52 protein-coding genes (1 of these 52 running past the window's edge) are annotated in these 55,964 nt (G+C 63.5%); 27 read left to right on the forward strand and 25 right to left on the reverse strand.

What is annotated here, in order from left to right; genetic code table 11:
- Positions 1-64: 64 nt before the first annotated feature.
- Genes HMPREF2822_RS06545 through HMPREF2822_RS06555 form a run of 3 tightly spaced genes read right to left on the reverse strand, consistent with a single transcriptional unit; the run spans position 65 to position 5,213 of the window.
- A complete protein-coding gene (locus HMPREF2822_RS06545; RefSeq protein ID WP_070522607.1) occupies positions 65-2,686 on the reverse strand; it encodes a tetratricopeptide repeat protein in 2,622 nt (873 codons plus the stop codon).
- Positions 2,686-3,777 (reverse strand): glutamate ABC transporter substrate-binding protein, encoded by a 1,092-nt coding sequence (locus HMPREF2822_RS06550; RefSeq protein ID WP_070522611.1) that lies wholly within the window; start codon positions 3,775-3,777, stop codon positions 2,686-2,688. Before HMPREF2822_RS06550 ends, HMPREF2822_RS06545 begins: the two co-directional genes overlap by 1 nt.
- The gene (locus tag HMPREF2822_RS06555; protein ID WP_070522614.1) at positions 3,777-5,213 is read right to left on the reverse strand and encodes a hypothetical protein; all 1,437 of its coding nucleotides are present in this window, start codon (positions 5,211-5,213) and stop codon (positions 3,777-3,779) included. The genes HMPREF2822_RS06550 and HMPREF2822_RS06555 overlap by 1 nt, the downstream gene beginning before the upstream one ends.
- Before the next feature lie 84 nt (positions 5,214-5,297).
- On the opposite strand from HMPREF2822_RS06555, the gene HMPREF2822_RS06560 reads away from it, so the two are divergent.
- Genes HMPREF2822_RS06560 through HMPREF2822_RS06575 form a run of 4 tightly spaced genes read left to right on the forward strand, consistent with a single transcriptional unit; the run spans position 5,298 to position 8,700 of the window.
- Positions 5,298-5,786 (forward strand): NUDIX domain-containing protein, encoded by a 489-nt coding sequence (locus HMPREF2822_RS06560; protein ID WP_070522616.1) that lies wholly within the window; start codon positions 5,298-5,300, stop codon positions 5,784-5,786.
- 39 nt (positions 5,787-5,825) lie between these two features.
- Positions 5,826-6,764 (forward strand): ABC transporter ATP-binding protein, encoded by a 939-nt coding sequence (locus HMPREF2822_RS06565; RefSeq protein ID WP_070522620.1) that lies wholly within the window; start codon positions 5,826-5,828, stop codon positions 6,762-6,764.
- On the forward strand, positions 6,764-7,528 hold the full coding sequence (locus HMPREF2822_RS06570) for an ABC transporter permease (protein ID WP_070522625.1): 765 nt from the start codon (positions 6,764-6,766) through the stop codon (positions 7,526-7,528). Before HMPREF2822_RS06565 ends, HMPREF2822_RS06570 begins: the two co-directional genes overlap by 1 nt.
- Entirely contained in the window at positions 7,525-8,700 is a 1,176-nt protein-coding gene (locus tag HMPREF2822_RS06575) for a multidrug effflux MFS transporter (protein WP_070522628.1), read from the forward strand. Before HMPREF2822_RS06570 ends, HMPREF2822_RS06575 begins: the two co-directional genes overlap by 4 nt.
- 171 nt (positions 8,701-8,871) lie before the next feature.
- On the opposite strand, the gene HMPREF2822_RS06580 is transcribed toward HMPREF2822_RS06575, so the two are convergent.
- The 4 genes from HMPREF2822_RS06580 to HMPREF2822_RS06595 are packed head-to-tail and all read right to left on the reverse strand — an operon-like array spanning position 8,872 to position 12,769.
- Entirely contained in the window at positions 8,872-10,335 is a 1,464-nt protein-coding gene (locus HMPREF2822_RS06580; RefSeq protein WP_070522631.1) for a phospholipase D-like domain-containing protein, read from the reverse strand.
- 6 nt (positions 10,336-10,341) lie between these two features.
- A complete protein-coding gene (locus tag HMPREF2822_RS06585; RefSeq protein WP_070522635.1) occupies positions 10,342-11,151 on the reverse strand; it encodes an exodeoxyribonuclease III in 810 nt (269 codons plus the stop codon).
- 5 nt (positions 11,152-11,156) lie between these two features.
- Positions 11,157-12,155, reverse strand: coding sequence for an N-acetylglutamate synthase, CG3035 family (locus tag HMPREF2822_RS06590; RefSeq protein WP_070522638.1), 999 nt, complete (start codon positions 12,153-12,155; stop codon positions 11,157-11,159).
- Positions 12,155-12,769, reverse strand: a complete 615-nt coding sequence (locus HMPREF2822_RS06595; protein WP_070522995.1) for a peptide deformylase — start codon at positions 12,767-12,769, stop codon at positions 12,155-12,157. Before HMPREF2822_RS06595 ends, HMPREF2822_RS06590 begins: the two co-directional genes overlap by 1 nt.
- Before the next feature lie 16 nt (positions 12,770-12,785).
- On the opposite strand from HMPREF2822_RS06595, the gene HMPREF2822_RS06600 reads away from it, so the two are divergent.
- The 3 genes from HMPREF2822_RS06600 to HMPREF2822_RS06610 are packed head-to-tail and all read left to right on the forward strand — an operon-like array spanning position 12,786 to position 15,001.
- The gene (locus HMPREF2822_RS06600; RefSeq protein ID WP_070522640.1) at positions 12,786-13,040 is read left to right on the forward strand and encodes a DUF3263 domain-containing protein; all 255 of its coding nucleotides are present in this window, start codon (positions 12,786-12,788) and stop codon (positions 13,038-13,040) included.
- 26 nt (positions 13,041-13,066) lie between these two features.
- Entirely contained in the window at positions 13,067-13,816 is a 750-nt protein-coding gene (locus HMPREF2822_RS06605) for a LytR C-terminal domain-containing protein (RefSeq protein ID WP_070522998.1), read from the forward strand.
- Between the two features lie 48 nt (positions 13,817-13,864).
- Positions 13,865-15,001, forward strand: coding sequence for a glutamate--cysteine ligase (locus HMPREF2822_RS06610; RefSeq protein WP_070522642.1), 1,137 nt, complete (start codon positions 13,865-13,867; stop codon positions 14,999-15,001).
- Between the two features lie 166 nt (positions 15,002-15,167).
- Here HMPREF2822_RS06610 and HMPREF2822_RS06615 read toward each other — a convergent pair whose 3' ends face one another.
- The 8 genes from HMPREF2822_RS06615 to HMPREF2822_RS06650 form a co-directional block, all read right to left on the reverse strand.
- Positions 15,168-16,391 carry a glycosyltransferase 87 family protein gene (locus HMPREF2822_RS06615; RefSeq protein ID WP_070522645.1) on the reverse strand — a complete coding sequence of 408 codons (1,224 nt, stop codon included), beginning with the start codon at positions 16,389-16,391 and terminating at the stop codon, positions 15,168-15,170.
- Between the two features lie 88 nt (positions 16,392-16,479).
- Complete coding sequence (locus tag HMPREF2822_RS06620; protein ID WP_070522648.1) at positions 16,480-16,860, reverse strand: monovalent cation/H(+) antiporter subunit G; 381 nt, start codon at positions 16,858-16,860, stop codon at positions 16,480-16,482.
- Positions 16,857-17,129 (reverse strand): monovalent cation/H+ antiporter complex subunit F, encoded by a 273-nt coding sequence (locus tag HMPREF2822_RS06625; RefSeq protein WP_010188770.1) that lies wholly within the window; start codon positions 17,127-17,129, stop codon positions 16,857-16,859. Before HMPREF2822_RS06625 ends, HMPREF2822_RS06620 begins: the two co-directional genes overlap by 4 nt.
- Positions 17,129-17,647, reverse strand: coding sequence for a Na+/H+ antiporter subunit E (locus HMPREF2822_RS06630; protein WP_070522651.1), 519 nt, complete (start codon positions 17,645-17,647; stop codon positions 17,129-17,131). The genes HMPREF2822_RS06625 and HMPREF2822_RS06630 overlap by 1 nt, the downstream gene beginning before the upstream one ends.
- Positions 17,644-19,440: a Na+/H+ antiporter subunit D gene (locus tag HMPREF2822_RS06635; RefSeq protein WP_070522654.1), complete on the reverse strand. Its 1,797-nt coding sequence runs from the start codon at positions 19,438-19,440 to the stop codon at positions 17,644-17,646. The genes HMPREF2822_RS06630 and HMPREF2822_RS06635 overlap by 4 nt, the downstream gene beginning before the upstream one ends.
- Positions 19,433-19,933 (reverse strand): Na(+)/H(+) antiporter subunit C, encoded by a 501-nt coding sequence (locus tag HMPREF2822_RS06640; protein WP_070522657.1) that lies wholly within the window; start codon positions 19,931-19,933, stop codon positions 19,433-19,435. Before HMPREF2822_RS06640 ends, HMPREF2822_RS06635 begins: the two co-directional genes overlap by 8 nt.
- Entirely contained in the window at positions 19,933-22,848 is a 2,916-nt protein-coding gene (locus tag HMPREF2822_RS06645) for a Na+/H+ antiporter subunit A (protein ID WP_070522660.1), read from the reverse strand. Before HMPREF2822_RS06645 ends, HMPREF2822_RS06640 begins: the two co-directional genes overlap by 1 nt.
- Positions 22,849-23,075: 227 nt before the next feature.
- Complete coding sequence (locus tag HMPREF2822_RS06650; RefSeq protein ID WP_070522663.1) at positions 23,076-24,443, reverse strand: dipeptidase; 1,368 nt, start codon at positions 24,441-24,443, stop codon at positions 23,076-23,078.
- A 97-nt stretch (positions 24,444-24,540) separates the two neighbouring features.
- Here HMPREF2822_RS06650 and HMPREF2822_RS06655 point away from each other — a divergent pair, with 97 nt between their 5' ends.
- The 4 genes from HMPREF2822_RS06655 to ppk2 all read left to right on the forward strand — a co-directional run bounded on the left by HMPREF2822_RS06655 (position 24,541) and on the right by ppk2 (position 30,465).
- On the forward strand, positions 24,541-26,514 hold the full coding sequence (locus HMPREF2822_RS06655; protein ID WP_070522666.1) for an OPT family oligopeptide transporter: 1,974 nt from the start codon (positions 24,541-24,543) through the stop codon (positions 26,512-26,514).
- A gap of 290 nt (positions 26,515-26,804) precedes the next feature.
- Positions 26,805-28,451: a chaperonin GroEL gene (gene groL, locus HMPREF2822_RS06660; protein WP_070522669.1), complete on the forward strand. Its 1,647-nt coding sequence runs from the start codon at positions 26,805-26,807 to the stop codon at positions 28,449-28,451.
- A gap of 491 nt (positions 28,452-28,942) precedes the next feature.
- Positions 28,943-29,122, forward strand: coding sequence for a PorH family porin (locus HMPREF2822_RS06665; RefSeq protein WP_070522674.1), 180 nt, complete (start codon positions 28,943-28,945; stop codon positions 29,120-29,122).
- Between the two features lie 443 nt (positions 29,123-29,565).
- A complete protein-coding gene (ppk2, locus tag HMPREF2822_RS06670) occupies positions 29,566-30,465 on the forward strand; it encodes a polyphosphate kinase 2 (protein ID WP_070522677.1) in 900 nt (299 codons plus the stop codon).
- A gap of 94 nt (positions 30,466-30,559) precedes the next feature.
- On the opposite strand, the gene HMPREF2822_RS13305 is transcribed toward ppk2, so the two are convergent.
- From HMPREF2822_RS13305 to HMPREF2822_RS06710, 8 genes are all read right to left on the reverse strand, one after another.
- On the reverse strand, positions 30,560-30,706 hold the full coding sequence (locus HMPREF2822_RS13305; protein WP_158014572.1) for a hypothetical protein: 147 nt from the start codon (positions 30,704-30,706) through the stop codon (positions 30,560-30,562).
- Between the two features lie 376 nt (positions 30,707-31,082).
- Positions 31,083-35,045, reverse strand: a complete 3,963-nt coding sequence (locus HMPREF2822_RS06675) for a Pls/PosA family non-ribosomal peptide synthetase (protein ID WP_070522681.1) — start codon at positions 35,043-35,045, stop codon at positions 31,083-31,085.
- Positions 35,046-35,522 (reverse strand): MarR family winged helix-turn-helix transcriptional regulator, encoded by a 477-nt coding sequence (locus tag HMPREF2822_RS06680; protein ID WP_070522684.1) that lies wholly within the window; start codon positions 35,520-35,522, stop codon positions 35,046-35,048.
- 61 nt (positions 35,523-35,583) lie between these two features.
- Positions 35,584-35,913 (reverse strand): type II toxin-antitoxin system HicB family antitoxin, encoded by a 330-nt coding sequence (locus HMPREF2822_RS06685; protein WP_070522687.1) that lies wholly within the window; start codon positions 35,911-35,913, stop codon positions 35,584-35,586.
- A gap of 297 nt (positions 35,914-36,210) precedes the next feature.
- On the reverse strand, positions 36,211-36,513 hold the full coding sequence (locus HMPREF2822_RS06695; RefSeq protein ID WP_070522692.1) for a rhodanese-like domain-containing protein: 303 nt from the start codon (positions 36,511-36,513) through the stop codon (positions 36,211-36,213).
- Between the two features lie 36 nt (positions 36,514-36,549).
- A complete protein-coding gene (locus HMPREF2822_RS06700) occupies positions 36,550-38,556 on the reverse strand; it encodes a hypothetical protein (RefSeq protein ID WP_070522694.1) in 2,007 nt (668 codons plus the stop codon).
- A gap of 132 nt (positions 38,557-38,688) precedes the next feature.
- Positions 38,689-39,345, reverse strand: coding sequence for a LuxR C-terminal-related transcriptional regulator (locus HMPREF2822_RS06705; RefSeq protein ID WP_070522697.1), 657 nt, complete (start codon positions 39,343-39,345; stop codon positions 38,689-38,691).
- Between the two features lie 3 nt (positions 39,346-39,348).
- Positions 39,349-40,038 (reverse strand): sensor histidine kinase, encoded by a 690-nt coding sequence (locus HMPREF2822_RS06710; protein ID WP_070522701.1) that lies wholly within the window; start codon positions 40,036-40,038, stop codon positions 39,349-39,351.
- A gap of 110 nt (positions 40,039-40,148) precedes the next feature.
- Here HMPREF2822_RS06710 and HMPREF2822_RS06715 point away from each other — a divergent pair, with 110 nt between their 5' ends.
- From HMPREF2822_RS06715 to HMPREF2822_RS06725, 3 genes are read left to right on the forward strand one after another with little or no spacing between them, the layout of a single operon-like run.
- A complete protein-coding gene (locus HMPREF2822_RS06715) occupies positions 40,149-40,835 on the forward strand; it encodes an ABC transporter ATP-binding protein (protein ID WP_070522705.1) in 687 nt (228 codons plus the stop codon).
- A complete protein-coding gene (locus tag HMPREF2822_RS06720) occupies positions 40,832-42,232 on the forward strand; it encodes an FtsX-like permease family protein (RefSeq protein ID WP_042532379.1) in 1,401 nt (466 codons plus the stop codon). The genes HMPREF2822_RS06715 and HMPREF2822_RS06720 overlap by 4 nt, the downstream gene beginning before the upstream one ends.
- A complete protein-coding gene (locus HMPREF2822_RS06725) occupies positions 42,229-43,161 on the forward strand; it encodes a S41 family peptidase (protein WP_070522707.1) in 933 nt (310 codons plus the stop codon). Before HMPREF2822_RS06720 ends, HMPREF2822_RS06725 begins: the two co-directional genes overlap by 4 nt.
- A 33-nt stretch (positions 43,162-43,194) precedes the next feature.
- Here HMPREF2822_RS06725 and HMPREF2822_RS06730 read toward each other — a convergent pair whose 3' ends face one another.
- Both HMPREF2822_RS06730 and HMPREF2822_RS06735 read right to left on the reverse strand, forming a co-directional pair.
- Positions 43,195-44,028 carry an endonuclease domain-containing protein gene (locus HMPREF2822_RS06730; protein WP_070522709.1) on the reverse strand — a complete coding sequence of 278 codons (834 nt, stop codon included), beginning with the start codon at positions 44,026-44,028 and terminating at the stop codon, positions 43,195-43,197.
- A 205-nt stretch (positions 44,029-44,233) separates the two neighbouring features.
- Positions 44,234-44,707 (reverse strand): inorganic diphosphatase, encoded by a 474-nt coding sequence (locus HMPREF2822_RS06735; protein ID WP_070522711.1) that lies wholly within the window; start codon positions 44,705-44,707, stop codon positions 44,234-44,236.
- Positions 44,708-44,776: 69 nt separating this feature from the next.
- Here HMPREF2822_RS06735 and dacB point away from each other — a divergent pair, with 69 nt between their 5' ends.
- The 13 genes in view from dacB to HMPREF2822_RS06800 are tightly spaced (at most 48 nt apart) and all read left to right on the forward strand, a layout consistent with a single transcriptional unit that may run on beyond the window.
- Entirely contained in the window at positions 44,777-46,063 is a 1,287-nt protein-coding gene (gene dacB, locus HMPREF2822_RS06740) for a D-alanyl-D-alanine carboxypeptidase/D-alanyl-D-alanine endopeptidase (protein ID WP_070522714.1), read from the forward strand.
- Positions 46,053-47,012: a tRNA lysidine(34) synthetase TilS gene (gene tilS, locus HMPREF2822_RS06745; RefSeq protein WP_070522717.1), complete on the forward strand. Its 960-nt coding sequence runs from the start codon at positions 46,053-46,055 to the stop codon at positions 47,010-47,012. The genes dacB and tilS overlap by 11 nt, the downstream gene beginning before the upstream one ends.
- Entirely contained in the window at positions 46,996-47,583 is a 588-nt protein-coding gene (gene hpt, locus HMPREF2822_RS06750) for a hypoxanthine phosphoribosyltransferase (protein ID WP_070522720.1), read from the forward strand. The genes tilS and hpt overlap by 17 nt, the downstream gene beginning before the upstream one ends.
- Before the next feature lie 48 nt (positions 47,584-47,631).
- Positions 47,632-50,148, forward strand: a complete 2,517-nt coding sequence (gene ftsH, locus HMPREF2822_RS06755) for an ATP-dependent zinc metalloprotease FtsH (RefSeq protein ID WP_070522723.1) — start codon at positions 47,632-47,634, stop codon at positions 50,146-50,148.
- A complete protein-coding gene (gene folE, locus HMPREF2822_RS06760; protein ID WP_070522726.1) occupies positions 50,138-50,728 on the forward strand; it encodes a GTP cyclohydrolase I FolE in 591 nt (196 codons plus the stop codon). The genes ftsH and folE overlap by 11 nt, the downstream gene beginning before the upstream one ends.
- Before the next feature lie 5 nt (positions 50,729-50,733).
- The gene (folP, locus tag HMPREF2822_RS06765) at positions 50,734-51,663 is read left to right on the forward strand and encodes a dihydropteroate synthase (protein ID WP_070522729.1); all 930 of its coding nucleotides are present in this window, start codon (positions 50,734-50,736) and stop codon (positions 51,661-51,663) included.
- Positions 51,664-51,667: 4 nt separating this feature from the next.
- The gene (gene folB, locus HMPREF2822_RS06770; RefSeq protein ID WP_070522732.1) at positions 51,668-52,039 is read left to right on the forward strand and encodes a dihydroneopterin aldolase; all 372 of its coding nucleotides are present in this window, start codon (positions 51,668-51,670) and stop codon (positions 52,037-52,039) included.
- Positions 52,039-52,509, forward strand: coding sequence for a 2-amino-4-hydroxy-6-hydroxymethyldihydropteridine diphosphokinase (folK, locus tag HMPREF2822_RS06775; protein WP_070522736.1), 471 nt, complete (start codon positions 52,039-52,041; stop codon positions 52,507-52,509). Before folB ends, folK begins: the two co-directional genes overlap by 1 nt.
- Before the next feature lie 3 nt (positions 52,510-52,512).
- Positions 52,513-52,986 carry a DUF3180 domain-containing protein gene (locus tag HMPREF2822_RS06780; RefSeq protein WP_070522739.1) on the forward strand — a complete coding sequence of 158 codons (474 nt, stop codon included), beginning with the start codon at positions 52,513-52,515 and terminating at the stop codon, positions 52,984-52,986.
- A 5-nt stretch (positions 52,987-52,991) separates the two neighbouring features.
- A complete protein-coding gene (locus HMPREF2822_RS06785; RefSeq protein ID WP_070523001.1) occupies positions 52,992-54,209 on the forward strand; it encodes a DUF6779 domain-containing protein in 1,218 nt (405 codons plus the stop codon).
- Positions 54,210-54,890, forward strand: coding sequence for a 6PGD fold domain-containing protein (locus HMPREF2822_RS06790; RefSeq protein ID WP_083304495.1), 681 nt, complete (start codon positions 54,210-54,212; stop codon positions 54,888-54,890).
- Positions 54,872-55,645 carry a pantoate--beta-alanine ligase gene (locus HMPREF2822_RS06795; protein WP_369815756.1) on the forward strand — a complete coding sequence of 258 codons (774 nt, stop codon included), beginning with the start codon at positions 54,872-54,874 and terminating at the stop codon, positions 55,643-55,645. The genes HMPREF2822_RS06790 and HMPREF2822_RS06795 overlap by 19 nt, the downstream gene beginning before the upstream one ends.
- Positions 55,646-55,684: 39 nt before the next feature.
- A protein-coding gene (locus tag HMPREF2822_RS06800) for a 2-dehydropantoate 2-reductase (RefSeq protein WP_070522741.1) crosses the window boundary here: on the forward strand, positions 55,685-55,964 show its 5' portion. It continues 668 nt past the right edge of the window; 280 of the gene's 948 nt are visible here — the first part of the coding sequence; the start codon lies at positions 55,685-55,687; the stop codon falls past the right edge of the window.

Below are 55,964 nucleotides of genomic sequence, written 5' to 3' on the forward strand. Positions count from 1 at the left end.
CTCCGTGTCCAAAAAGTCGCTAGACATCACAGTACTAGTTCTAGGTGCCGGCGAAAGCCGGCACCTAGAACATCGTGACCGGGCGGACCTTATTGGCCAAGTCCACCAGCGCGTAGCGGTGGCGGGCGAACGGTGCCTGGCGGGCTAGTGCCCGCAAGGTATCCGCCAGGCCATAGCGCAGGCCGCGCTGGGTAAAGGGAAACTCGAAGAGATCGTTGGGGGAGGCAGCGGCGTCGAGGTCTGCCTCGCGCAAGAAGGTCAGCCCGGCGGAGATGACCGCAATCTTGATCTGCAAGAAGCGCGGCTCGTTCTGCGGAATCTCCTCCAAGCGGCGGGCGGCACGGCGGATGCGGGACTCGGAGAGATCGTGCACGATGAGCTGCAGGACCGTGGTCAAGCGGGCCATGCGGTGGTGGCGCGATGCATTGGGCACCCTATCCAAGGTGGCCACGGCGAGCTCAACCTGGTGCTCAGCGCGCAGCTGGCGGGCCAGGCCGAAGGCGGAGGAGACCGTCGTCGGGTTCGTGGCCCACACGATGCCGTAGAGGCGCAGCGAGTTGAAGCGCAGGTGGGCCGGATCATCGGTGACGTGGTCCCAGATGCCGGGCTGATCCTCGAAAGCATCGTTGGGCAGATCCGCCAGCGACGTGGTGAGGTTGGCGCAGGCGCGGGCGACGGAGGCGTCGATAAGCGCGGCTTCCGAAAAACCCAGCTGCTGCAGGATGAGCTCGTTGACCGCGCCGATGGCCAGCTTCGGGGCGGCCTCACCGGGCAGCACGTCGAGGACGTGGGCGAAATGGGCCTGAGCCTCGCGGTACTTATCCAGCAGCAGCTCGGTCACGCCCGAGTACCAGTGGAAGCGCCAGTCCTTGCCCAAGCGCTCCTCGATGGAGGTCAGCCACTCGCGTGCCTGGCCGATGTATCCCAGATCAATCATGGCGCGCACCACGCCGAGGGGAATCTCCGCGGACTCCTCGTACTCCGGAGTCTGCATGGCCTGTCGCAGGGTCTCCAAGGCTTCCTGTGGCTCGGTGTAGGAGGAACCCTGCAGCAGCGGGGCGCCGATATCGGAGCGGACGATGAGCGGGATGGGCAGCGCGGAGACCACCTCGGGGGCGGTGATGCGCACGGTGCGGTCGATGCCGTCGATGAGCTGGTCGGTGCGGAAGACCAGGTGCTTCGTGCCGAAGGTCGTACGCTGCGGGGAGAAGACAGAGTGCTGGGCCGGGTGCTGGATGCCATCGCGCAGCGCGATGACCTCACGCAGCACTCCGAAGAGCTGGTTGCGCAGCTCGGACACGGACGCGAAACGCTGCTCCGGGTCAGGATCGGTAGCGCGCAACAACAGGCGGTAGAAGGAGAGGTAGCGGCGCAGCAGCGGCTCCTCGGTAGGGGAGGGTAGGCCGGGCTTATAGACGCCATCCTCCACCGGCAGCTTCAACGTCAAGCAGGCCAGTGTGCGGCCGATGGAGTAAATATCGCTGGCCACCGAGGGGCCCTGGGTGGCGATCTCCGGGGCCTGGAAACCCTGTGTGCCATAGATGTGGCCGAAGGCGCCGATGCCGGAGACCGCGCCCAGATCGATGAGCTTGACCTGGTCCTCGGTGACGATGATGTTGGAGGGCTTCAAATCGTTGTAGACCACGCCGCGGGCGTGCAGGTAGTCCAAGGCGGGCAGGATTTCCAGGATGTAAGCAATCGCGGTATCGACCGGGAAGCGATCATTGACCTGGTCGTTGCGGCGCTGCTTGAGCGAGGGGCCGCCCACGTATTCCATGACGATGAAGCCGCCGGGCACGCGGGGGTCATCGATGAAGTTGAAAATCTTCACGATATTCGGGTGCGTGATGTCCGCGAGGAACTCGCGCTCCGCCTCCGCGGTGGCGGTTTCCTCCGCGGAATTGGTGGATTGCATGCCCTTGAGCACCACGATGCGCCCGGAGACGAAATGGTCATTGGCCAGGTAGATCCACCCCAACCCGCCATGCGCGAGCACGCCGAGGATTTCATACTGCCCGGCCACCATGTCGCCCGGCTTAAGTTGCGGCGGTGCGGCGCGGGGCGCATCCTTCGGATCGATGAGCGCCTCGCTGGGATCTACCGGGACCACGAAGGGCAAGGTGGCCATGCCATCGGCCACCTCGCGGTCGGTGCGCTTGGTGGCGCGGCGCTGGCGGAAGGTATCGAGCGCGCGGCGTCGCGAGGCCCGCGAGGGGTCCTCTGCTTTGCGACGATCACGCAGCTGCCCCAGCTCCTCGATGAGTGCCGCGATGTTATCCGAATCGACGTATTCGCCGTCGTCGGGTTTGCCCGTCGCGGTGCCGTGCGCGCCGGGGCGGTCCGCTGGGGAGAGGACGGCGCCGGTGGCACCGAGGTCCTCCTCTTCCTCGAGGTCATCCGCGAAGGGATCGAAGGGGACTGCCGCGGTGCGGTCTGAGGCTTCCGCGTTGTTGGCGCCGGGCGCTGCTGCGTTCTGGCCGCTGGATTCCGCGGGCGAGACGGTGAGGTGGTGGTCCTCCGAAAAATCGTCCTCCTCATCGGCGAAGGGATCGAAGCGCACGGCCTGGGTGGCGTCGGCAGGAGTTTCGGGCTCCACGGCTCCGGGATCTGCGGCTTCGGGCTGCGCAGTCTCGTGCTCTTCGGGCGTGAGGTGGTCGAGCTCATCCTCGCTGAAGCGGTGCGACATTAGTGCCCCTCCTTCTTCTCACCGGGCTGATTGCTGGTTGGGGAACTCGATTGCGATTCCGTCGCTGGCGGGGTCTCGTCGAGGTACTTCGGCGCCGGGAGCACGGGCTGATCCATGTAATCCCCGAGCCACTCGTTAAAGAGCTGTTGCCAGGTCCCGTCCTTGCGGATGCGCTCCAGCGTGGAGTTGACCTGGCGGATGAGCGGGCGCGAGTCATAAGAGCCATCGGGTTTGCGCACGGCTACGCCATAGCTTTGGCTTTCGAGGGGATCGCCGACGATCTCCGTGTAGCGATCCTGCGCCAGCATCCCGGAGAGCAGGGCATCATCCACCACGATGCCGTCCGTTTGCCCCAGCTGCAGCGCCATGAGGCAATCGCCCCAAGCGCGGGTCTCCAAGATATCGGAAGTAGGCGCGTGCTTGCGTATCGCGTCCACCATGGTGGAACCCTTCGTCGCGCACAAGGTCAACCCGGCGGTATCCGCGATGGAGTGAATGCCGGAGTTCTTCAGCACCAGCAAGCGGGCATCCGTTTGCATATAGGGAATGGAGAAGGCGACTTCGCGCTGGCGTGTGGGGCTGATCGTCATGGTGCGGATGACGATGTCCACCGTGCGGTCGTTGAGGGCACGCGCGCGCTCGGAAGCTTCCACGAAGCGGAAGTCCACCTTGTTGGGATCCCCAAAGATATCGCGTGCAATTTCGCGGGCGATGTCGACCTCGAAGCCGCGGACCTCGCCGGTGGCGGTATCGCGGTAGCTGAGCAGGTTATTGGAGCGGTCCACGCCCACGATGAGCCGGCCGCGCTCCAGGATCTCGGGCACGCGCTCCTTCGGCGTCTTATCGTCCGGGCGGTAGGAGCCGTAGGCTTCGGCATCGCTTTGCTTGGACACCTCACCGCTGCCGGCGGGCTCGATGATGGCATCCTCCGGTAGCGGCGGGCCCGGCGTGGAATCGAGGTTCGCGGTAGACGGCAGGATGGGATCCGGCGCGCTGGGCGGCTCCGGCTCGCAAGCGCTGAGTGCCACGGCGCTGCTGAGCACGAGCAGGGCCGCGGTCCAGGCTGGGCGTTTCGTGGTAGGGCGGCGCATCACAGGTACTCCTGCAGACGGGGACGGATTCCCAACCACACGGCGATAATCGCGCCGAAGGTAGCCAGGAGCACGCCAGTGGACACCATTGTCATGGCGTTGAGCCCCTGGACCAGGTAGGTGCGCATGGCGTCGCGGGCCTGGTCAATGAGCGCGGCCAAGGAATTATCCACGGCGTTGAAAGCACTGGCGGCGGTGGGGTCACCGTCCGGATCGATGGCGGTGGCCTGGTACAGCGCGGCATCGTAGTCACCCATGGAGAGATCCTCCATGAAGTTCTCGTGCGTAGTCGTCCAATCTTCCACTGCCTGCTTCGCGCGGGGAATCAGGGTGGGATCGGAGGAGGGGAAGTCGTCGTCGACAAGCGCCTGCTCATAGTCCCGCAGAGCCTGGTTGACGGAGTACACCGTGGAATTAAAGTGCACGGACATGTCCTGCTGGGAGGAGCGCAGAACCAAGGCGAGAGTCTCCGAGGTGCGCATCTGCTGGGCCTCGATGCGGGAGGCGGTCAGCGAGTCCCAGGGGCGCGATACCGTCTCGAAACCCTGGTGGCCCGAGGCCCACGTGGCGAAGTTGGAGGCGGAGGCCCACACCAGCGCCAGGAACAACAGGCCCGTGGCCACCACGAAACCGCGGTTGAAGCGCCGGCGGGTCAGCCGCCACAGCCACCACTGCGCCAGGCCGAGGAAGATGAGAGCGGCGACCAGACCAGATAGTGGCACCCACTGCGGGCGGGTCAGGCGCTGCTGCTGTTGGCTCACCTTTTCCGACGTCAAGGTGAACAGCTCCGCGGCGGCGGGGAGGATCTGGGTCCGCATGAGCGCTGAGGCATTGGACATATAGGAATTCGCCACGGCGTGGCCCGCGCGGTGATTGACGCGGGCCTTTTCCACGAGCGCGGTATACACCGGCAGCTTGCGTTGGATAAAGGTGACGAGCTCGCGCACGCGTTCATCCTCCGCGGAGGTGCCCACGATGGCCTCCGTGGCGGCGACGGAGGCGGCATCGATGGCCTCGTTATAGCGGTTGCGGTTCACCTCCGGCTCCACACCCGCCTGCACGAAGCCGGTGGTGGCTACGGTATCCGCCAGGGACAGGTTGGTGTAGAGGTGGTGCGCCGCATTCGACATCGGCTCGGTGGAGGTCAGCAAGGCATCCAGGTCATCGTGCCTTGAAGCCGAGGATGAAGACATGGAAAAGCCGGCTGCCGCCAGCGCGACGGTGAGGATGACGGTGACCGTAAAAAGCTTGCCGGGCGTGGTGGCCGCGAAGCTATAGAGGCGCCGGATGACGCGCGCGGGGCCGGCGAAGGAGCTCATGGCCAGCTGCGTCGGGCGGCTAAACGCGGGTCTGGCGGGCTCGGTGACTTCATCGAGCCAGTGATCGCCCCATGATTCGGGGGAGTGCTCGCGCAGTTCGGTGGCCGGGCCGGTCATTCCCTTAGGATAGCGCCCTCGACCGCGTCGCGCGATGATTTGGGGCAGGGTGGCGCGGGCTGCTTCTGACGTATCGTGGAAGGCATGTGTACACGCGTAAACCCAGAACTCTCCGGTGATGGCTGGTCTAAGGGGCCGGGCGGGGTGCCGGTATGGGGCAAGTTTGGAGCTGCTGGCCTTTTCTTGGTGGCGGGGGATGAGGTGTTGCTCCAGCACCGCGCCACGTGGACGAATAATGGCGGGACCTGGGGAATCCCGGGCGGGGCGCGGGATAAGCCGGAGTCCCCGGAGCAGGCAGCGCTGAGGGAGACGGCGGAGGAAACCGGAATCTCGGCCTCAGACGTCGAGGTGCTGGATGCGCTGGTCACCTCCGGGCCCTTCGAGGAAGGCTGGACCTATACCACGGTGTTGGCGCGGACACTTTCTGGCCGGCGCTTGGCGGTGACCGCCAATGCGGAATCCGCCGAGCTGCGCTGGGTGCCGTTTAACCAGGTAGAAGAGCTAGATCTCTTGGCTCCCTTCCGGGAAGCGCTGCCGCGGCTGCTGGAGCGCTGGGAGGAAATCAGCAGCTGATACAGGCGCGCGGCGGGAACCTGTGGCACGCTGTAGGGCATGATTGAAGTAGCCGGACTGACCAAACAGTACAAGTCTGTCCGCGCCGTCGATGACCTCACCTTCCAGGTGAAGCCGGGACAAGTGACCGGCTTTCTGGGGCCTAACGGCGCTGGAAAATCAACGACGATGCGCATGATCCTGGGCTTGGACAAGCCCACCGCTGGCACCGCCCTGGTGCACGGCAAGCCCTACCGCGAGCTGAAAAACCCGCTGCGTGAGGTGGGCGCGCTTCTCGACGCTAAAGCGGTCCACGCCAACCGCACCGCCGCCAATCACCTGACGTGGATGGCGCAGGCTAATGGCATTCCTACTTCCCGCGTCGATGAGGTGCTGGGGCTTGTGGGCTTGGCTGATGTGGCAGGCAAGAAGGCCGGCGGCTTCTCCCTCGGTATGGGCCAGCGCCTCGGTTTAGCGGCCGCCCTGTTGGGGGATCCGGGCGTGCTGATCCTGGATGAGCCGGTCAACGGCCTAGACCCGGAAGGTATTCGCTGGGTGCGCTCGCTCGTGCGGGCGCTGGCGGCGGAGGGCCGCACGGTGCTTATCTCTTCGCACCTGCTGGCGGAGATGGCGCAAACCGCGGACCACCTCGTGGTGATTGGCCGCGGAAGGCTCTTGGCTAATCAACGCACCTATGACTTTGTCAAGGAAAACTCCAGTGCCTCGGTTATCGTGCGCTCGGAGCACCTGCGCGAGTTCGGCTCGGCGCTGAAGGAAGCCGGCATCACGTATAGCGAGTCGGTTGATGAGGAGCAGCGCCGCACCTTGGTTATTCCGAACCAAACCACGGATTACGTGGGTCAGCTGGCTTACTCCACGGGTGTGCCGCTGACGGAATTGACGCTCCACCGCGCCTCGCTGGAAGAGGCCTACGTGACTATGACGGAACGCGCGGTGCAGTACCAGGCGGCGGCACCGAAGGAAGAGGTACAGCGCTAATGTTTTTCAACACTGTGCATGCGGAGTGGACGAAGCTGCGCACGACGAAGTCCTTCTGGTGGACCACGGCCCTCATCATTCTCATCGTGACCGGATGGACGCTGCTGAACTCGCTGAACGCGGGCGAGGCGGTGCTGGGCATTAGCCCGCTGCAGGAGCGGGCCTTGGCCTCCATCCTCTTGCTCATGGGCATGCCGATCATAATGATCCAGGGCGCGATGGTGGTGACCACGGAATACCGCTATAAGACGCAATCCTTGACCTTCATGACCAACCCGAAGCGCTGGACAGTGGCCTGTGCCAAGCTGCTGCTCTACGGCGTGATCGCGGCCATCATTGCTTTCTTGAGCCTGGTGTACATCTTCGTGTTGGCGGATATGACGACCAACGAATCGGCGGCGGAGGCTTTCCAGCCCTTTGCCAGCGAGGACGGCAAGTACATGCTGTGGTCCTTCCCTCTCGCGGCCTTCGGCGTGGTTGCCTTCGTGCAGGGCCTGGGCATGCTGTTGCGGCAGACCGCCGGCACGGTGGCGATTTCCCTCATCTTGTACTTGGGGTTGGAAAACATCGTGCGTGTGCTGCCGACGGTGGGCGATAAGGCCATTCACTTCATGCCCTTTACTGCCTTCCAGAACTGGGCGGTGAACTATGTAGATGAGAACGCGCCGTGGTCATCGGTAGGATTTGAGGCCCTCGTCTTCTTCGGTTGGGCCGCGGTGCTGTGGATTTTCGGCGTCATTGTGCTGGAGCAGCGCGACGCGTGATTCCTTTTCCACTCCTGGCTACATTGGCGCTGTTGTCCGCAACAGCGCCTTTTGCCACTGATATGTACTTGCCGGTGATGCCGGAGATCCTCGCCGATCTGGGCACCACCCGGGCGATGGTCCAGCTGACCATCTCAGGCTTCTTCATCGGCATGGGCGTGGGACAGCTGGTGATGGGCCCGCTTTCCGACGCCATCGGGCGCAAACGCCTCCTCATCGCCGGTGCCTGCCTCGCGCTAGTGGCCTCCGTGTTGGCGGCGCTGGCTCCGACCGCCACCGTGCTCGTGGCCGCCCGCGTGCTGCAGGGCCTCGGCGGCGGCGCGTGCGTGGTACTGGCCCGCGCGGTGGTACCTGACCTCGTGCACGGCGCGGCTGCCGCGAAGGCGTATTCGCTGCTCATGGCGCTGCAGGGCATCGCGCCGGCGGTGGCCCCAGTGCTCGGCGGTGTTCTGGCGGAGCCGCTGGGCTGGCGCGGCATCTTTTGGGTGCTCGCCGGGCTGCATGCGGTGCAGTTGGTGCTGGCGATTGCCATCGTTCCGGAAACCGCGGGTGGGCGCTCCCGCGCCGGGCTGTTCCGCACGGTGGCGGGCAACTACTGGGCGGTCCTGACCAATGCCCGGGTGTGGGGCTACCTGGTGACCATGGCCTTCGGTTTCTGCTCGATGTTCTGCTACATCGCGGCCTCGGCCTTCGTGGTGCAAGACCAGTGGGGCTTTTCGCCGCTGGGCTATTCGCTGGTTTTCGGCATCAACTCCGTGGGCCTCTTTATGGCCACGCTGGTGAATTCGCGGGCGATGGATTCGGTCTCCCCGGCGGTCATGCTGCGCATCGGTGTTTGCGGCGTTCTTGCGTGTGGGGTGTTCTTGTTGCTGGCGGTGCTGCTCGGCGCCCCGGTGTGGGCGTGCCTCCTCGTGCTCTTTGCGTGTGTGGCGCCGACCGGCTTCATCATGGGCAACGCCACCGCGCTGGCGACGGGCCTCATGCGCCCGCGCGCGGGCAGCGTGTCCGCCATCATGGGCTTTGGTCAGTCCTTGCTGGCCAGCGCCATCAGCCCGCTGATGGGATGGGGCTCAAATGCGGCGCTGACCATGGCCACCGGAATGGTGTGCTGCAGCTTCATCTCGCTGTGCGGCCTTGTGGTGTCTACGCGGCTGGCCCGCGGCGCCGCTTAGTACGCACGGCTTAGCGCACGGCGCCTTGCAAACGGCGCCCTGCAAAAGGCATCAGTCAAAGGGCGTCTTTGCCTCTGAAAACGCCTTTTGCGGGCGCTAGATGGCGTTTTTAGGACCAAAAACGCCTTTTGGTGGACGCCTTCTGGGAGATGCCTTTTGCTTTTGGTGGGTCTACTGCAGGGCGGAGGTTAGGCGCATGACGTTGTCCACGTAGCGGCGCAGCAGGCCGCGCTCGTTCCACTCCTCGAGGGTGAGCTCGTGGCAGACCTTCTTGTAATTCCTCGCCAGCTGGGTGAAATCCTCGATGAGGTCGCCCTTGGCCACCAGCATCGTTGATTCATAGTTGAGGCCGAAGGAACGCATGTCCATGTTGGAGGAACCAAACATGCACAGTGGGTCGCGCTCCGGAAGATTCGGGTCCGCCAGGATGAACTTGGAGTGCAGCACGAAGGGCTCGGGGAATTGGAAGATCCGCACGCCAGCCTCTAAGAGCGCCTGGTAGTAGGAGGACTGCGCGTGGTTGACCATGAACTGGTCCGCCTTCGCTGAAACCAGGAGCTCCACCTCGACGTCGCGGTAGCACGCGGTGGTGACCGCTTCCAAGAGGGACTCGTCCGGAACGAAGTAGGGCGAGCAAAGGATGAGCTTCTCCTTCGCGTGGTGCACCACCGAATTGAACATACGCAGGTTAGGTTCCGTGGTGTAGCCGGGACCGGAGGGGACCAGCTGGAGGTGGTTGGAGTCCGCGGTCATGGCGTCGTCATAGGGCTGCATGTCCAAGGACAGCTGCTCCTCAGATTCCAGGTACCAATCCACCGCGAACACCGAGGCCAAGGACGTCACCACAGGGCCGGTCATCTCGACCATGTAGTCGATCCATGCGCGGTCCTTCGTCTTGTATTCGCGCTTAATCATGTTCATCGAGCCCAAGAAACCCGTGTGGCCGTCGATGACCACGATCTTGCGGTGATTGCGCAGGTCCGGGCGGCGGAAGCGGCCCTTATGCAGCTGCAGCGGAAGCATGAGCCGCCAATCGACGTCTATCTCGGTGAGGCGTTTGCCCAGCGTGAAGTAACCCTTGTACTTCAGGCTGCCGATCTGATCCAGCAGCAGCTTGACCTCCACGCCGCGCTGGCGGGCACGGGCGAGGGATTGGAAGAAGACATCGGTCACCTCATCCCAGGACTGGATGTAGATTTCAATGAGCACGTATTTCTCAGCGCGGTCCACGGCCCGCGCCATGGCCAGGATGGCCTCCTCATAGGAGGCGTGCAAGCCCTTGTTATGCCCAATCAGAGCCGGGTGCCCGGTGAGGTTGCGGTTGAGCTGGATGAGGGATTCCACCTCCGGGGAGAGGCGGCCCGAGGGGTGGTTGGGGGTGGAGGCGGTGACGTCGTTAAGCAGCGCGTTGGCCTCTTGCTGGATGCGGTGGCGCCGGCGGTTGATATAGGGCGAGCCCATGAGCAAGAACAGGGGCAGGCCCACGATCGGCAGCACCAGAATGGCCAGCAGCCAAGCGGTGGAGCTAGACGGGCGGCGGCCTTCGGGGACCACGCCGATGGCGATGATTTTGATGCCGTAGTCAATGATCAGCAGCACAAGCTGCCAGACGGAGAGATCGATGTTGAGGTTCATGGCAGGCTAGCGCACCGACGCGAAATCGGGGACATCGAAATCCGCGATCAGTGGCACGTGGTCGGAGGTCTTGTCGCCGGCGCGCTCAACCATGTCCACCTGGGCACCTTGGACCAGACGTGCAAGCGGCTCGCTGGCCAGCTGGAAATCGATGCGCATGCCCTCGTTTTTCTGGAAGCGCAAGGACTTGTAATCAAAGTAGGTCCAGCGGTCTTCCTCGGTGAAGCGGCGTGTGACCTCCTCAAGCCCGGCTTCCTCCAACATCTGGAAGGCCGCGCGCTCCGGTTCGGTGACGTGCGTTTTGCCGCGGAAAAGGGACATATCCCAGACGTCCTCATCGCGCGGCGCAATGTTGAAGTCACCCGTGAGCAAGAGTTTCGACTGCGCCCGAGTCTCCGCATAGCGCGCCAAAGAGTAGAGGAAGTCCAGCTTGTAGTCGAAGTGGCGGTCCGTGATCTCGCGTCCGTTGGGAACGTAGAGGGACCAGATCTCAATCCCGCGGATGCGGGCCGATACCGCCCGAGCCTCGCGCGCTTGCTCCTTGGCGGGGTCCTTGTGGAACCCCGGCTGACCGGGGAAGAAGGTCTGGACCTCCTCCGGCTCCTCCTTAGACACAATGGCCACGCCATTCCACTGGTTCAGCCCGTGGCAGGTGACGTGGTAGCCGGCCTCCTCAAAAGGCTCGCGGGGGAACTTCGCATCCGCCACCTTGGTTTCTTGCAGGCAGAGCACGTCGATGTCGTGCTTGGCCAGAAGATCCACCGCGCGCTGCGCGCGGGTGCGAACGGAGTTGATGTTCCACGAAGCTATGCGCATGTGGTTTAGGGTACTTGAGGCAGGCGGCGGGCGTAACGGTGGCGGTGCTGCTCTAAGAAGCCGAGCTTCTCGTAGAGGCGAATGCCTGCCGTATTGTGCGCCACGACCTGCAGGTAGGCCTTCTCCGCGCCCTGTGCCTTGCCCCAGGCCAGCATGTGCGCGCCCAGCGCGGTGCCCAGGCCCTTGCGGCGCCAGCCTTCGGCCACCTCCACGGCGGAGTAACCCAGCCACACGGTGCCGTCCCCGGATTCGGTGAGCGTGCCGCGGGTAATCGCGATAGTTTCGCCCGCAGGGGAGAGGAGGCGTCCGAAGCCCATCGTGCCCTCGATGTGGCTGCGCAGGTACTCCAGCGCCAGCGGTGGCAGGGCTTGGCCGCGGAAGTGATAGAGGTTGAGCCACTCGGCATCGGGTTGCTCATCGATGACGAAGTGGACGTCGGAAAGCGCCGGCAGCTCATCCAGGTCTCGGACCATCACCAGGATTTCCGGTTCGAGCTCCCACGCTTCGGGCTGCGCCGCCACGAGCTTCTCAGCAGACTTGCCGATGCGCTCCGGGATGGCCAAACACACCGGAAGATCGTGGCGTGCATAGAAGGCTTCAATCTCATCGAAAGGCACCGGCAGGAAACCCGCAGAAGGTCCCAGCGGCACCGCCGAATTGGAGCGGCCCGTCACGCCATCGCCCGCGCGCATGAGCCACTGGCCATCAGACGTCCACGTGTGCTCCTTGCCCGGGAAGGCGGCTGCGGTGGCGACCTCGACGGCGCGGATATCGGAATTGCGGATCGTGCGCGGGGAGAGGCGCTTAATAATCTTGAGCTGCTCCGGCGGGATCTCCACTGCGTCGAGCGAAGACGGGTAGCCGCCCACCTCCTGTGGGCGGATGACCAGCGGATCTACGCTGAGCACGTGGCCAATCACATCGCTGTGCACGCCGCCGAGATCGCGCCGGGCCACCACGCGCTCGCCCACCTGGACGGCATCGGAGCGGAAGATGCGGGACATTAGTCCTCGTGCCCGAAGGGGTCTTCGTCCTCGCCCGGAACCCAGGTGAGGCCGGCCTCGGTCCAGCCGTTGCGCTTAATAGCCTTCTTGGCCTGGCGCTTGTAGCGGCCGGTAAGCACGTCGGTGTAGACGAAGCCGTCGAGGTGGCCGGTTTCGTGCTGCAGCATGCGCGCGAAGAAGCCATAGCCCTCGATGGAGATGTCCTCGCCCTTTTCATTCTTGCCGGTCACGCGGGCCCAGTCGGCGCGGCCGGTGGGGAAGCCCTCGCCCGGAACGGAGAGGCAGCCTTCGTCCTCGGAACCGTCGTCAGCCGGCATGGTCTCCGGGATCTCGGAGGTTTCCAGCACCGGGTTGATGACGCACCCGCGGCGCATGCCGCCTTCGGGCAGCTCGGTGCCATCAGGCCCGTCGGTGTCGGGGCAGTGGTAGACAAAGAGGCGCTTGTTCACGCCGATCTGGTTTGCGGCCAGGCCAACTCCGTGCGCGGCGTCCATGGTTTCGTGCATGTCCGCGATGAGCTCCTGCAGCTCGGGGGAGTCGATGGGCTCGGTGACCGGCTCGGTGGGGTTGTGGAGGACCGGGTCGCCGTGGATAACGATGGGACGAATAGTCATGGAATACAGTTTAAGCATGCATTCCCTGTCAGACCTAGACGCCGCGATTTTGGAGTTCGAGTCCCACGCCCCGCGCGATATCGGCGCCAAGGAGGAGGCCATCCGCACGCAGCTGGACATTACTCCGGTGCGCTATCACCAACGCCTCAACGTGCTGCTCGACAACCCCGCCGCGCACGCCTCCTACCCGTTGCTGGTCACCCGTTTGCGCCGGCTTCGCGACGCCCGCGAGGACATCCGGCGCGCCGCACGCGACAATGCGCCGGACTAGGGCCCGCAGATACTAGAGTGACCAATGTGACTAATGTGAATCCGGAAAACTCTGCCTCGTCCGCTGACCGCGCGCGCCACGCCGCCGAGTCCGACTCGGCCGCCGCCCCGGCCTCCGCTAGCAAGCTCCCGCTGCGTGGTGTCGCTATGGTGCTCATCGCCGTGGCCGTCATGCTCGGCATGTGGGCTCTGTACGCCATGACCTCGGATAGCTCCGAGGACACCGCCCAGGACGCGCCCGCCAACGACGCCGCCGTGTCCGGACCCGCCACCGGTGGCGCCGAGGGCGACGCCCATACCGGCGGCGCTGCGGGCGAAGCCGACAAGAATAAGGACGCCGACGAGAACGAGCGCCCGGCTGATACCGACGCCGACTCGGAGAACGCAGCTGAGGCCGGCGCTGAGCATGGTGAGAACGCCGAGGCCGGTGCACCCGCAGGCAATGCCGATCGCCCGCAGGCGGAGATCCCCGTCAACGTCTACAACAACTCCGGCCGCGTCAACTACGCCGCCGATGAGGCCGAGCGCCTCAAGGGCGAAAAGTTTAAGGTCGCCGAGGTAGGAAACATCAGCGATGATGTCCTCGTCGCACCGCAGACCACCATCTTCTTCCCGCAGGGTGATGCCGCGGCCGAGAACCTGGCTAAGGAAGTCGCCGCCCAGTACTACGGCGGCAACGTTCCGGCGGAAGCCATCGCGCCGTACCCGGCCGAGCTGACCGGGGATTACACCAAGGGCGATGCCGTCGTCGTGGTCCTCGCCGTTCCCCAAGCCTAGGGAATAAAAACTTATTAAATTCACCCTGTTGGTGGATAGGATGAATGGGTGAATATTCCGGAAGAGAACTTCGCCCGTTCGCCCGAGCCCACGCTGGGCGTTGAGTGGGAAGTTGCCCTCGTTGACCCAGTGACCTGGGATCTCGTGCCACGCGGCGCCGAGCTTATCGACGTTGTCCGCGCCTCCCACCCCTCCGTGCACCTGGAAAAGGAATTCCTCCAAAACACGGTGGAGGTGGTGACCGGGGTGTGCCGGACGGTGCCGGAGGCGATGGGGGACCTTCGGACGTCGCTCAGCGCAGTGCGTGAGGCGGCCGATTCCATGGACGTGCGCCTGTGGGCCTCGGGCGGGCACCCGTTCACGGACTTCCGGAAGAACCCCGTCTCCGCCAAGGAGAGCTATTCCGAAATCATCAACCGCACACAGTACTGGGGCCAGCAGATGCTGCTGTGGGGCACGCACGTGCACGTCGGCATCAGCCACGAGGAACGCGTGTGGCCCATCATCAACGCGCTGATGACGAAGTACCCCCACCTGCTGGCCATTTCTGCCTGCTCGCCGGGGTGGGAGGGGCTCGATACCGGCTATGCCTCCAACCGCACGATGCTCTACCAACAGCTGCCCACCGCGGGCATGCCTTACCAGTTTGAGAATTGGGAGCAGTGGCAGGCCTACATGCGGGACCAGGCTATTTCGGGGGTCATCAACCACACCGGCTCGATGCACTTCGATGTTCGCCCGGCCTCCAAGTGGGGCACGGTGGAGGTGCGCATTTCCGACGCCGCCTCCAACCTCCGCGAGCTTTCCGCCATCGTGGCGCTGACGCATTGCTTGGTGGTGCACTATGACCGCATGATCGACGCGGGCGAGCAGCTGCCGACCCTCCAGCCCTGGCACGTGGCGGAGAATAAGTGGCGCGGCGCGCGCTATGGCATGGACGCGCTGGTCATCACCTCACGCGAGACCGATGAGCGCTGGATCAAAGACGAGCTGGCGGATCTCTTGGTGGAGCTGGCCCCGCTCTCAGAAGAGCTGGGCTGTGCCCGGGAGCTGCAGCTGGTGCAGGAAATCATCGATTCTGGGGCGGGCTATGAGCGCCAGCGCCGCTTGTACGAGGAGACCGGCAGCTGGCAGAAGGTGGTCAAGGCCACCGCGGATGAGATGGAGCAGCTCTTGCCGCTCTAGCCTGAGTACCGAACGATCAATTAAGGCCCGGAAACTGATGGTTTTCCGGGCCTTAATTGATCGAAACGTCCTTTTGGGAAGCTGCCTCGCCTCGACGAGGACGTTTCGATCAAATAGTGCGCCAAAACAGGCGGGTTTTGCCCTCTTATTTGATCGAAACGTCGCCCTAGTTCTCCGCCACCGCGCGCTTGCGCGGCGCGACGAATCCCCACACCGCGTAGACGGCGATGAAGACAACGCAGGACAGCGTCCACAGCGATGTCGCCCACGGCTGGAAGGACTCGATCGCATCGAGGTTGGCCGTGGACATGGTGAACCACACCGGCACCGACATAAACGGCAGCGACACCACGAACAGGGCCGCCACGGAGGCGAGTCCGGCGAGGTGCTCGCCGAACTTTCCGGACAGGCGCGCGCTAAGCGCCTGGTTGACCGATACGAAGACCATGACCACGAAGGGGATGGTCCACACGAAGTGGTGGTACCACGAGAAGGGGGAGACCAAGCAGGTGCTCAGGCCCGTCAGCGCGAAGGCCGCCGAGCGGTTGCCACGCAGGTATGCGGTACGCAGCGCCAGGCAGGTCAGCGCAAAGATCACGATGACCGCTAGCAGCCACCAGATGCCGCCGTCGACGCCTAGAACGCGGTACATGAGCGAGCGCAGCGACTTCGCGCCGGGGTTGGCGTGCTCGCCCACGCGGGAGGAGTTGAACATGGCGTCGGTCCAAAAATCCATCGCATCGGGCACGAAGAGGAAACCGAGCACCACGGTAACCAGGAAGGTGATGACCGCCCCCGCGGCGGCCCACCAGCGCTTCTCAAAGAGCAAGGCCAGCCCCATATAGGCCGGGGTCAGCTTGATTCCCGCGGCCAAGCCGATGCCAACGCCCGGCAGGCGGCGCTTGAGCGGCAGGAAATCTAGGGCCACGAGCAGCATCAAGAATACGTTGACCTGCCCGTAGTACAGCGAGCCGTGCATCGCCTCATTCGCCGGGGTCAGGGCGGTGAGCAGCACCGCTACCAGGACGGCCGCCGGGGTCATCTTCATGCCCCGCTCACGGAAGATCATGACGATGATCGCCAACACCGCTAGGAACATGAGCGAGGGCCACATAAAGGTCAGCGCGCCCTTGCTGAAGAAGGGCAAAACCTTAAACAGCAAACCCGCAAAGGGCGGGTAGGTGAAGGGGAACTCGAAGATGTAGGGGGCGTCGTAAAGCAGGCCGCCCGCGTTGAGGTCTTCGCCCGCCATGCGGTAGATGGAGAGGTCGAAGGGGAGGATATTGATGAAGGCATGGGGCCCATCGAACTGGCTGAACTTGTACACCATCACGGCGATGCACAGCGCGAGGACAGCGCATATCGTTGGTACGCCTTGCAGCTTCTTCACGTCGACTCTCCTCGGATGACCACCTATTATTGCCTTTTGCAGCCTATATTAATTCCCCCTCATTTCCTGGGAGAAGGCGCCCGTGTCCCTACTTTCGGCGCATGGAACGCGCGGCAGGGGCCTCATTGCGCAGCATTGACTCCGGCGGGCCGTACAAGCCCTCACGGCGGGCGATGCGCGTGGTTCTTTGCGCGGTCACCGGGCTGGTGATCATGGCGAAAAGAACAAGCAGCACCAGGATGCCCAAGTCGCCGCGCTCAGCAACGCTGAAGCTCTCCGAACCCGTCACCTTGATGATGGCACCCAAAATCGTGAAGATGAGCCCGGTGGTTTGCGGTTTGGCAATGGCGTGCACGCGCGCCATCGTGTCCTTAAAACGCGCCACTCCAATCGCGGCCGCCAAGGTGAGTATCGAGCCAAGGAGAATGAGGATGATGGAGAGGATATCGGCAACTACTGCATAACTCATGAGTCCCTCTTCCTAAAGCGAGTAACGGAGACCGTCGAAATGAATCCGAGGAGCGCCACCACCAACATCGCGTTGGAGACCGTCGTGTCCAGCGTCCAACAGATGTAGGTGGCCAGGGCGCATTGGAACATGGCCACGAGCCCGTCCATCGCGATGAGCCGGTCGAGCGAGTTGGGCCCGATGACGATGCGCCACGTGGTGATGAGGAAGGCCACCACGAGGAAGCCCGCGGCCACGGTGAGCAGGATGTTATACACGTCAGTATCCATCAGGGGTGGCTCCTTTCGAAGATGGCAATCATATCGGCCTCCAGCTTGCGCACCGCGGCGATCTCACGCTCCAGGTGGGCTTCAGAATCGGCGTCGAGGAGATGGATGGTGAGCATGCGGTTCGCAATGTCGATATCGGACACCGTGCCGCCCGGCTGCAGGTTGTACAAGCTGACCGCCAGCGCCAGAACGAACTCATTCTCCACGCGCATCGGGAGCCTGACAATCGCGGTCTTCGGCACCTCCTGCGGGCGCACGGCCAGCCAGCCCACCTTGATGGAAGCTTCCATGAGCTCTATAAACCACTGCGCCATGAAGACAATCAGCTTGCCCCAGCTCACCGAAATCCCCGCCACGGGCATCGCCGGCAGCGGCAGCGCGAAGACAATGAACAGGCTGGCAATCAGCCCGCCCACCAGGTTCGCCACGGTGACTTCGCCCATGAGCATGCACCACATGACGATGATCCACACCATGAACCACGGGCGGAAGCGGTGCTTAATTCCGGAGAATCTCATCGCGAAACCTCCTTTTCTTCCTTATCCACGGAGGTGGGCAATGCAGGCGTGGCGCTTGGCGACGTCCTCGTTGTCGGCGCCACCGGCTCCGGATCCGGGAGGGGCTCGCTGCGGTTCTTCCGCGAATCGGCGCCCTCCTCGTAGCGTTCGGCGGGGTCCAAGTGCCGCGTTGGGTCCTCGGCGGAATCCCCCAGCACGGCGTAGCGGTAGATGGAGTCATCCTGCGCGGACGTCGCCGCGCGGGTGGTAACCCCGGAGATGGGGCCGGCGAGGAAGGTCATCGATACTGAAGCGATGACGAGCAGGGACGTGGAAGCCAGCATGCCGAAGGGTACGCGGCCGACATCGGCGCGCTCCTCCAATTCGACGTACTCGGTGACCTCCCCGAGCGGGGAGGGCCGCGCCATGGCGAGGTTGCCTTCGGGGGCATCCCTGCGATCACGCAGGAAGCCCTTGGCCCACACGAGGATCATGACGTAGAGGGTCAGCAGCGAAGTGAGGACAGCGCCGCCGATGAGGACCCACGACATCCAGGAACCCTCGTTCGCGCCGGCCTGAATCAACATGATCTTGCCCAGGAAGCCGGAGAAGGGCGGGATGCCGCCCAGGTTCATGGCCGGGATGAAGTACAAAATGGCGATGAGCGGTGCGGAATAAATCAGCGAGCCCAAGCGCCGCAGCGAAGAGGTGCCGGCTTGGCGCTCGATGAGGCCCACCACCAGGAAGAGCGCGGTCTGCACCAGAATGTGGTGCACAGCGTAGAAGATGGCGCCTGACAAGCCCTGCGCGGTTCCGAGGGCAACGCCAAAGATCATATAACCGATGTGGCTGACCAGCGTGAAGGACAGTAATCGTTTGATATCCGATTGGGCGATGGCACCCAAAATACCCACGAGCATCGTGGCCAGCGCGACCCACATAAGCAGGTTATCTAACCCACCAGCGGTGAAGATGGAGGTGCGCGCGCGGATGATGGCGTAGACACCGACCTTGGTGAGCAGGCCCGCGAAGACTGCGGTGACCAGCGAAGGTGCGGTGGGGTAGGAGTCCGGCAGCCAGGCGTCCAGTGGGAAGACGGCTGCCTTAATGCCAAAGGCAATGAGTAGCACGGCGAACACTGCGGAGCGGGTGCCCGCCGGGATATCTTCCATGCGGATACCAATTTGGGCCATGTTCATCGTGCCCACCGCGGCGTAGATATAAGCCAAGGCCAGCACGAAGATGAGCGAGGAGGCCATGGAGACCATGACATATCCCACGCCCGCACGCACGCGCGCAGGCGAGGCGCCGAGGGTCAGCAGCACATACGAGGCCACGAGGAAGATTTCGAAGCCCACGTAGAGGTTGAACAAATCACCGGCCAGGAAGGACACGTTTACGCCCATGGTCAGCAACATGTAGGTGGGCAGGAAGACCGCCACCGGCTCGTCCTTGGTGCCGTCGCGCACGCCCTGGGAAATGGCGTACCACATCACGGAGAACAGGACGACGGAGGAGGTAAAGAGCATGACCGTGGACAAACGGTCCGCCACCAGCGTGATGCCCACCGGTGCGTCCCAGCCGCCCACCTGCACGGTCTGAATGCCGGTGGTATCCGCGATGAAAATCAACGCGGCGTTCACCGTGGCGAGCGTGAGCAGGGAGAAGAAGGCGATGCGACGTTGCGCATGGGCATTGCGCGCAAAGAGCATCGCCAGCGCGGCGGCCAAAGCCGGGATGATGATCGGCAGGGGGATCAGGTAGCTGATATACGGCAGCAACAGATCCACCAGGGGCGAGATGGTCTCACTCATCGGTGGCCTCCTTCACGGGAGCCTCGAAGAACTCGGGGCCAAACTTATCGCCTTCCTTGGTGTTGCGGCCGGTGGTCGGGTCATTGGAAGCATCGTGGTCCGGGGCAGCCGAGGCATTGCCCGGGCGCGAGGCCATCGCCGCGATGGCGGTGTCCTCGGTGTCGTCCTCAATCACGTCCGCCGTGCGGTAACGGTACTGGCGGTAGGCCAAGGTGAGAATGAAGCCGGTCAGCGCCATCGAAATGACGATGGCCGTGAGGATCATCGCCTGAGCCAGCGGATCGGCGATTTCCTCGCCATAGGGCAGGGAAGTCCGGCCGTCGATTGGCGGCGAGCCAGCCTTACCGCCGGCCATGAGCATGAAGAGGTTCGCACCATTGCCCAGCATCAAGATGCCGAGCAGCATCTTGGTCATGGCGCGGTCTAGCAACAAGTACACCCCGGCGCCGCAGAGTACGCCCGCAGCGAGTAGGAGCATGAGGTTGGCATCCATTAGGCGCGTCCTTTCTCTGCAGTGGCAGTGGTTTCTTTCTCGTTCGCCCGGCGTGCCAGGGAGCGGGCGCGGTCGCGGGCGCGTTGCTTACGTATCTCTTCTTCCTCATCGAGCTTGGCGCCCAAGGAGGACAGGACGTAGAGCGTGAGGCCGACGACGATGAGGTAGACGCCGGCGTCGAAAATCAGCGCCGAAGGCAGGGATACATCACCGATGAGTGGCACCCCGACCTTCGTGTACCCGGTGGTCAGCGGCGGGTAGCCCAAGAGCATCGGGGTGATGACTGCGCTGAGGGAGAGCAGCAAGCCGACCGCCATGGTGCGGCCGCCGTCGAGAGGCAGCGCCTCATCGAGCTCCGCGCGCCCGCCGGCCAGGTAGCGCAGAATCAGCGCCAAGGCCGCCACGAGGCCGCCGGCAAAACCGCCGCCGGGGGCGTTGTGGCCGCCGAAGAAGAAGTACAGGGAGAGCACCATCATCGAGGGGAAGAGGATGTGGGTGCTCACGTCCACCATGAGCGAGCGGTTGAGCGCCTTCTCTGATTCCACGCCCGCGGCCAGCCAGCGGCGGCCGGTGACCTGCAAGGTCGGGCGGCGGGAGGAGCGGGTGAAACTCTGCGTGCGGTAGATCAGCGAGGCGATACCCGTCGCCGCGATGATGAGCACCGTGATTTCGCCGAAGGTATCCCACGCGCGCAGGTCCACGAGCAAGACGTTGACCGTGTTGGCGCCGTGGCCGATCTCCTTGGCCAATTCCGGCATGTACTGCGAGATGGGTTCCTCGCGCCGGGCGTTGATGGCGAACATGCCCACCACGGTGACGGCCAGGCCCACGCCCACCGCCAGCCACGCGCGCAGGCGGCCGGATTTGGGGTCCTGCTTCCACTCGGTATTCGCCGGCATGCGGCGCAGCACGAGCATGAAGAGCACCATAATGATGGTCTCCACGAGGAGCTGCGTCAGCGCCAAGTCCGGCGCGCCGTGAAGCGCAAAGATGAAGGACAAGGCGTAGCCCGTCGCGCCCACCAGGATGACGCCGGAGAGGCGGTTATCCAGCACCGTGGCGGCGATGGCGGCGATGATGATGACCACCGCTGCGATGGCCTGCCAGGGGTTCTCGGCCACGATCATGTGCACGTTGGTGAGGTCGCCGCGGATGAGCATGACGATGGGCAGCACCATGAGGGTGGCAAAGATGACCGTGAGGTTGAACTGCAGCGAACCGCGCTGCGTGGAAGCGGTGATGCGCAGGGAGAGTTGGCGCAGGGCGTTGATGACGGCGTCGTAGGAGTCATCGGCCGAGCCCAAGGCCGGGTAGGTGAACTGGGCCTTCGTGAGGGCTTGGCGCTGCCAGTGCAGGAGAGAACCGGCGACGATGATGACCACGGAGAGCAGCAACGGGATGGTGAAGCCATGCCATAGCGCTAGTTCGGACGCGTGCTTCGCGCCAAAGGTGTTGTCCAGGTGCTGCGTGATGCCGTGGGACAAAGGCAGCGGCAGCAGACCAAAGAAGATGGTCAGCAGAGTCAGTACCGTCGGCGGGATCCACAGGAAGGGGCCGATGTGGTGCATATTCGCTACCGCTTCAGAGGGCTCCTCCTGCCCCTTCGAGGAGAACGCGCCCCAGAGGAAGCGCAGCGCATAGGCCATGGTCAGCGCGGAGCCGACGACGACCGTCACGAGCAGCATGTTGCGCGGCATGCCGACCAAGAGCTCCTCGTGCATGATCGCCTCGAGCGTGGCCTCCTTGGACACGAAGCCCAGCAGCGGCGGGATACCGGCCATAGACATCGCGGGGAGGAGGGCCAGGATGTACAGCGCGGGTTTCTTCTTGCCCAGGCCCGCAAGCTTGTCGATGTCCCTCGTGCCCGCCGAGTGGTCGATGGCGCCGACGATCATGAAGAGCGCTGCTTTGAAGAGGGAGTGCGCGAAGGTCAGCGCCAGTCCTGCCTGCATGGCCTCGCGGGAGCCGATGGCGATGATGGCGGTGATAAAACCCAGCTGCGAGACGGTACCGTAGGCCAGAACCAGCTTCAGGTCGCGCTGCTTGAGCGCCATCCAGCCACCGAGCAACATGGTGAAAGCGCCAAGGGGGATGACCACGAGGTGCCAGGTAGAAATGTCATGCACCGAGGGGGCAAGGCGCGCGACGAGGTAGATGCCGGCCTTCACCATCGCCGCGGAGTGCAGGTAGGCAGAGACCGGGGTCGGCGCGGCCATGGCGCCGGGCAGCCAGAAGTGGGCCGGGGCGATGGCGGACTTGGAGAGCGCACCGCAGAGAATCAGCACGATGGCCACGGTGAGGTAGGGGGTGTTGGCGAGGTCTTCGGTGGCGGCGATACCGCTGAAAGACCACGCGCCGGTCTGGCGGCCGAGGAGGGTGATACCCACCAACATGGCGAGGCCGCCCAGAACGGTCACCATGAGGGCCTGCTGCGCTGATCGACGCGACGAGGCACGCTCGCCGTAGTAGCTCACCAAGAGGAAAGACAGCAGGGAGGTGATTTCCCAGAAGACGTAGAGCAGCAGGAAATTATCGGAAATGACCAAGCCATACATGGCCGTGGCAAAGCCCACCATCTGGCCACCGAAGAGGGCGAGGCGCCGCCGGGAATGGTCGAAATAGCCCCAGCAATAAAGCAAGACCAGCGCGCCTACTCCCAAGATGATGAGGCTGAATAACGCGGAAAGCGCGTCCATGCGGAAGCTGATATTGAGGTGCGCGGCGGGCATCCAGTTGAGGTCGTATGCCAGCTGGTTGCCGTCGCGCAGCGTTCCGGTGGTGAGCTGTTGGAGCACCCAGAAGAATCCCACCGCGGGCACGACGGCAAGGAGGCCGAAGGCGCGGCGGCCGAGATAGAAAAGGAGGAATGGAGCGGCGATGGTAGTAAGTACCAAGGCGCTGAAGAGAGTGAGCACGAGGTTGCGTGGCGTCCTTTCCTTGTCGGGGACTGGGCAAAACCCACCGCAGCGGCGGGCGTTCACTAGTGCTCACGATACAGTCTGAAATCCCAATTTTCACATTTTCGTTTCATACAGTTATATCTGTGTCTCCTGTTGGCGTTCCGCCACGTCGCCAAGCGGCCAACTGAAAAGAAGACGATCCCTGCCCAGTGGATTGCGCGGTCGGGCAGGGATCGTTTCGCCTAAGCGAAACGCTGGAGGAAGAGCGCCTCAGCGATCGCAATCTTCTCAATCTCAGTCGGGTCGACCGACTCGTTAGCGGAGTGGATGGTGCACTGCGGCTCCTCGACACCAAAGAGCGCAATCTCTGCGTTCGGGTGCTTCTCCTGCAGCTCCACGGTCAGCGGGATGGAGCCGCCCATGCCCTGGGTGATGGTCTCGGAACCGTAGGCCTCGCCCAGGCACTCACCGAGCAGGGCGACGGCGGGCTTGGACGGATCGGTTTCGAAGCCCAGGTTGGCCTCGAGGATGGTGACCTCGATGTGCGCGCCCCACGGAATGTGCTTCTTCAGGTGCTCGGCCACTGCCTCCGCGGTGGAGCGGGGATCCATGGTGGCGGGGGTGCGCAGGTTGATGTTGGCTTCGGCGGTAGCGGGCACGGCGTTGACCGCCTCGGAGACCGGGGTGGAGGTAAAGCCGGTCACGGTCACGGCGGGGCGGGCCCAGATCATGTCCGCGATGGCGGTGGCGCCTGCCGGATCCTTCGCGCCCATGATCTCAGTGCCCTCGAGCATCTGGGCGTCGGCGCGGAAATCCTCCTCGCGGTAGGCGGTGTCCTGGCCCTCGGCCAGCGGCCAGGTGCCCTCACAATCGACGCCGTCGATAGTCGTGCGGCCGTACTCATCCGTTAAGGAATCCAACGCACGCATAAGGGCCTTGACGGCGTCGGGAGCCGCGCCGCCGAACTGGCCGGAGTGCACAGCCGAGTTGAGGGTGGAGACCTTGACGTTGATCTGGGAGCCGCCGCGCAGGGAGGTGGTCAGGGTCGGCACGCCTGCCTTGGCGTTGCCGGCGTCGGCGATGAGGATGGCGTCGGCGGCGAAGAGCTCCGGGCGCTGTTCGATGAGCGCGGACAGGCCCTCGCCGCCGCGTTCCTCAGAGCCCTCGATGAGCACGGTGAGGTTGAGATCGGTTCCACCGTGAGCGTCGAGCGCGCGCAGCGCGGCGAGGTGCATGGCCACGTTACCCTTGCAGTCCGCGGCGCCGCGGCCGTACCAGCGGCCCTCGCGCTCAGTCAGGGTGAAAGGATCGGAGTCCCACGCGTCGGGGTTTCCGGCAGGAACCACGTCGTAGTGCGAGTACAGCAGCACCGTCTTCGCGCCCTCCTTGCCGGGGCGCTTGGCGACGATCGCCGTGGAACCATCAGCGGTGGTGATGGCTTCGGGGGTGAAGTTGGCGTCGACAAGCGCGGCCTGAACCCACTCGGCAGCCTTCGCGGGCTGGTCCTCGAGGCCCGGCTCGTTGTGGACGGAATTGAAGGAGACGAGCTCCTTGAGTTGCTGGAAAATCGTATCGCGGTCGTTGCTGACAAACTCAGAAATGTTGCTCATGCCCTCCAACCTACTCGCATCCTCGAATCGGCCTGCCGAGCGTTAGGTAGTAATGTATTCATGGTTCTAGTCCAAATTCTTTTAGAAAGGACCTGACATGGCGACTACCACCGCCGAAGGTTCCCAGTCCACGGTTCGCGAGCTCACGCTCCGGGGCATCATCATTGGTGGGCTCATCACTCTCATTTTTACCGCCGCCAACGTGTATCTGGGCCTCAAGGTGGGTCTGACGTTTGCCACGTCCATTCCCGCTGCCGTGATTTCTATGGCGGTGCTGCGCCGCTTCGCCGGGCACAACGTCAAAGAGAACAACATTGTGCAGACCATCGCGTCGGCAGCCGGCACTTTGTCCGCCATCATCTTCGTGCTCCCCGGCCTGGTCATGGTGGGCTACTGGCAGGGCTTCTCCTTCGTCGATACCGCCGCGGTGTGCGCCATCGGTGGCGTGCTCGGCGTGATGTACTCCATCCCGCTGCGCCGTGCGCTGGTGACGGGCTCCGATCTGCCCTACCCGGAGGGCGTGGCCGCGGCCGAGGTCCTCAAGGTGGGCGATAGCTCCGGCGAGGACGGCGAGGCCGCGCACGAGGAAAACGCGAAGGGCCTGCGCGTCATCGTCTTTGGTGGCATCCTTTCCGCCGTCATGGCTTTGCTTGCCGCGATGAAGGCTGCAGCCTCTGAGGTGGCCACCTATTTCAAGCTGGGCTCGGGTGCGACGACGCTCGGCACCTCCCTGTCCCTGGCGTTGGTCGGTGTGGGCCACCTCGTGGGCTTGGCGGTGGGTATCGCCATGCTCGTCGGCGTGGTCATTTCCTACCTCATCCTGCTTCCCATCCTCACCGGTGGGGAGGCACTGAGTGACCCGGCCACGATCATGGACACCGTCGACACGGTCTTCTCCGACAGGATCCGCTTCATCGGCGTGGGTACCATGGCCATCGCCGCCATTTGGACGCTGATCAAGATTTCCGGTCCGATTGTCAAGGGCATGGCTGAGTCCTTCGCTTCCTCCCGTAACCGCAAGGACGGCCACCAGGTGGCGGTGGAGGAGCGCGATATTCCGGCACCGTATGTCGTTGGCACGATCCTTCTTCTCATGGTCCCGATTGGACTGCTGCTGTGGAACTTCGTGCGCGGCACCGATATTCATGACCACATGGCCGTCCTCATCACGGTCTCCGTACTCTTTACCTTGCTTGTGGGCCTCGTTATCGCGTCGGTGTGTGGCTACATGGCTGGTCTCATTGGTGCGTCCAACTCGCCGATCTCATCTATCGGCATCATCGCGGTCATCACCGCCGCATTGCTGATTGCCGCCGTGACGCGCGGTACGGATGCGGAGCCGCTCTCGCTGGTGGCCTACACGCTGTTTACCGCGGCCATCGTCTTCGGCATTGCGACGATTTCCAATGACAACCTGCAGGACCTCAAGACCGGTCAGCTGGTTGGCGCGACGCCGTGGAAGCAGCAGGTAGCGCTCATCATCGGTGTCCTCTTCGGCTCCTTGGTGATTCCGCCGATTCTGCAGGTCATGCTCACCGGCTTTGGTTTCCAGGGCATGGAGGGCGCCGGTGAGGACGCACTGGCTGCACCGCAGGCCGCGCTGATGTCCTCGGTGGCATCCGGTATTTTTGATAACTCGTTGCCGTGGGATCTCATCGGTCTGGGTGCGGCGATCGGCGCCGTCATCATCATCGTCGACGAGTGCCTGCGCCACTTCACCGACAAGTACTCCCTGTCCCCGCTGGCGGTGGGCATGGGCATGTACCTGCCGGCGGCCATCACGATTGTGGTTCCGATTGGCGCCATCTTGGGGGCCTTCTACAACCGCTGGGCGGCACGCCAGTCCAAGCCGGACTTTGCTAAGCGCATGGGCACGCTGCTGGCCACTGGCCTCATCGTCGGTGAGTCCCTCTTCGGCGTGGTCAACGCCGGCATCATCGCGGCGTCGGGCGGCGAGTCCCCGCTGGAGATCTTCGAGGGCGGAACCGCTGCCAAGATCGTCGGCGTCATCCTCTTCGTTGGCGGCATTGCTGCGGCGTACAAGTGGACGGCGAAGAAGGCCGAGGCTTAAGCGGAGCTAGGGCTTCGGTTTAATGGACGGTTCGATTTAGCGGGCGGTTCGTATTAACGGGCGGTGCTTTTGCACCGCCCGTTCGCTTATAGCGTTCGTGTTGAACCTTGCAGTCGCTAGGTCTGAGTGCCAGAATGGTCGCTAGCACTTCCACATGGCAAGTGCCAGAAATAAACAGAGTCATCTATGTGGTTGGGGCTGGAGAACACTCGCCAGCCGTGCCGTCGCGGGCGTCCGTCATAGATCAGACGTGAGTGTCGTCCTCAACAAAGCTTAAGGAGCACAAACACATGGCAAAGATCATTGCCTTCGATGAAGAGGCACGTCGCGGCCTCGAGCGTGGTCTTAACACGCTTGCCGACGCCGTCAAGGTCACCCTCGGCCCCAAGGGCCGCAACGTCGTCCTGGAGAAGTCCTGGGGCGCCCCGACCATTACTAACGACGGTGTCTCCATCGCGCGCGAGATCGAACTCGAGGACCCGTACGAGAAGATCGGCGCTGAGCTGGTCAAGGAAGTTGCCAAGAAGACCGATGACGTCGCCGGTGACGGCACCACCACCGCTACCGTTCTGGCACAGGCGCTTGTTCGTGAGGGCCTGCGCAACGTAGCCGCTGGTTCCAACCCGATGGGCATCAAGCGCGGCATCGAGGCCGCCACCAAGAAGGTTGTAGACTCCCTGCTCTCCTCCGCGAAGGAAGTAGAGACCCAGGAAGAGATCGCTACCACCGCAGGTATCTCCGCTGCTGACCCGGCAATCGGCGAGAAGATCGCTGAGGCTATGTACACCGTGGGCAACGGCTCCGTGAACAAGGATTCCGTTATCACCGTTGAGGAGTCCAACACCTTCGGCGTTGACCTCGAGGTCACCGAAGGTATGCGCTTCGACAAGGGCTACATCTCCGGTTACTTCGCTACCGATATGGAGCGCCAGGAGGCAGTCCTTGAGGATCCGTACATCCTGCTCGTCTCCTCCAAGATCTCCAACATCAAGGACCTCGTGCCGCTGCTGGAGAAGGTTATGCAGACCGGCAAGCCGCTGCTGATCATCGCTGAGGATGTTGAGGGCGAGGCCCTGTCCACCCTCGTGGTCAACAAGATCCGCGGCACCTTCAAGTCTGTTGCTGTGAAGGCTCCGGGCTTCGGTGACCGCCGCAAGGCCACCCTGCAGGACATGGCTATCCTCACCGGCGGCCAGGTCATTTCCGAGGAGGTCGGCCTCTCCCTGGAGACCACCGAGCTCGAGTACCTCGGCCAGGCACGCAAGGTTGTCGTGACCAAGGATGAGACCACCATCGTTCAGGGTGCTGGCTCCCAGGAGCAGATCGACGGCCGCATCAAGCAGATCCGCGCCGAGATCGAGAACTCCGATTCCGACTACGACCGCGAGAAGCTGCAGGAGCGCCTGGCCAAGCTGGCCGGCGGTGTGGCAGTCCTCAAGGTTGGTGCCGCTACCGAGGTTGAGCTCAAGGAGCGTAAGCACCGCATCGAGGATGCCGTGCGCAACGCCAAGGCTGCTGTTGAGGAGGGCATCGTCGCCGGCGGCGGCGTGGCTCTGCTTCAGGCTGCTGAGGTGCTGGATTCCCTCTCCGACCTCACCGGTGACGAGGCAACCGGCGTCAAGATCGTCCGCGAGGCACTGTCTGCTCCGCTGAAGCAGATTGCTCAGAACGCTGGCCTGGAGCCGGGCGTTGTTGCCGACAAGGTTGCGTCCCTGCCGGCTGGCCAGGGCCTCAACGCCGCTTCTGGCGAGTACGTGGACCTGATGGCTGCGGGCATCAATGACCCGGTCAAGGTCACCCGCTCTGCTCTGCAGAACGCCGCGTCCATCGCGGCTCTGTTCCTGACCACTGAGGCGGTTGTGGCTGACAAGCCGGAGCCGGCTGGTGCAGGCGCTGGCATGCCGGACGCTGACGCAATGGGCGGTATGGGCTTCTAGTCCATTACTCCCTGGGCTGAGGTTCCTTGCGGCCTCAGCTACTAGCAAAATAGATGCTCCCCACGGTTGACCGTGGGGAGCTTTCTTCGTCTTGATACCCTTTTGTATCCTTTAGCTCCCCCGGATAGGGGTAAAACGCGATGCGATCGCGAGAAAAATGTCGCGAGTTTACCCCGTAAATCGGTCCTATGAATCGCAGTTTTAGGGGCTTGCGTTACGTTTCGACGAAGATTTTTTGAGGCAGGAAACCCACCGTCGTTTATTTGTGCAGATAGGCGCATTGTTGCTGCCTAGGTTAACAAATGGTGAATAAAATACGTGCGGTGAAGGCCCGATTTTTACAGTGCTTTACGCGGAAAATCACTTGCGAATGCACTTGCAAAGTCGGGGAGGTGTGCCAGAATAGTTCCGTGTGACGCCCGTTGAGGGTGTCTGCAAACTGCAAACCCCTCCGGGCATTTTTGACCCGGCCTTCACAAGAGGAGACCACAATGGATCTTTCTTTCATCGGTGACCAGCTCGGCAACTTCGCTGACTTCGCTGACGGTATCAAGAAGCTCTTCACCGGCTTCGCTAGCGTCTTCGATCTCATCTCCGGCGCTGCTACCGCCGACAACTACGACGTTAAGCCGGACACCTCCGCTCTCGAGGGCCTGTCCTCCAAGAAGTAAGCTCGCTCCCTTCATAGGGAAGCACTAAACACACACTTTCAATCCCAAGGAGATTTCAAATGGGTACCCTTTCTTCCACCGGCATCATCGGCCTCCTGCTCAACATCTTCTACGGTCTGGGCACCATGGCTGACGGCGCTTCCAAGCTGATCGGCCTGCTCTAAGCACCACGCTGCTCACGCAGAACTAAGCGTTGACCCCGCTGACCCATTTGGGCAGCGGGGTTTCCTGTATCCAGAACCTGCCCGCCCGCCTGGCCATGGCGGTGGCGTGTACGGATCGATCAAATAAGCCCCCAGATTCTCGAATTCTGGGGGCACTGTTTGTTAGAAACGTACATTCTGGGTGGCGGCTGCCGCCTGTCGGGCATTATGGGGGTAAATTGCGCGGCTCCAAATCGTTTTATCGAGCCAGATGCCTGCTTCCTAGATAGAATTAATGGTATGGCTGACATTAAAGACGACGAACTCCCCGAGATCGACCTTGCGCAGACCGACGGCTACGTCGTCGATGACTCCGATGAGGACGATCCCTCACTCATCATGCCGGATGGCTCACCGGTTGAAACCTGGCGCGAGAACTACCCGTACGAGGAGCGCATGACGCGTGACGAGTACGAGTCCATTAAGCGCTCCCTGCAGATTGAGCTGCTGAAGTGGCAGAACTGGACCAAGGAAACCGGCCAGCGCCACATCATTCTCTTCGAAGGCCGCGACGCCGCTGGTAAGGGCGGCACCATCAAGCGCTTCAACGAGCACCTCAACCCGCGTGGTGCCCGCACCGTAGCACTCGAGAAGCCCTCCCCGCGCGAGTCCACCTCGTGGTACTTCCAGCGCTACATCGAACACTTCCCGTGTGGCGGCGAAATCGTCTTCTTCGACCGCTCCTGGTACAACCGCTCCGGCGTGGAGCGCGTCATGGGCTTTTGCACGGAGTCCCAGCACGCAGAGTTCCTGCGCGAGGTGCCGATGCTGGAGAACATGATTCTCGGCTCTGGTATTTCGCTGACCAAGCTGTGGTTCTCCGTGACCCGCAAGGAGCAGCGCACCCGCTTCGCCATCCGCCAGATCGACCCGGTCCGTCAGTGGAAGCTTTCGCCCATGGACTTGGCGTCCTTGGATAAGTGGGATGATTACACCCGCGCGAAGGAGGAGCAGTTCCGCTACACCGACACTGAAGAGTCTCCCTGGATCACCATTAAGTCCAATGACAAGAAGCGTGCCCGCATCAACGCGATGCGCTACGTGCTTTCCAAGTTTGAATACACCAACAAGGACCACGAGGTCGTTGGCCAGGTGGATGACAAGATTGTGAAGCGCGGACGCGACCAGATCGGTGACTAAGTAGCGTATCCCGCGGGAGGGGCCTAGCCCCTTCCCACAGATAGAAATAAAGCCCTAGCCCAACTTCTGGGCTAGGGCTTTGGTATTGGTCGGTTTAGAAGAGGGCCTCAAGCTGAGCAATCGGCGCGATACGGCCGGTTTCCAGCAAGAGGGAGTACAGGCCGAAGGAAGAAAGGCCAAGGCCAACGGCGCTAGCGACGGAACCGAAGATGGAGCTGATGATGGTTGCTACGGTGCCCATAAGAAAAGTCTCCTTGAGAGAATTAGAAATTATGCGGGGGAAAGATTAAACGTGGAAGGACTGTACGAAGTTCTCGATAGCCGGGATTTCTGCCATGTGGCCCAAGCGAGTGAGAACGTTGTAGAGGCCGAAAGATGAGAGGAGCGTGCCGATCATTGTTATTGAACTCCTTGCGAGCTAGAGGGTTAGTGTGAGACCGAAACCGTGGCTTGAACATGCTTCAGTTTCTCTTTCAGAGTAACACCCGGCGGGTCGGGACGCAGCGCTTATTCTGCAGGCAAATGATGCTAATGAAACGGGAACCCCCGCTTGCGCTGTACGCGTTTGCGTACAGCGCAAGCGGGGGGCGGGGGGCTGCCTATAGTTCTCTGTTTTCCTATTTCTTCCAGGGCTCAATCGGGTTGCCCTGCCAAACGGAATTGCTCGGGACCTGATCGCCGCGCATCACCAGGGAGCCGGGGCCCACCGTCGCCACGCTGCCAATGACTGAGGCGGGCAGCGCCACCGAATGTGAGGCAAGTGTCGCGCCGGCCTTAATGGTCACGGTGTCCAGGCTCATCACGCGGTCCTGGAAGAGGTGCGTTTGCACCACGGTGCCCGGGCCGACGGATGCGCCGTCGCCCACGATGCAGAGATCGGTCTCCGGGAACCAGTAGGAGTCGATCCACGCACCGCGGCCAATCCTGACGCCCAGCGCGCGCAGGCCCAGGTTGATCTCACCCATGCCATAGGTGTGGCTAAAGAACCACGGCGCAGCAACCGCCTCAACGAAGGTATCTTGCAGCTCGTTGAGCCACACGAAGGCAGACCACAGCGGGTGGTCGCCGGCGGTCTGCGTGCCCACGCAGATCCACTTCGCGGCTACTGTGACCGTCATCGCGATAGCGCCCGCCACCATGAGGATGAGGCCGCCGAGGGCCCAGGCGGCGGCGATGCCGAGGGCGTCGGCAAGCGCGTAGAGCGATGCCAGGGTCCCCGCCAGCAGCATGGCCGAGGTCATCGGCGCCAACAGGCGCATGGTCTCAATCGCACCGCGTGCGGCCTTGACCCCAAAGCCCGGGGAGTAGGTGAGGGACTCGCCCTGCACGCCCTCCACGTGGGCCTCGACGCGGCGCATGCGCTCCGGTGGGGAGCCCCACCAGTTGGCACCGGACTTAGTCTTCTTCGGCGTCGACGAGAGAACGGCAACCAGCGAGTTCTTCGACAGCTTGCGGCCCGGACCCGTGATGCCGGAGTTACCCACGAAGGAGCGCTTGCCCACCTTGGTCTCACCCGTGAGCATCCAACCGCCGCCGAGCTCGTAGCCGCCGATCATGGTGTCATCCGCCAGGAAGGCGCCGTCTTTGACCTCGGTGAGTTTGGGCACCATGACGGCCGTGGAAATCTCCACGTCCTTGCCAATCGTCGCACCCAGCGAACGCAGCCACGCCGGGGTGAGCTGCGAGGCATAGATGGGGAAGAGCTGAGTGCGAGCTTCATCCATGAGCCTCTCGATGGTCCACAAGCGCCAACCTTTGGCGGAGCGCACCGGTGCAACACCGGGCGTGATGCCAATGGAAAGCAAGCACACGCCCAGCCAGGTTTGCAGCATATAGGTAGCAAATGCCACCAGGGCGCCGAGCGGCGCGAAGAAGATGGAGCCGACGAAGGCGGAGCCATCGGTCAGCGCGATGAGGCTAACGACGACAGCCGCGCCGACCGCCAGCGCCACAATGGGCTGCACGGCTAGCAGGACGGACGTGAAGTCATACACAGGAACCCATAGCGGACGGCGCTTCGGGGCATGGGACGGGAAGCGGTGCTTGGAGCGGCCCACCTTCTTGGCGGGGGAGCCGGACCAGCGCTGGCCGTCCTTGACCTTCTTGCGCCCCGTCACGGTGGAGCCGGCCTCTACGTGGGCGTACTTGCCCACGACGGTGCCCGGCAGCAGCGTGGAGCGCGCACCCACGCGCGCGCCTTCCTTGACCTCGATGGCACCGACGCGGAGGATGTCGCCGTCCAGCCAGTAGCCGGTGAGGTCCACTTCCGGTTCGATAGCGGCGTGCTTGCCCAAGGTCAGCAGGCCGGTGACGGGTGGCAATGAGTGAAGGTCCACGCCGCGGCCAATCTTCACGCCCAAGGCGCGGGCATAGTTATTGACGCGGGTAGCGCCCGCCAGGGAGCTGGCGCCTATGGCATTAACCCAGCGCTCAGCGGCCCAAATGCGCAGGTGCGTGGAACCGCCGCGCGGGTACTCGCCAGGCGTGATGCCGGCGGTGATAAGCCGCGCGCCGTAACCGCCCAGCGGGATGCGCCCAACCGGGGTGACGAACACAATGAGCAGGATGGCCACCAGCCACCACGGGGTGGTCATGGCCCAGTCCACGCCGAGCAGGTTCGCCAGGTTGGAGCCCAGCAGCAGCCAGGCCAGCCACGTCGTGGCGGCCAGCGTCATCACGGGGATCTGGATGAGTGTTTGCGCGATGCGCGTGCCGGCGCCGACGGGCTTCACCTCGCGCGCGGGGCCGGAGTCCTCGACGGATTCGGCGTCGGCAAGCTGCTCCGCGAGCGAGCCCAGGCGAGGGTGGTCGTAGAGGTCACGCACGGCCACGGTGGGGAAGCGCTCGCGGATGCGGCCGACCAGGGTCGCCGCGGCCAGCGAGGTGCCGCCGAGGGAGAAGAAGTCGGCGTTGACGTCCTCGACGGACACGCCCAGGGTGTCCACCCACAGCTCCGCCAACCACTGCTCGGTGGGGTTGAGGCCGGATGCCTCCACACCCACGCCGGGCAGTGGCCACGGCAGGGCCTTCTTATCCACCTTGCCGGAGGTGCGAATCGGCAGCTCATCCATGACGCAGATGCGGGGGACGAGCGCCGCCGGCATGGATTCCGCGAGACGGACGTGCGCCGCCTCGTGGTCGAATCCTGCATCCGGGTCATCCAGGGAGACGTAACCGACGAGCACGGACTCGCCGCCCGGTGTCTTCTGCACGGCCACGGCGGAGTTATACACGTTGGGAAGGGCCGCCACGTTGGCCTCCACCTCACCGAGCTCGATGCGGCGGCCGCCAATCTTCACCTGATCATCAACGCGGCCCACGAAGTACAGGCCGTCCTCTTCAAGACGCACGTGGTCACCTGTGCGGTAGGCGCGCTCCCAGCCCAGGGACTCCAGCGGCGCGTACTTCTCCGCGTCCTTGACCGGGTCCAGGTAGGCGGCCAGGCCCACGCCACCGATGACGAGCTCGCCCACCTCACCGGTGTTCACGGGGACGCCGTGCTTGTCGACGACCACCAGGTCCCAGCCCTTCAACGGCAGCCCGATCGACACGGGCTGGTCCGGCAGCATGCGTTGCGCGCAGGCTACGACGGTAGCCTCGGTGGGGCCGTAGGTATTCCACATCTCGCGGTCCTCGGTGGCTAAGCGGTCCACCAGCTCCTGGGAGCAGGCTTCGCCGCCGACGATGAGGAGGCGGATATTATCCAGGGCCTCGGCGGGCCACAGGCCAGCCAGGGTTGGCACGGTGGAGACCACCGTGATGTCACGGCGAATGAGCCAGGGGCCTAGGTCCATGCCGGAGCGCACTAGGGAGCGCGGGGCCGGGACCAGGCAAGCACCGTGGCCCCAGGCCAGCCACATTTCCTCGCAGGAGGCGTCGAAAGCTACGGAGAGTCCCGCGAGAACGCGGTCGTCCGGGCCGAGCGGGCCATGCGGGTTATCCGCCAGGAAGAGGGCTGCCTCGGCGTCAACGAAGGCGGCCGCGGAACGGTGGCTCACCGCCACGCCCTTGGGCTTGCCCGTAGAACCGGAGGTAAAGATGATCCACGCGGTGTCTTCTGGACGCGGTTCGTCGAAGGGGGTGGTGTCGCCTTCGCCGCTACGGGAGGCTGATGTTTCCCGGAGCATGCGGAAGCCCTCGTCGGTGAAGACACCGTCGATGTCGGCCTCGCCGAAGACCATCTCGGCGCGTTCATCGGGGTCGTCGGCGTCGACGGGCACGTAGGCCGCGCCGGCGGCGAGCGTGGACAGGATGGCCAGGTAGAGCTCGCGCTTGCCGGAGGTCATGCGGATGCCGATGCGGTCTCCGCGCCGCACACCGCTGGCGTGGAGCTCGGTGGCCCAGGCGGAGACGTCGGCAAGCAGCTCGGCGTAGGTCAGGATCTCACCGTCATCCAGGGCGGCAGCCTCGGGGTAGTTCTCTGCTGTGGTGCGCACGACGTCCCACAGGGTGCGCGCCGGTGCGGCCTCGGAACCTAGGAGGTAGTGCGCGGGAACCTCGGGCATTGCTGGGGTCTCGGGCTCGTCCGCCTGGAGGGCGTGGCGGCCTCCGGTACTAGGAAGATTATCGGGCTCCGTCATTTAGGCATCACTGCTTTCTGCATCACCGGGCGCGTCGGCCGCGATGATGGCGGTGGCCAGCTTGCGCAGGTGCTTGAGCTGCTTGTTGGTGGACTCGTCGAGGGCCTCGTCCTCCGCCTTCGCCACCAAGACCGCAAGCTCCTTGTGGGCCTTGGTGCCTTTCTTGGTGGAGGCAATGATTTGGCGGCGGCGGTCCTTGGAGTCACGCTCACGCTTGACCCAATGGCGGGACTCCAGTGAATCGAGGAGGCGCACCATGTCGGAGGCGTCGATGGCCAGGGTTTCCGACAGGGCGGACTGGGAGGACGCGGTCTCTGCAACGAGGCAGGTGAGCACCCAGTATTCGCGCAAGGTAGTCCGCTGTGTTTGCAGCGCGGCCTCGACGCCTTCGCGGGTGCGGCGGCGGAGGCGCTCCAGCTGGAAGGAGGGGGACTCCAGGAGTGCGGTAGGGATGGAAACAGAATTCAATGAAGGCATGCCGATGATTCTAACGCGCCTACGGTGGCATGCCTAAATTATGGGTTGTGGCCCACTAGTTTCAGGCTGAGGCTAGCTTCTGCACGATGAGTGTGTTGAGAGAAACGCCTTCCCGTTCTGCTTCGATGGTCAGGTCTCGGTGAAGTGACTGAGGTATGCGGAGGTTGAACTTCCCCGAGTAGCTTCGCTGTCCGAATGGTTCTGGGATGTGTTCATTGTTGCGTTGCATATCTTCTAGAGTTTCTTCGACGACGCTGCGCAACTCGGCTTCTGCGGTGGTCGCAGTAGCATCCAGCCATGACAGGGAAGGGAACTCTAGGACTGTGGCAACGAACTCGCCATCTTCTTCTGACCAAGCGGTTTGGTAGGTGTATTTGTCTGCGAGATTCATGATCTGCTCCTAGGGGAGGCGGTCGATGGCGGCTAAAACTTGGCGAATCTGAAAGGGCTTCGCTTTCCCGTTGTGGCCCTCTTGGATATTGACTCGGGGGTCTCCCTGCCATGGGGTTTTATAAACGATGTGCGAAGTTCCACGCCGCTTCTTTCCGGCGCTTTCTTGGCGTTCGAAATAGAAGTCACACACAAGTTGCAGCTCTGAGAAGCGGACGTTTGTCCGTGAGGCCCGCATCTTTGTGAGGATCTTTTCTATCTTGGAAACCACACCTGTATGGTACCGCAAATGGTACCACTAGTGGTTTGGGTAAACCATAGGGCAGCCTTGTGCTTTCCAACCATCCGTGCCGCCCTCGACGTTGATGACGTCCCAGCCCTTGGTGTGCTCCAAGTACTGGCAGACCTGCATGCTGCGCCCGCCTAGGTGGCAGATGACGTAGATGTCTTGGTCCGGGTCAATCTCGTCGATGCGATCAACTAGTTCGCCCATCGGGATGTGCGTGGCGCCCTGGGCGTGCTCGGTGTTCCACTCGTGGTCCTCGCGGACGTCGATAAGCTGGGCGTTCTCAGGTACTTCCTGTGGCGTTACGTTTCTCATGCCCCATACCCTAGTCACGCATAGGGCCTAGTGTTGTTACTCCACTCGTCGCGTCCACGGAAGAGCTTCAAACTCTGCGCGGTCCCCGTTCACAAACCGTTCAAGGAGGGACAAGGCTTCGTCGATGTCCTCAAGGAGCATCTGGAAGTTTTCTTCCTCACCGTTGTTGTGGCCCCATTCGACGAGGTAGCGTGCCGCTCCTGTTTCTGAGGGTTGCACGCGGTCGACCTGGCAGTAGTCGCCCGGGACTATTCGGTCAAAGGCCGCTACCCACGCTCCCACTTCGGGGAAGCCGTCCTGGCGAACTGCCTCGAGAAGGTCATCGTTGAAAAGATACGCAGCTGAGCCGAAGACCGTGGCGTTGACCATGAAGCGCTCTTCCTCAGGGATATCTGAGGACGACTTCTGATCTTGCCAATTCACTTTGTCCACCAACTGCGCCGGGGAGTAGGTGAATTCAACCATCAAATCCAGAGCAAGGGGCAGTGGGATGGATGGGATTTCGTGTAGGTTCCCGTCGGGGGTGACAAGGTCAAGCGAAACGTTGTCGCCTGTATAGGTTGTTTCCAAGGTATAACGCTCTTGGAAGTCCACCTGACTCCCGGATCGAACCTCAAGCCTCCATCCTGTGAAGAGGCGAAGCCCCGCTTCGAGTACGGAGGAGGATGTAGCCACCTCCCAGGTGTTCACATACAACTTATCCGCGAGTAGCTTCAACTGGCAGCTCTCAGCCCCCGGAAGCGGCTTGCCCGACGGGTTGTACAGTGCCAGGGAATCGTCGACAACAAGCGAAATGCCATGATCCTGCGCCAGATGAGTAAGCCTCTCTATCGTGACCGACCTGACGTCGGCAGGGATGAGCAGCCGAGTGAGTGCTTGTGCCTCCACGTGCTCCTCGGCGAGGAGGATTTCGCTTCCGAGCTTTGAGTTAATCCTCTCAATATATTTCTGCATCCGAGGGCTGGGCTCGCCATTATGGTCAGCACGGATGCGGTGCATCATGCATACTGATGCTTCTGTCCACTGCTCCTCGCGCTCCGGAAGCTCCATTGCGGTGACCGTGGTGTACGGTGCCGGATCCGAAGATGAAGAGTCCGGGAAGACCGTGGAAATCATCTCGCCGTTGCCGTCCAAATAGTGCTCCGCCACTGCGATGACTTCGTCTGCGATGTCGAAGGTCTGCACATTGTCGGTGCCGAGGTTATCGTAAACCTTCGCGGTCCACTGTCCTTGAGCATTGCGGCCGTAGGCCAGGGAAAACGTTGGCCATTTGTGTAGGTGGACCATCACGCCTGCGGGGAGCTCCTTCACTGCGTCCAGCCGGCGCCAGGGTGTTTCGTGGCGGACTGAAGCATCCAGGATTGGCTTAGATTCACGTTGAGGCAACGGTTCCCACGCAAGTTCTTCGATCAACGGGTTGTGGTCGCTGAAAGAAAGCAGAATCTCTCGTGCTTCTTCATAAGTATCGACAGTGAGCGTGCGGAATACCGGTTCAGTGGCCTCTGGAGGGAGGCTGGACCATATCAGTTCGAACTGCCCGCTTGCGCGCAGGTGCATGGATATTTCGAGGCCGTAGCTTCGTTCTTCCGAGCCATAGTTGGCTACCTGAATCCACGTCTGTTCGGACACCGGCAGGCGCAGGGCGTCCTCAAAGGCGCGATCAAGCATAGGTCTGCTGACCTGTCGCCACATAGTTCCCATGCAGTTCCTGATTGAGGAAAGGCCATTGCTGCTCGTGGGGATTCCAGTCGCATTAAAGAGGATGTCCGTGGTTCCAATGAAGACAGTCAAGCCGTGGTAATACGCCAGCAAAGCTAGCTTTTCTTGGAGCTCTAAATCGCTCGAATCCATCGTGACCGTGACGGCCGAATGCGCGGGCACGTCCTGTCCGAAGAGTTTGGAGAGTGCGGCCGATGCTTCTTCCATTTCTGGATCCGGCTTCCGGAAGGAGTCCAGCCCTTCCGTCTGAATTAACTCCAGAAAATAGTCATGGTCAGCAATCTTTTCTCGGTTAAAGCGCACGATGTTGAGCTGCACGTCCATTAAGCGGGGTCCTTCCAGAGTGGGTTGGGTAAGGGCACGGACAAGCTTATGCGTCTTGCGTCACAGTTTCCTTGGGATCCTGTGGATGGTCTCTGTCAGGGCGCTCGTGTGGACGGTGGGCGGGCGCGGGCTTTAGCGGTGCGCTGAGAGGTACTCCAGAATGGCTTTCACGCGGCGGTTGTCCTCGCTGGGATCTAAACGCAGCTTGGTGAAGATATTGGAGACGTGCTTGGCCACCGCGGCGGAAGAAAGGACGAGCTCGGCGGCGATGTCTTTGTTGGACTTGCCGCGGGACATGAGTTCAAGCACCTCGCGCTCGCGCGGGGTGAGCTCGCCCAGGCCGCTGCGCCCGGAGCTCATGAGAGCCTGCGCCACGGTGGGGTCGATGACGGTGCCGCCTTGGGCCACCACGTCCAAGCTGGCCAGGAAGTCGCGCACCTCGGAGACGCGGTCCTTCAACAGGTAGCCGGTGCCGGCATCGGGGGAGTCGAAGAGCTCGACCGCGTATGCGGGGGCCACATACTGAGAGAGCACCATAACGGGCAGACCCGGGTATGCGTTTCTTAAGTTCACGGCGGCTTTCAAACCATCGTCGCCCATGCCCGGCGGCATGCGCACGTCCGTGATGACGATGTCCGGAAGTTCATCCCGAAGTTGGTCTACCACGGCCTCGAGCGAAGGGGCGGAATCTGCCTGGCCCACAATTGAATGGCCGCGGCGCTCCAAAAGGCCCGCGAGGCCCTCGCGCAGAATGGCGGAATCATCCGCTACCACAATCCTTAAGCTCATTTTTTAAACTCCTGACTGTCCGCGATCGAGAAGAAGAGGAATCGAGCACGCCACCCTGGTCGGGCCGCCCGGGGGCGAGGATAGCGTCATCTCCCCGCCAAAGGCAGCAAGTCGCTCGGCCATCCCTGACAGGCCGTGGCCGGGTACCACCTGTGCGCCGCCTGGGCCCTCATCCACCACCGCAATCTTTAATGAGGCATCCGCGGTCACCAAAACAGAAACCGGGGCGCCCGGCGCGTACTTCGCCGCGTTGGTCAACGCCTCCGCACCGAAGAAATAGCCACACGCCAGCACCGAGGCGGAGAGCTCCGGCAGCGGATGCGGGGCGAAGACGCTGACGTGGGGGCCGTGGGAAGAGGAGACGTCGGCAAGCGCGGCAACGAGACCGTGATCCTGCAGGACCTGTGGATGGATGCCGTGCACCGTCGTACGCAGGGAATTCAGGCCGCGGTCCACGTCCTGCTTGGCGGCGGTGAGGAGCTCGGTGAGGTCAGAGGGGGCGTCGAGAAGCGCCTCGCCCAGCTTCATACTCGCAGCCACGAGGTATTGCTGCGCGCCGTCGTGCAAGTCGCGCTCGATGCGGGCGCGCTCCACCTCATAGGCATCTGCGATGGCGCGGCGCGAGGCCGTGAGCTGCGCAATCTTCTCCGCTTGCTGCTGTTCGTGGGTGGTCTGGGGCTTTCTTCGGAACACGGTTCACAGCATAACGGGCGCCACCGATGGCAGGGGTAGCGCTGGCACTACCGTAAAGAGTAACGCTAGGGCTGTTCTTTCTGCGGGCCCTTCACGGTGGAATGAGAGACATGGCAAAGACACTTTCCCTGACAGACATCACCAAGGATTTCGGCGGCGGCCCGGTGCTCGCTGGAATCTCCCTCGACATTGAACCGGGCGAGCTCGTGGCCGTCATGGGGCCATCTGGCTCCGGCAAGTCCACGCTGCTGCACTGCATGTCCGGAGTGCTCACCCCCACGCACGGCAGCGTGCGCTACGGGGACGAGGAGCTCTCCGCGCTTTCCGACGCCCCCCGCTCCCGCCTCCGCCTTCGCAACTTCGGCTTCGTCTTCCAAGATGGTCAGCTCCTGCCGGAGCTGAGCAACGTGGATAACGTGGCACTGCCCGCCATGCTTAACGGTATGGGGCGGAGTGCCGCCCGCAAGCGCGCGTTGGAGCTGTTGGACCAGCTGGGCCTGGGCGGCCTGGCGGACCGCCGCCCGGCGCAGGTCTCCGGTGGCCAGGCCCAGCGCGTGACCATCGCGCGTGCGCTGGTGGCGAACCCGGGCGTTGTCTTCGCCGACGAGCCGACCGGTGCGCTGGATCAGTCCACCGGCCATGAGGTCATGCAGATGCTCACCACCATCGTGCGCCAGTCGGGTGCGAGCCTGGTCATGGTCACGCACGACCCGAAGGTGGCCGACTGGATGCAGCGCCGCGTGGAGATTCGCGATGGCATCATCCACGACGACCGCCGCCTTGGGGTGATTCGATGAACACCGCAACCTTGGTCTTTGACCTGCAGCGCGAATCGATACGCGCGCGCTCCGGTACTGGAATTGTCTCGGTGCTGGCGATTGTGAGCCTGACCATTGGTTCCGCCATCGCCTTCCTGGTTGCGGGTGGCACCTGGATGTTCTGGGAACGCGCCCAGCACGTCGAGGACGCCGCCCCGGCTCTCAAGGAGCCCTTCGGCAACGAGATTGAGTTCTTCCTGTATTCGTGGTTTGCTCTGGCCCTGTTGGCCTGCGCCTTCATTCTTCCGGCGCTGTTTAACCTCACAGCCCAAGCCGCTGTCCTCGGCGCCTCAGGCAGGGAGCAGCGCCTGGCCACCCTGCGCCTGTTGGGATTGAGCTCCCGCCAGGTGGAGCGCATGGCCATCGTGGAGACGGGCCTGCAAGCCATCATTGGCATCGTGCTCGGCGGGCTGATCAGCCAGCTCATCGCGCCGGTCTTCACCCAGCTGGACTTCCAGATGCGCTCCATTTCTTTGCCTGAGATTCTGCTGCCCTGGTGGGGTTATCTGGCCGTGGCCGGCGTGCTCTTTCTGCTGGCCATCGGTGCAGCACTCGTCGGCATGCGCCGGGTGCGGGTGAGCCCGCTGGGCGTGGCTAAGCGTCAGATGCCCGCGGCTTACCGCTGGTGGCGCGCCATCGTCTTCCTTGTCATCGTGGCGGTCGGCGGGGCTTTCCTCTTCGGCAAGGCGGGCCCGCCCACCGCTATGGTCATCGTGGTTATGTTCGGCATGCTGATGAGCATCAACCTCATCGCTCCCTTCATCCTGCAGCTCGGCGCGCACATCTTGTCCCTCTTCCCGGGTACCGCGCACTTCGTGGCCTGCCAGCGCGTGGCGGGTAATGCGCGCCCCGCGTGGAGGCGGAGTGCTGCCATCGGCTTCTTCGGTTACTTGGCGGGATTCCTCGTTACCGCGCCCTTGGGCTCCGATGCCCTGGCTCTGTCGCTCAAGGAAGACCCCGGAACGAACGTGGTGTTCAAAGACATCTCCACCGGTGTCGTGTTGACCCTCATCTTTGGCTTCACGCTGACCACCATGTCCATCATCCTGGGGCAGGTCTCCGGCATTTTTGAGGACAAGGAGCTCATCCGCTCCCTGGATCTCATGGGCGTGCCGCGTGGCTTCCAGTTCCGGTCCGGCGCGCTTGCGGTCATGGGGCCCGTCGTGGGATTGAGTTTCTTCGGCTTCCTCTTTGGCGGCGGGATTGCCTCGCTGATGTTCTTCTCCAGCGTCGAGTCAAGCGACGTCAATGTACTCGCCCGCCTGCTCATGGCCTTCGGCTTCTTGGCAGTGGGCTGGCTGGTTACGCTCCTTGCCATCGTGATTGTGGAGCCTCTCCGCGGTTACGTGTTGCGCACGGGACGGCGAAAAGAATGAAAACGGTACTGAAAATCTTCGGTGGCCTGTTCGTCGTTGCTCTCATCGCCGTGGTCGCGGCCGTGTACTTCTTCGGCCCCTCCTATGGCGGGGTGTTTGCGGGCAAACCCGTATTCCTCTTCAACGCCAGCGAGAAGCGCATCAATACCGCGATGGTGGACACCGCAGCTTTCACCGGCATTTACGGCGAAAGCGAAGAATTCCAGCGCGCCCGTGAGGCCTTTAAGGAGGACCCCACGAACCCGGATCTCCTCGATGCCGCCATTGACGCCGCAGGCGGCAAGCACTCCAGCGTCTTTAGCGCCGAAAAAGAAAAGGCCATCGAGGGAACCGATCCCTCCGTCGACTTTGACGACGGCGTCTTGCGCGCCACCGTGCCGTCGATTGGCCGCCACGCTGACGGCCAGGCCTACGCCGATACCTTGGCTCAAGGCCTGACTGCCCACCCGGAGGCGTGCGCTGCCGTGGTGGACCTGCGCGGCAACGGCGGCGGTGACATGGGGCCCATGTACGCGGGGCTCAGCCCGCTGCTGCCGGACGGCCCCGCGCTCTCCTTCGTCAGCCGCATGGGAACCTCAGAGGTCACCATCGACGGCAACTCTGTCACCGGCGGTGGCACGCCCACCACCACATCGGGCGGCAAGCTTGAGGTCCCCGTCGCCGTGCTCACCGACGACGAAACCGCGTCCTCCGGAGAGGCCACCCTCCTGGCCTTCCGCGGCCTGGATAACGTGCGCACCTTCGGCGATCCGACCGCCGGTTACGCCTCTGCGAACGTGGTTCTGGATTATCCGGATGGCCGCTCGCTCATGCTCACCACGGCCAAAGACAAGGCGCGCACGGGCGAGGAATTCGCCGAGGACCCCATCGCCCCCGATGCCCCGGAATCGGAGCTCGATGGTTGGCTTGCCTCCCACTGTGGTTCCTAAGCACGTTGCGGCTCCTAAGTACGTTGCGGCCACCTAGCCGCAACGTTCGCCTTCCCACCGCCAGTAATGATGCCACTTCCACGGCGGAGGAACCAGCTCGCCCCGCCCTTTGATGACCGCGAGAACCTGGTGAACCGCGACGTCAAGGTGATGCTCAATTGTGGCGGCGGTGAAGTGGAGGGGCCGGTAGCCGCGCTGGATGGCGTCGTTAAGCTTCTGGCGGTCGATTTCGAAGCGCTGCCGGTTCTCGCCTTTGTGGTAGGCGTATCCGTCCACCTCGATGGCCACCTTGTGTTCCTCTAGGAGCAGGTCCCAGCGGTAGGGTCCAATCCGCACGTTGTTGCGGACTTTGACGTGGGGCTCGAGACCCCGGGTGAGGTCGCGCTCCGGCTTGCTATCCGCCCCGACGATGGCCTTTTCCAACACCTCACGCGTGTGCTTGGGCAGGCGGCAAAAGTCCAGCTGCTCGGTCTCGATGCGCGAGCGCCCGTGCGGCCCAGCGAAGAAGGCCTCGATGAAGGCCACGGCATCCTCGTGCTCCATCGCCTCAACGCACTGCAGCGGGCTGCAGACGTTCACCCCGTTCATGCTGCCCAGCGCCTTGGGCCGTGCTCGTCGGCTGCGAAAATACGTGCTTGATGCCATCGTTCCTGCGCGCAGAAAGTGAAGCGGAAAAGTCAGTTCTTGACCAAGATATTGCTGGGCGGCGGAATAGCCATCCAAGGCTGAGTCTGGCCAACGCCGCGAGACGACTTCAGCGAGCTCGCGCGGCGTTGGCACCGCAGACAAATACAGACCGCGACAAATCTTGATTGCTTGCCCCTTAGCCGCGCGGCGAGTGCCCGCGCGTCCCTCGAAAATTTTCATGTGCCCCCGATGAGTACGTTTCTAACAAATAAGCCCCCAGAAACCGCTGTTTTCGGCCCCCTATTTGATCGAATCGTACGTCACGAACGAGGAGTTGTCGCGGTGACAAAGAAAAAGGACGTTTCGATCAACTAAAGCCTCTCAAACCCTCGGATTTTGGGCCCTATTTGATCGAAACGTCCCTCAACGTGCGGAACGCAGCGGCTTACTTGAAGCGAGCCTTAGCCTCTTCGAGGATCTTCTCTGCCTCAGCCTTGTCGCCCCAGCCGGAGCCGGTAACTTCCTTGTTCGGCTCCAGGTCCTTGTAGTGGACGAAGAAGTGCTCGATCTCGTCCTTGATGTGCTGCTCCACATCGTTGATGTCCTGGTAGCGCTCCCAGCGCGGGTCATCGATGACGGCAAGCAGCTTGTCATCGCCGCCGGCCTCATCGGTCATCTTGAATACGCCGAGAATGCGGGCCTCCACGACAACGCCCGGGAAGACCGGCTCCGGGAGGATCACTAGTGCGTCGAGCGGGTCGCCGTCCTCACCCAGGGTGTGGTCGATGAAGCCGTAGTCAGCCGGGTAGGCCATCGGGGTGAACAGGTAGCGGTCGAGGTGGACCTTGCCGGTCTCGTGGTCGATCTCGTACTTGTTGCGGGAGCCCTTAGGGATCTCGATGGTTACTTCAACGCTCACGGCTGAATCCTCCATAACTAATAGGTTGGCATGTGCTCCGCATAGTCTACCGCGCTAGTCTAAAGGGCGATGAAAGCTAAGCATGTCTGGTGGAGTACTGCGGCCCTCGTCACGGCCGGCGTCGTGGCGGCGACGGCCGCAGTGGGCGTAGAAGTCCAGCGCACCTACGATCAACTGGACCACGGCCAACCTTATAAGCAGGCAGAACCCGAAACGCTGCTCCAACCCGTCGAGCCTGGTGAGATAGACACCGCCGCGCTTAAAGCGAAGTTGGATGAACTGGGCAAAGACAAAGCCCTCGCCACTTTCGGCGGTCAGGTCATCGACACCACCACCCACGAGGTGCTGTGGGAGCGCGAACCCGCAAAGCCGCTCACGCCCGCCTCCTCAACCAAGGTCCTCACCCTCGCCGCAGCAACGCTCGCGCTCGATGAAGAAGAGCGCCTCACTACGGAAGTGGTCAAGGGCGATAACGATGGCGACGTGGTCATCAAAGCCTCCGGCGATGTGTGGCTGACGGACGAGCGCCTCGATGAGCTCGCGGAGCAGATCAAGAAGCACATGAGCACCGTCAACCGAGTATCCATCGACACTTCCGTCTGGGCTGGCCCCGACCAGGCTCCCGGCTGGGACGATGACAATATCGACGGTGGCTATGTCGCACCCATCCAGCCAGCCATGCTCTACGGCGGGCGCATCGGGGAGAAGACCGGGGACGTCCCGCGCTCCCATGAGCCGGCACTCGACGTCGCCCGCGCGCTCGCCAGCCGTCTGGGTACTGACAAAGCTGACATGGCCCCCGCACCCGATAACGCGGAGGCCATCGCCTCCAGCGAGTCCGATCCGTTGGCCCTGCGCGCGCAGCAAGCGGCGAAGGACTCCGACAACGTCATGGCAGAGGCCATCGCCCGCGAGCTGGCCATCAGCCAGGATGCGGAGGCAAGCTTCGATGGCGCCGCGCAGTCCACCCTCGACGTGCTCAGCGGCGCCGGCATCGACGTCAACGGCGTCACCTTAAAGGACGGTTCAGGTCTCTCCCGCGATAATCGCATCCCGGCAGGCCTCCTCGCGCACATCGCGGATCAAGCCGTAGCCACCGAAGAGCTTCGCCCACTGTTGGGCTACCTCCCCCTCGCCGGCGGCGAAGGAACCCTCTATGAGCGCTATTCCGATTCGCCCGCCCGCGGCTTCGTGCGCGCCAAGACCGGCACACTCACCGGAACCTCCGCGCTGACCGGCACTGCCCAGGGCCAGTCGGGCCGGGTTTATGCCTTCGCCTTCCTGGTCAACGACGGTGAGGTCACCTCTGCCCGCCAAGCCCAAGACGCCCTCGCCGCCGCACTCCATGACTTCTAAGAAACCTTTTTGGCCGCGCAAAAGCCCCAACTTCTTGGCCTGCCGGGTGGCCGCCCGCGCCGTGGTGGGGCAGCAACCGCGGGCCATAGCGGTGGGTTTGTCCGGCGGGGCCGACTCGCTGGCGCTGACCGCGGCCCTCGCCGCAGAAGGGCATGAGGTCACAGCGCTCTGCGTCGACCACGGCCTACAGGAAGGCTCGGCCGCACAGGCGCGCCGGGCTGCCGACCAGGCTCGTGGATTGGGAGCGGGGGCGGAGGTGTTGCCGGTGGACGTCGCCAAGCACGGCTCCGTTGAGGCCGAAGCCCGCGCCGCCCGGTACCGTGCCTTCGCGCCCTGGGGCGAGGTGGCGGTGGCTCATACCGCTGATGACCAGGCCGAAACCCTGCTGCTGAGCGCCCTGCGGGGGAAGGTGGCGGGCATGTGCGAGCGCTCCGAGGTGGAGGGCGTGCGCGTGCTGCGCCCCCTTTTGCGCGTGCGCCGCGCCCAGACCGAGGCCGCCTGTGCGGAGCTGGGGCTGGACGTCTGGCACGATCCCCAGAACCAGGATCCGGCCTTTCGCCGCGTGGCGCTGCGCCGCGAGATCCTCCCGCGCCTGCAGGAGATCCTGGGCGGTGACCCCGTGCCGGCTTTGGCCCAGGCAGCCTATGACGCCGCGCTTGACGACGCCTTCCTCACCACCCACCCCACCCCCGACTGCGCCGAGCTGGCCGCCCTTCCCGAGCCGAAGCGCCGCCGGGCGATTGCCGCGTGGCTGCGCGAGGAAGGGGTAGAGGTTACGCGCGAGGCGGTGCGCGGCATCGATGCCCTGTGCACGCAGTGGCACGGGCAAGGGGCAGTCGCCGTCCGTGGTGAAAAGAGAGGTACAAGGTTGGAAGTCGCACGCGTTGGTGGCAAACTGTCACTATTGCCTCGGTCAGCAAAGGAGCGCTTACGTGCACGACACCCATGATTCAGCCGTCCCCGCCAATCCTTATGGAGAGGACATTAGAAACGTACTCGTCGCCGAAGACGATCTTCAGGCGCGCATCCAAGAGATGGCGGACCGCGTTTCCGAGAAATACAGCAACGCCGATGATGACCTCATCCTGGTGTGCGTGCTCAAGGGTGCGGTCTTCTTCTTGACGGACTTTGCCCGCAAGCTCACCATTCCGTCCCAACTGGAGTTCATGGCGGTGTCCTCCTATGGCAACTCGGCCTCCTCCTCGGGCGTGGTGCGTATTTTGAAGGACCTGGACCGCGATATCGAGGGCCGCGATGTGGTCATCGTGGAAGATATCATCGACTCCGGCCTGACCTTGTCCTGGCTCATCCGCAATCTGCAGGGTCGCCAGCCGCGTTCCCTGGAAGTGGTCACGCTGCTGCGCAAGCCTGAGGTAGTCAAGGCGGAGCTGGATCTCTTCGACGTGGGCTTTGATATCCCCAACGAGTTCGTCGTGGGCTATGGCCTGGATTTTGCGGAGCGCTACCGTGACCTGCCGTATGTGGGCACGCTGGAGCCTGCGGTATACAGCAACGACTAGTTTTTCTTGCCCTCTGTTGCATGAGGCCTCGAATTCGCAAGGTAATTAATGAAAAATAAGAACATCATCCGCTATGGCTCGATCGCGGGCCTAGTTCTCATCCTGCTGTACGCTTTCACGTTCTTTAGCAATGATGCCCGCAGCTTCAAGCAGGTGGACACCTCCGTGGCCATGCAGCAGCTGACGGATAAGAACGTCGAGGAAGCACAGATCGATGACCGCGAGCAGCAGCTGCGCCTCAAGCTCAAGAAGCCGGTGACGGTGGAGGAGCAGGAGGGCGTCGAAGAGGTCATTGCCAAGTACCCGGCCCGCGCCTCCGAGCAGGTCTTCAATGCGGTGAAGGGCTCTGGTGCGGAGAAGTACCAGACCAAGGTGACGCAGGATTCCTTCATCGGTTCCATGATCAGCTTCCTGCTGCCGATGCTGATCCTCTTCGCGCTGCTGTTCTGGCTCATGACCCGCATGCAGCAGGGCGCGGGCGGCATGTTCGGCATTGGTGGCTCCAAGGCCAAGGAGCTGACCAAGGACATGCCCACCAACACCTTTGCGGATGTTGCCGGTGCGGATGAAGCGGTGGATGAACTCCAGGAGATCAAGGACTTCCTGGATGATCCGGAGCGCTACCACGCGCTGGGCGCGAAAATCCCGCGCGGCGTGCTGTTGTACGGCCCTCCCGGCACGGGTAAGACCCTGCTGGCCCGCGCCGTTGCGGGTGAGGCCGGCGTGCCTTTCTATTCCATTTCCGGTTCCGACTTCGTGGAGATGTTCGTCGGCGTCGGTGCCTCCCGCGTGCGCGACCTGTTCAAGCAGGCCAAGCAGAATAGCCCGTGCATCATCTTCGTCGATGAGATTGACGCCGTGGGCCGCCAGCGCGGTTCCGGTACCGGCGGCGGCCACGATGAGCGCGAGCAGACGCTGAACCAGTTGCTCGTGGAGATGGATGGCTTCGGTGACCGTGAGGGCGTCATCCTCATCGCCGCCACCAACCGTCCCGACATCTTGGACCCGGCGCTTCTGCGCCCGGGCCGCTTCGACCGCCAGATCCCGGTGACCAATCCGGACCTGGCCGGCCGCGAGCAGATTCTGCGCGTGCACGCTAAGGACAAGCCGCTGGCCAAGGAAGTGGACGTGGCGCAGCTGGCCAAGCGCACCGCCGGCATGTCCGGTGCGGACCTGGCCAACGTTCTCAACGAGGCTGCCCTGCTCACCGCGCGCATTGGCGGCAACGTCATTACCTACGACGCGCTGGAGGAGGCCACCGACCGCGTCGTCGGCGGCCCGCGCCGCCAGAGCAAGATCATCTCTGAGCATGAGAAGAAGGTCACCGCCTACCACGAGGGCGGCCATACCTTGTCGGCGTGGGCGCTCAAGGACATTGAGCGCGTCTACAAGGTGACCATCCTGGCCCGCGGCCGCACCGGCGGCCACGCCATGACCGCGCAGGAAGACGACAAGGGCATGTACACCCGCGACGAGCTTTTCGCTCGCCTCGTCTTCGCCATGGGCGGGCGTGCCGCGGAAGAGCTCGTGTTCGGCGCACCGACCACCGGTGCCTCCTCCGATATCGAGCACGCCACCAAGATCGCGCGTTCCATGCTGACCGAATACGGCTTCAGCCCGGACCTGGGCACCGTCAAGTACGGCCAGGAACAGGGCGATCCCTTCAGCTATGCCGGCGGCGGTGGAACCATTGACTACTCGGATTCCGTGGCCACCAAGATCGATGAGCAGATGGCGTACCTCTTGGACCGCGCGCACCAGCAGGCCTATGACATCCTGTCCGAGCACCGCGACTACCTGGATAAGCTCGCCGAGATGCTGCTGGAGAAGGAAACCCTGCGCCGCCCGGATCTCGAGGGCATCTTCGAGGGCATTGAGCCGCGCGAGGCCTTCGACGTCTTCCCGAACGAGGACGCCCGCTTCCCGCGCCAGGCTGGTCGCGAGCCGGTGAAGACCCCGGTGGAGCTGGCCCAGGAGCGTGGTGAGGAACTGCCGAAACGCATGACGCTTCTCGACGCCTCCCGTGCCGCCCGCGAGCGCCGCCACGCGGAGCTGGAGCGAGCAAAGGAGAACGGCGGCGAGCTCGCTGGCGCTGCATCGGAGGCGCCGGTCGAGGAGATCGGCTTCAGCTTTGGCCAGCACGCCGGCGATTACGTGGATCCGGAGAAGGGCAACACCTTCTTCGGTGAATCCGAGATCACCGAACCTACCGGCCGCGAGCTCAGCGAGGACCGTGCCGAAAGCGATGGAGCACACGATGAGACCGTGGCCCCAGAGCAGGCCCAGCCGGCTGCGGAGCAACCGGCTGAAGAGCAGAAGGGCCCCAGCAACGAGGTCACCCAGGAGATTCCGCGCGTGCCGGAGTCCGCTGCACCGCAGCAACAAGCACAGCCGGAATCGCAACCGCAAGCACAGGCACAGCCTCAAGCACAGCCACGCGAACGCGAGCAAGAGCGCCGCGGCCGCCACGCCAAGCCGGAGGATCACGCCTGGGGCGCGCCCGGCTGGGGAGACAACGAATACCGCAACAACCCGTACAAGGACGGCGAGAATAATGAGCGATAACATCCCGGCGCAGCGCGAGTTCGATCACGAGCGCGCCGAAGCCGCTGTCCGCGAGCTTCTCATCGCCGTGGGCGAGGACCCCGACCGCGAGGGCCTGCGCGAAACCCCGGCCCGCGTGGCCCGCGCCTACGCGGAGGTCTTTGCCGGTCTCCACCAGGACCCGACCGAGGTCCTCCACAAGACCTTCGCGGAGGAGCACCAGGAACTCGTCCTCGTGCGCGATATCCCCATCTACTCCACGTGCGAGCACCACCTTGTGCCCTTCTACGGCAAGGCACACATCGGCTACATCCCGGGCCCCGACGGCCACGTCACCGGACTGTCTAAGCTGGCCCGCCTGGCGGATATGTACGCCAAGCGCCCGCAGGTCCAGGAACGCCTGACCTCTCAGATTGCAGACGCCCTCGTGGACGTCCTCCACGCACAGTCCGTCATCGTGGTCATCGAGTGCGAGCACCTGTGCATGGCCATGCGCGGCATCCGCAAGCCAGGGGCCACGACGACGACGTCCGCAGTCCGCGGCGGTTTCAAGAAGAATGCGGCCTCCCGTGCGGAGGTCATGAGCCTCATTAGGAGCTAGTTTCCATGGCAGTCAGCAACCTTACCGTTCCCGGCCGCACGCTGGTCATGGGCATCGTCAACGTCACGGAAGATTCCTTCTCCGACGGCGGACGCTGGATTAATGTCGACGACGCCATCGCGCACGCCCGGCACTTGGTGGCCTCCGGCGCGGACATGATCGATGTGGGCGGCGAGTCCACCCGCCCAGGTGCGGTGCGTGTCGCGGCCGAAGAGGAAGAGCGCCGCGTCGTGCCCGTCATCAAGGCGCTGCACGAGGAGGGGATCAAGACCTCGGTGGACACGATGCGAGCCTCGGTTGCCACAGCGGCCGCGGAGGCCGGTGTCGACATGATCAACGACGTCTCCGGCGGTGCGGCCGACCCGGACATGTACCGCACCATGGCCGCCACCGGCCTGCCGGTGTGCCTCATGCACTGGCGCACCGTCCAGTTCGGCAGCGCGGCCGGAGTGGCCGACCACGGCGGGGACGTCGTGCGCGATGTCCACGAGTCCCTGGCGAAGCTCGCCGATAACGCCCTGCAGGCAGGTGTCAGCCACGACAATATCGTCGTGGATCCGGGCCTGGGCTTTGCCAAGTCCCCGCAGGATAACTGGGCTTTGCTCAAGGCGCTGCCGGAGTTCCTGCAGGGCGAGTTCCCGCTGCTCGTGGGCGCTTCCCGCAAGCGCTTCCTCGCCGCCATCCGGGAGGATCGCGGTGCCGAGTCCAGCCCGCTGCTCGCGGATCCGGCCACCGCGGCCGTGACCGCCATCTCCGCGCAGATGGGAGCGTGGGGCGTGCGCGTGCACGAGGTCGACGTCTCCCGCGATGCTGTGGATGTGGCCGCCGCCTGGAATGCGGGCGCGGCGTATACCGGCGGCGAGCATGCCTCCGGCAGCTATGCCAACGGCGCCGATGGAGGAACCGTGGTCTCGACTTCGCTGGGGAGGGCTTAAGCCCATGGCGGATCGCATCGAGCTCACCGGTCTGGAATGCTTTGGCTACCACGGAGTCTTCGAGGAAGAGAAGAAGACGGGGCAGCCCTTCATCGTGGACGTCACATGTTGGTTGGACACCGCGGGCATCGAGGATGACCTGTCCCGTACGGTGAATTACGCCGAGCTTGCCGACGTCGCCGCAAACATCGTCGAAGGCCCCTCCCGCGATCTCATCGAAACGGTGGCCGCTGAAGTCGCCGAGACCGCGATGAAGCGCTTCGAGATCCTCCACGCCATCGAGGTGACGATCCACAAGCCGAAGGCACCCATCCCGCGCACCTTTGCAGACGTCGCCGTCGTAGCGCGCCGCTCCCGGAAGCGGATGGCAGGCTAATGCGCGCTGTCTTGTCCATCGGCTCCAACATGGAGGACCGCCGCGCGCTCCTACAGACCGTTTTCGATGAATTCGCCGCCGAGACCGTTGCGGCCTCCCCGGTCTATGCCACCCCGCCGTGGGGCGTGACCGACCAAGATGAATTCCTCAACGCAGTGCTTATCGTGGACGTGGACTGCACTCCGCTGAAGCTGCTGCGCCGCGGCCAGAAGTTGGAGGAGACCGCCGAGCGCGTACGCGTGCGGCACTGGGGTCCGCGCACCTTGGACGTGGACATCGTGCAGGTAGACGGCGTGACCTCCGATGATCCGGAGCTCACCCTCCCGCACCCCTATGCGCACGAGCGCGCCTTCGTGCTCGTGCCGTGGTTGGCTGCGGATGAGCATGCACAGCTCAACGGCACCCCGGTGCGCGAGCTCATCGCGGGTCTCGATGAGGACGAGGTCGCAGCGGTGAAGGAAGTGGGGTAGGCGATGAAGAGGACGTCGATCAGCGCGCTCGTCGGCGTGGCCCTCTTCGTGGCCGCAGCGGCCGCCATCCTCACCACCCGCTTTTATGGCTCAATGCTGGCCATTCCGGCGACGGTGTCAATTTCCCTGTGGGCCATGGCGCTGGTCTGCGTGCTGTTGACCCTCAAGGTGCGCGGCGCCAAGGACGATGAGCATGGCATCGGCCTGGATAGCTCGCAGCTGAATCCCATGACCATCGCACAATTCCTGCTCGTCGGTAAAGCCTCCGCGTGGACCGGCGCCATCGTGGGCGGGGCCTATGCGGGAATGGCGGTCTATGTCGTGCCGCGCGCCGGCGAGCTCGTTGCTGCGGCCGGTGACCTGGCCGGGGTGGTGACCTCAGCGCTGGGTGGTGCCGCGATGTGCGTTGCCGGAGTGGTGTTGGAGCGACACTGCGAGGTGCCACCTCCATCTGATGGTGCACAAGCGGTAAGTTAGTGGGCATGACGAGTCCGAACCACGCCCCTGAGCCCCAGCACGAGTCGGCCCCGGATGATCGCCCGACGACCCAGTTTTCTGTACAGCCGGACTCCCAGCCGCCAACGTCGGTGGAGTCTTCCCAGTCCGGTTCGAAGACGGACGCCGGTTCCATCGGACTCATCGTCTTGGTCATTCTCGCGGTCATTGCCAGCCTGGTCATGCTGATTTCGGGCTCGGCGAATGCGCTGAAGATCGCCTTGCTCGCCTCCCTGTGGGCCGCGGTTCTGGGCTTCTTCCTGGTGGTGCGCTACCGCCGTCAGGCCCATGAAGCCAACGAGCTTCTGGCGGTGGAGCGCGCCCATGCCGCTTCCTCGCTGACCGCCTCCGGATCTTCCACAGCAGACAACAGCCAGGTCCTGGCGGAGATCCGTTCTGAGCTGGAGGCCATCCGCGCCCAAATCGAGGAGATCTCGGGGCGCGAGTGGGTCTACGAACCTGCCGCCCTGTACGCGGAGGCCCGCCGTATCCAGGAGCTGGAGCGCAAGGCCGGTGGCGCGAGCGTGGATGAGCGCGGCGATGCGCCCACCGTGAACTTCACCCAGAAGTCCGGCGGCGCGCCGTCTGCCGACGCCGTGGCAGGCCGCCTCGGCTCGCAGCCGAGCCACCCGGTGAGCAACCCGCTGGACAACCTGTTGGCGGATAATGCCCGTGCTAACGCCCAGCAGCCGGCTGCGGAGCCAGGCGCGAAGCCTGCTCAGCAACCCACTCCGAAGCCAGCCGAGCAGCCCGCCGCGAAGCCCGCCGGGAAATCCGCAGAACAGCAGGGCGCCCGCCCAGCCCCATCGCCCTTCGGCGCGCCGCAGCCTTCTCAGAACCGTCCCTCGGCGTTTCGCCCAATGACCGAAACGCAGCCTCAGCCGCAGGCGGCACAACAGAAGCCGCAGCCGAAGCCTCAACCCCAGCCGAAGGCTGAGAAGCCACAGCCCCAGCCAAAGGCGCCGGAGTTCAAGACCGATAGCTTCCAAGCCGTGCAGTGGAACCAGGGCGCCGCGGGCGGGCAGCACGTCAAGTCGAACCCTGCCCCCGCGCAGCCGCACCACCGCCACCGCAAGCCGGAGGCTGACACCGCACAGCCCAGCACCCGTGGCCGCCGCCGCAGCGATGAGCACCGCGAGGGCGCGGTCTCCGTGGCGGAGCTCATGGCGCGCAGGAAGCAGCAGAACAAGGGTGACAAGAAGTAGATGCAGGCACCACGCATGCGGGTGGCGGTCTGGGGTAACTCCCGAGCCGGCCTTAACTTCGCACGGCGCCTCGAGTGGGCCGGCCACACCATCGAGAGCCTTGAGGACCCCTCCGAGTTGGACCGCTTCGATGCGCTGCTTCTCGCCGTGACGGCTCGGGAGCTGGAGGGGGCTGTGGGGGACGTCGCCAAGCACGTTCGCCCCAGGCAGATAGTCATCCATACCTCGTTGTTAGCCGGCGTGGAGGCGCTCGATGAACTAGAGACGCGAGGCTGCCTGACCATAGCCGCCGCACCCATGGGTTGGGAATCGTGTGCGATAAGCACCCTCGATGAGGTGACAGACACCGTCATCGGGCTGCTGCTGACGGAGATTCATATGACCCCGGAACACCTGCCGGAGGAGCAGCGCCTTGAGCGTGCCGCGCGGATGTACTACGCGGAGATGCTCTGGGCGTTGCACAGTAGGGCGGCGCTTGCGGCGAAGATCATCGATGATTTTCCTAGCCACGTGCCCGACCTGGATACCGGGGACATTATCGATGCTTACCCGGCCGCCGTGGAGCTGGGCATGGCGCGCAACTACCGTGACGTCGCCCGCATGGTGGGCGAGCAGGAGAGGATTGAGGAATTGGAACTGTGGGCAGTCAGAAAGGAAGCGCCGTGGCAGAACAACTCCTAGTGGAGGATATCGAGCGCATCCGCATGGTCGGCAGCGCCTACCGCAAGACGGGCAAGCGCGTGGTGCTCGTGCCGCTGGGCCGCGATATTCATGCGGGGCACCTTGCCTTGGTGCAAGCGGCGCAGCGCGTGCGCGGCGGCATCGTGGTCGTGGCTGTGGACCCGGAGACGGACATCTCTGCCCTCGACGGTGTTGATGTGGTGTGGCGCTACGGCGAGCAGAGCCAGCGCACGCGGATCCTCGCACCCGACCACGGCATGGAGGACGTGAGCGCGGAGCTGACCCGCATTGTGGCGCTGACCTGTGCTTTGGGGCCCAGCGATGTGCTCATGGGGGAGAAGGACTACGAGCTGCTCGTGGCCACCCAGCAGGCCTTTACGGACCTCCACATCGCGGCGCGTGTGCAGGGCGTGCCCTCGGTACGCATGCCGGATGGAGTGGTGATGAGCCTGCGCAACGCGGACGTCGCACCGGAGGCCCGCGAGCAAGCCAGCGCGCTGTCGGCGGCACTCACCGCCGGTGCGTACGCGGCGGAGTCCGGAGCCGAAGAGGTTGTGCGCGTGGCACGTGAAGTGTTGGCCGCAGCAAACGTGGAGCCGGAGTACGTCGAGCTGCGCGGACGCGACCTGGGTGAGGCCCCCGCAGAGGGCGATGCCCGCCTCTTTATCGCCGCTACCGTGGGTGGGGTGCGGCTCATCGATAATGCAGGTGTGCCGTTGGGAATTGGCTTCCGTAATCTAGAGCAGTGCGGATAAAAGTCTGTGGCGCAGGTCTCCACCAGTTAGGTTGGAGACATGAAGATTGGAATTCTGGGAGCCGGCGCTATCGGCGGATACTTTGGCGGAAAACTGAAAGCAGCGGGCCACGACGTCGCCTTCGTCGCTCGCGGTGAGACCTTGCGGGTTCTGGGGGAGACGGGCGTGACGCTGATCGACGCCCACACAGAACCCACAACCACCGAAGTTATAAAGGTCCCGGCTGCGCACACCTTTGCTGAGGTCAAAGAACTCTTGGGTGGGCTGGATGTGGCAATTATTGCCTCGAAGGCGCTGCCGGGCAACGAGACCTTTGGCA

It is taken from the genome of Corynebacterium sp. HMSC062E11 (assembly GCF_001811845.1).
GTDB classification, from domain to species: Bacteria; Actinomycetota; Actinomycetes; order Mycobacteriales; family Mycobacteriaceae; genus Corynebacterium; species Corynebacterium hesseae.

What these genes read in the sequence shown, in the direction of transcription:
- HMPREF2822_RS06545 (WP_070522607.1), bottom strand. Translation starts at nt 2,686, where the DNA reads ATGTCGCACCGCTTCAGCGAGGATGAGCTCGACCACCTCACGCCCGAA.
- HMPREF2822_RS06550 (WP_070522611.1), bottom strand. Translation starts at nt 3,777, where the DNA reads ATGCGCCGCCCTACCACGAAACGCCCAGCCTGGACCGCGGCCCTGCTC.
- HMPREF2822_RS06555 (WP_070522614.1), bottom strand. Translation starts at nt 5,213, where the DNA reads ATGACCGGCCCGGCCACCGAACTGCGCGAGCACTCCCCCGAATCATGG.
- HMPREF2822_RS06560 (WP_070522616.1), top strand. Translation starts at nt 5,298, where the DNA reads ATGTGTACACGCGTAAACCCAGAACTCTCCGGTGATGGCTGGTCTAAG.
- HMPREF2822_RS06565 (WP_070522620.1), top strand. Translation starts at nt 5,826, where the DNA reads ATGATTGAAGTAGCCGGACTGACCAAACAGTACAAGTCTGTCCGCGCC.
- HMPREF2822_RS06570 (WP_070522625.1), top strand. Translation starts at nt 6,764, where the DNA reads ATGTTTTTCAACACTGTGCATGCGGAGTGGACGAAGCTGCGCACGACG.
- HMPREF2822_RS06580 (WP_070522631.1), bottom strand. Translation starts at nt 10,335, where the DNA reads ATGAACCTCAACATCGATCTCTCCGTCTGGCAGCTTGTGCTGCTGATC.
- HMPREF2822_RS06585 (WP_070522635.1), bottom strand. Translation starts at nt 11,151, where the DNA reads ATGCGCATAGCTTCGTGGAACATCAACTCCGTTCGCACCCGCGCGCAG.
- HMPREF2822_RS06590 (WP_070522638.1), bottom strand. Translation starts at nt 12,155, where the DNA reads ATGTCCCGCATCTTCCGCTCCGATGCCGTCCAGGTGGGCGAGCGCGTG.
- HMPREF2822_RS06595 (WP_070522995.1), bottom strand. Translation starts at nt 12,769, where the DNA reads ATGACTATTCGTCCCATCGTTATCCACGGCGACCCGGTCCTCCACAAC.
- HMPREF2822_RS06600 (WP_070522640.1), top strand. Translation starts at nt 12,786, where the DNA reads ATGCATTCCCTGTCAGACCTAGACGCCGCGATTTTGGAGTTCGAGTCC.
- HMPREF2822_RS06620 (WP_070522648.1), bottom strand. Translation starts at nt 16,860, where the DNA reads ATGAGTTATGCAGTAGTTGCCGATATCCTCTCCATCATCCTCATTCTC.
- HMPREF2822_RS06625 (WP_010188770.1), bottom strand. Translation starts at nt 17,129, where the DNA reads ATGGATACTGACGTGTATAACATCCTGCTCACCGTGGCCGCGGGCTTC.
- HMPREF2822_RS06630 (WP_070522651.1), bottom strand. Translation starts at nt 17,647, where the DNA reads ATGAGATTCTCCGGAATTAAGCACCGCTTCCGCCCGTGGTTCATGGTG.
- HMPREF2822_RS06635 (WP_070522654.1), bottom strand. Translation starts at nt 19,440, where the DNA reads ATGAGTGAGACCATCTCGCCCCTGGTGGATCTGTTGCTGCCGTATATC.
- HMPREF2822_RS06640 (WP_070522657.1), bottom strand. Translation starts at nt 19,933, where the DNA reads ATGGATGCCAACCTCATGCTCCTACTCGCTGCGGGCGTACTCTGCGGC.
- HMPREF2822_RS06650 (WP_070522663.1), bottom strand. Translation starts at nt 24,443, where the DNA reads ATGAGCAACATTTCTGAGTTTGTCAGCAACGACCGCGATACGATTTTC.
- HMPREF2822_RS06655 (WP_070522666.1), top strand. Translation starts at nt 24,541, where the DNA reads ATGGCGACTACCACCGCCGAAGGTTCCCAGTCCACGGTTCGCGAGCTC.
- groL (WP_070522669.1), top strand. Translation starts at nt 26,805, where the DNA reads ATGGCAAAGATCATTGCCTTCGATGAAGAGGCACGTCGCGGCCTCGAG.
- HMPREF2822_RS06665 (WP_070522674.1), top strand. Translation starts at nt 28,943, where the DNA reads ATGGATCTTTCTTTCATCGGTGACCAGCTCGGCAACTTCGCTGACTTC.
- ppk2 (WP_070522677.1), top strand. Translation starts at nt 29,566, where the DNA reads ATGGCTGACATTAAAGACGACGAACTCCCCGAGATCGACCTTGCGCAG.
- HMPREF2822_RS13305 (WP_158014572.1), bottom strand. Translation starts at nt 30,706, where the DNA reads ATGGGCACCGTAGCAACCATCATCAGCTCCATCTTCGGTTCCGTCGCT.
- HMPREF2822_RS06675 (WP_070522681.1), bottom strand. Translation starts at nt 35,045, where the DNA reads ATGACGGAGCCCGATAATCTTCCTAGTACCGGAGGCCGCCACGCCCTC.
- HMPREF2822_RS06680 (WP_070522684.1), bottom strand. Translation starts at nt 35,522, where the DNA reads ATGCCTTCATTGAATTCTGTTTCCATCCCTACCGCACTCCTGGAGTCC.
- HMPREF2822_RS06685 (WP_070522687.1), bottom strand. Translation starts at nt 35,913, where the DNA reads ATGAATCTCGCAGACAAATACACCTACCAAACCGCTTGGTCAGAAGAA.
- HMPREF2822_RS06695 (WP_070522692.1), bottom strand. Translation starts at nt 36,513, where the DNA reads ATGAGAAACGTAACGCCACAGGAAGTACCTGAGAACGCCCAGCTTATC.
- HMPREF2822_RS06700 (WP_070522694.1), bottom strand. Translation starts at nt 38,556, where the DNA reads ATGGACGTGCAGCTCAACATCGTGCGCTTTAACCGAGAAAAGATTGCT.
- HMPREF2822_RS06705 (WP_070522697.1), bottom strand. Translation starts at nt 39,345, where the DNA reads ATGAGCTTAAGGATTGTGGTAGCGGATGATTCCGCCATTCTGCGCGAG.
- HMPREF2822_RS06715 (WP_070522705.1), top strand. Translation starts at nt 40,149, where the DNA reads ATGGCAAAGACACTTTCCCTGACAGACATCACCAAGGATTTCGGCGGC.
- HMPREF2822_RS06720 (WP_042532379.1), top strand. Translation starts at nt 40,832, where the DNA reads ATGAACACCGCAACCTTGGTCTTTGACCTGCAGCGCGAATCGATACGC.
- HMPREF2822_RS06725 (WP_070522707.1), top strand. Translation starts at nt 42,229, where the DNA reads ATGAAAACGGTACTGAAAATCTTCGGTGGCCTGTTCGTCGTTGCTCTC.
- HMPREF2822_RS06730 (WP_070522709.1), bottom strand. Translation starts at nt 44,028, where the DNA reads ATGAAAATTTTCGAGGGACGCGCGGGCACTCGCCGCGCGGCTAAGGGG.
- dacB (WP_070522714.1), top strand. Translation starts at nt 44,777, where the DNA reads ATGAAAGCTAAGCATGTCTGGTGGAGTACTGCGGCCCTCGTCACGGCC.
- tilS (WP_070522717.1), top strand. Translation starts at nt 46,053, where the DNA reads ATGACTTCTAAGAAACCTTTTTGGCCGCGCAAAAGCCCCAACTTCTTG.
- ftsH (WP_070522723.1), top strand. Translation starts at nt 47,632, where the DNA reads ATGAAAAATAAGAACATCATCCGCTATGGCTCGATCGCGGGCCTAGTT.
- folE (WP_070522726.1), top strand. Translation starts at nt 50,138, where the DNA reads ATGAGCGATAACATCCCGGCGCAGCGCGAGTTCGATCACGAGCGCGCC.
- folP (WP_070522729.1), top strand. Translation starts at nt 50,734, where the DNA reads ATGGCAGTCAGCAACCTTACCGTTCCCGGCCGCACGCTGGTCATGGGC.
- folB (WP_070522732.1), top strand. Translation starts at nt 51,668, where the DNA reads ATGGCGGATCGCATCGAGCTCACCGGTCTGGAATGCTTTGGCTACCAC.
- folK (WP_070522736.1), top strand. Translation starts at nt 52,039, where the DNA reads ATGCGCGCTGTCTTGTCCATCGGCTCCAACATGGAGGACCGCCGCGCG.
- HMPREF2822_RS06780 (WP_070522739.1), top strand. Translation starts at nt 52,513, where the DNA reads ATGAAGAGGACGTCGATCAGCGCGCTCGTCGGCGTGGCCCTCTTCGTG.
- HMPREF2822_RS06785 (WP_070523001.1), top strand. Translation starts at nt 52,992, where the DNA reads ATGACGAGTCCGAACCACGCCCCTGAGCCCCAGCACGAGTCGGCCCCG.
- HMPREF2822_RS06790 (WP_083304495.1), top strand. Translation starts at nt 54,210, where the DNA reads ATGCAGGCACCACGCATGCGGGTGGCGGTCTGGGGTAACTCCCGAGCC.